Origin of the sequence: Enterobacter cloacae complex sp. IR5441 (genome assembly GCF_049238215.1) — a bacterium.
GTDB classification, from domain to species: domain Bacteria; phylum Pseudomonadota; class Gammaproteobacteria; order Enterobacterales; family Enterobacteriaceae; genus Enterobacter; species Enterobacter hormaechei_C.
Map to the genome: position 1 here is coordinate 1 of NZ_JBMKIA010000024.1, position 57671 is coordinate 57671.

The following is a 57671-nucleotide window of genomic DNA, read 5'->3' on the forward strand; positions in this document are numbered from 1 at the left end:
TCCAAAGGCAAATGCGCTGGCCTGCATGGGCAAAAAGCCCGGTGGCGCTGACGCTTGCCGGGCTTACAGAGGTTCCAAAGGCAAATGCGCTGGCCTGCATGGGCAAAAAGCCCGGTGGCGCTGACGCTTACCGGGCCTACAGGGGTTACAAAGGCATATGCGCTGGCCTGCATGGGCAAAAAGCCCGGTGGCGCTGACGCTTACCGGGCCTACAGGAGTTACAAAGGCAAATGAGCTGGCCTGCACGGACAAAAAAGCCCGGTGGCGCTGACGCTTACCGGGCCTACAGGTGAACCACGACAGATTATGCGAGGACAAGATCGCCCTGCGGATGGCACGAACATGCCAGCACATAGCCCTCCGCGATTTCCGCGTCGGTCAGCGTCATGGTGCTGGTGACCGTGTACTCACCGGAAACCACTTTGGTCTTACAGCAACCGCACACCCCGGCGCGGCAGGCCGCTGCCACCGGTACGTTGTTGCTTTCCAGCGCTTCAAGCAGCGTGGTGCCCACGCGGCCAAAGAAGGTCTGCGCCGGTTGCAGCTTCGTGAACTTCATCCCGCTGGTCGCCGCTTCCGCTACAGGCGTGAAGAACTGCTCTTTGAAGAAGCGGGTCACGCCGAGCGCTTTCACTTCTTTCTCCACGATCTCCATGTACGGCGCCGGGCCGCAGGTCATCACGGTGCGGTTCGCAATATCCGGCACGCTTTGCAGCAGCTCGCGGCTCAGGCGCCCCGCGACAAAACCGTGCGTCGCGTTGTGCTCGGCCACCAGCGTCACCGGATAGTTGCGCCATTCTTCGGCAAAAATCACATCTTCCGGGGAACGAACGCTGAAAATCACCTGCACGTCGGCCTGAGGACGGTATTTCGCCAGCCAGCGACGCATCGACATAATCGGCGTCACGCCACAACCCGCCGCCAGCAGCAGGAATTTATCTTCCGTCTTGTCGTCACAGGTAAACTCGCCCTGCGCATCAGACAGCCAGATGTAATCCCCGCGCTTCACGTCCCGGGTCAGCCACTCGGATCCTGCGCCGTCATCAATACGACGAACGGTGAGCGTAATGTACTCGCTCACGCCCGGCGTGGAGGAGATCGTGTAGGCGCGCAGAGTATCCGCCGAATTACGCACGCTCACCAGCGCATACTGGCCCGCGCGGTACGGATAATAGTCATGGCACAGCAGCGACAGCGTCCACACATCCGGCGTCTCCTGATGGATGTGATGAACCTGCATCCGCCACGGACATTGTGAGGTTGGCATGGTCATGAGTTACTCCTTACGCGCTCAGCAGTTGCTTCATATCATCTTCAACGTTGGTCACGGAACGCAGACCAAATTTCTCGTTCAGGATGGCCAGCAGGTCCGGCGTCAGGAAGCCTGGCGCGGTCGGCCCGGTGACGATGTTGGTCACGCCGAGAGAGAGCAGGGTCAACAGGATAACGATCGCTTTCTGCTCGAACCAGGAGAGCACCAGCGACAGCGGCAGATCGTTCACGCCGCAGCCCAGTTTCTCTGCCAGCGTGACCGCCAGAATGATGGCTGAATACGCATCGTTACACTGACCCGTATCCACCAGGCGCGGCAGACCTTCGATGTTGCCGAAGTCCAGCTTGTTGAAACGGTACTTACCGCAGGCCAGGGTCAGGATCAGACAGTCTTCCGGTACGCGGGTGGCGAAATCGGTGAAGTAGTTACGTTCCCCGCGCGCGCCGTCACAGCCGCCGATCAGGAAGATGTGACGCAGTTTTTCACGGCTGACGAGGTCAATCAGGGAATCCGCCGCACCCAGCAGGGTTTCACGACCAAAACCGACGGTGATGAGGTGCGGAATTTCGCTGTACGGGAAGCCTGCCATCTGCTGCGCCTGAGCGATAACCGGACCGAAATCGTCGCCTTCAAGGTGGCTCACGCCCGGCCAGCCGACGATGCTGCGGGTCCAGATACGGTCGTCATACGCGCCGACGGTCGGGTCGATGATGCAGTTAGAGGTCATGACGATTGGGCCAGGGAAGCGGGCGAACTCCACCTGCTGGTTCTGCCAGCCGCTGCCGTAGTTACCGATCAGATGCTTAAATTTACGCAGCTCCGGGTAACCGTGCGCGGGCAGCATTTCGCCGTGGGTATAAACGTTAACGCCGGTGCCTTCGGTCTGCTTCAGCAGGTTGTAGAGATCTTTCAGGTCATGACCGGAGATCAGGATGCATTTGCCTTCGGTCGCTTTGACGTTGACCTGCGTTGGCGTTGGGTGGCCGTAGGTGCTGGTTTCACCGGCATCCAGAATGCTCATCACTTTGAAGTTCATCTGGCCGATTTCCATCGAGCATTCCAGCAGGGCGTTCATATCGGAAGGCCAGGTGCCCAGCCAGGCCATGATTTTGTGGTACTGGGCGTAAATAGCGTTGTCGTACTGGCCGAGTACGTGCGCGTGTTCCATATAGGCCGCAGCACCTTTCAGACCGTACAGGCACAGCAGGCGCAGGCCGAGGATGTTTTCGCCAATCGCCGCTTTGTCTTTATTGGGAGTAAATTCTGCGGCCTGACGCTGTAGCTCGCCCAGGTCGTCGCTCACCAGCTGTAGCTCCGCCATCGGGTTGTCCACGCGGGCGCTGGCGTCGGCATTCAGGCACTGCGCTTTCAGGGCTTCACGCAGGGCAATAGCTTCGCGGGCATAGCCCACAATGCGTGGAGAATCGAAGTTAACGTTGGTCAGCGTGGAGAAAAATGCGCGCGGCGCAAAGCTGTCGACATAGTGATCAACAATGCCATATTCACGGGCTTTGAAGGCCCAGGCGGACAAGCCTTGCAGCGCCGCAATCAGCAGATCCTGGAGATCGGACGTTTCTGCGGTTTTGCCGCACATACCCTGCGCGTAAGAGCAGCCGTTGCCTGCCGGGGTACGGATGGTTTGTTCACATTGCACACAAAACATAATCACACCTGTTAAAGTTATATTTGAGATACATGTTTAAGGTTATGCCTGTGCCACAGCAGAGAAAAGTGCTTTCTTATACTAAGTGGAGGGTTATTGATTTAGCGCAATTTTGGCGGCAGGTTCACTACCGCCAAAGCAGTATCAGGCTGAGAAGAACGCTATCAGAATGGGGACCAGCAGGCTCAGAATAAAGCCGTGTACGATGGCGGCAGGAACCATCTCCAGTCCTCCCGAGCGCTGTAACACCGGCAGGGTAAAGTCCATTGAGGTGGCCCCGCACAGGCCCAGCGCGGTAGAGCGGCTGCGGCGTACCAGGCCGGGGATCAGCATGATGGCTATCAGCTCGCGCGCCAGATCGTTAAAGAAGGCGGCGCTGCCAATCACCGGACCAAACGATTCGGTCAGCAGAATACCGGAGAGCGAATACCAGCCGAAACCGGACGCCATCGCCAGGCTGGTTTTCAGCGGCAGATCGAGAATAAAGGCGTTAATCACTCCCCCCGCCAGTGAGCTGGCCACAACGATAACGGCAACCATCATGCCCCGGCGGTTAAGGACAATCTGTTTCAGCGTCATGCCATTATTTCGCAGCTGAATACCAATCAGGAAGAGCAGGAAAATAAGCGTATATTCGCTGGCTTCCGTTGCGTGCTGTAAAAATGCCCAGCCGGTCAGCCCCAGTAAAAAACCGAGAACCACCACGCCGCATAGTTTTAATGATTCCAGCGCCATCGCAATACGGGAGGGAAGCTTTTCCTGATGGTGGTGATTTTTCCAGGGAATAGTGCGTTCCAGCCAGAACAGCGCAGCAATATTGCACAGCAGAATAACCACTACCGTAACCGCAGAATAATGCAGGATGGAAAGCAAGTTCGTCGCCAGATTATCCAGGAAGGCCAGGCTGATCCCCATAAAGAACAGAATGACGTAAACAATCCAGCTGAGAAAACGATTAATAAGCTTTAAGGCCGATTCATGACGCAGCGGAATAAGGTAGCCCACAATCAGGGGCAGAAGAATGATGAGGAGTCCTGAGAACATGAACAGCCGGTCCTTTTGAGTTTTCGTTAAGCGCTAGAGACACTACCCAATAAAGGCTGTACAGTAAAGCGGCAAAAGAAAGCCGGGTGGCGGCTGCGCCTTACCCGGCCTACAAAGTGCACACTAACGTAGGTCGGGTAAGCTTTAGCGCCACCCGACATTACAGACCGCACTTAATTAATCGCGTTTTTCCAGCAGGGTGCGATACAGCACGCCGCCCAGAATACCGCCGATAATAGGCATCACCCAGAACAGCCACAGCTGTTCAAGCGCCCAGCCGCCCTGGAAAATAGCCACCGCGGTGCTGCGCGCCGGGTTAACGGAGGTGTTGGTCACCGGGATGGAGATGAGGTGGATCAGCGTCAGCGCCAGACCAATAGCGATAGGGGCAAAGCCCGCAGGCGCGTATTTGTCCGTTGCGCCGTGGATCACCAACAGGAAGCCTGCGGTGAGCACAATTTCAATCACGATGGCAGACAGCATCGAGTAGCCGCCTGGAGAGTGTTCGCCGAAGCCGTTCGACGCAAAACCGCTGGCCGCGGCGTCAAATCCGGCTTTACCGCTGGCAATTACGTACAGCACCGCCGCGGCAATAATACCGCCAATAACCTGGGCAATAATATAGCCAATAATATCTTTCGCCGGGAAACGTCCGCCCGCCCATAATCCTAATGTGACGGCCGGGTTGAAATGACCGCCGGAAATATGCCCCACGGCGAATGCCATGGTTAATACAGTTAAGCCGAATGCCAGCGCGACGCCGACAAAGCCAATACCTAATTCCGGAAATGCGGCTGCCAGTACTGCGCTACCGCAGCCACCAAACACCAGCCAGAATGTACCAAAGCATTCTGCCGCTAATTTTCTGAACATAACCATCTCAATAATAAACGTCCGCGCCCATTCCTGCGCGCGGGTTATATCGCCATAAAGGGATGACGACTCAAAGAGCCAGTATTTTGAAACCATCAACATCCCTTCGCCACTCAAATAAATTCACTAAATTTGATTTAAGGCAATGTGATGTCAATCCTTGTTCAGATCGGAGGTAATAAGAGCATAGCCCAATAATTAAGGGGGCGTATATTCTGCTGTCGTGACCCACAGCCTGCCGCTATACTGCTGATAACTTGAAGGAAAAAGTGGCCGAATTGCGGGGGATGTATGCTACTCGAACGTGTGGAGATTGTCGGGTTTCGCGGGATTAACCGCCTGTCGCTGCAACTGGAACAGAACAACGTCCTGATAGGCGAAAATGCCTGGGGTAAATCCAGCCTGCTGGATGCCCTGACGCTGCTACTTTCGCCCGAAGAGAACTTGTACCACTTCGTTCATGATGACTTCTGGTTTCCGCCAGGGGATGTCAACGGACGCGAGAAACACCTGCATATCATTCTGACCTTCCGCGAATCCGAGCCCGGACGCCATCGCGTGCGTCGTTTTCGGCCTATGTCGCCCTGCTGGGTGCCCTGTGAAGATGGTTTCCAGCGTATTTTCTATCGCCTTGAGGGCGAAATGGCGCAAAACGACGGGGTGTTAACCCTGCGTGAATTTCTTGATGAGAAGGGAAATCCGATCCCGCTCGATAATATTGACGAGCTTGCCCGCCATCTTATCCGCCTCTCCCCCGTGCTGCGCTTACGAGACGCGCGCTTTATGCGGCGGATTCGTAACGGCACCGTGCCGAATATGCCCGAGGTGGAGGTGACCGCCCGCGAACTGGATTTCCTCGCCCGTGAACTGGTCTCACGGCCGCAGAACCTCACCGACGGCCAGATCCGTCAGGGACTGTCTGCCATGGTGCAACTGCTGGAGCACTATTTCTCCGAGCAGGGAACGGGGCAGGCGCGCCACCGTCTGATGCGTCGCCGCTCGCACGATGAACAACGAAGCTGGCGCTATCTCGATATTATCAACCGCATGATCGACCGCCCCGGCGGGCGCACGCATCGGGTGATCCTGCTGGGATTATTCTCCACGCTTTTACAGGCGAAAGGGACGGTGCGCCTGGATCGGGACGCGCGCCCGCTGCTGCTGGTGGAAGATCCGGAAACGCGGCTGCACCCGATTATGCTTTCCGTGGCATGGCATCTTCTTAATTTGCTGCCGTTGCAGCGAGTCACCACCACGAATTCCGGAGAGCTGCTCTCTCTGACGCCGGTGGAGTATGTCTGCCGCCTGGTGCGTGAATCCTCGCGGGTCACCGCCTACCGGCTCGGGCCCGGCGGGTTAAATGCCGAAGATGGCCGACGAATTGCGTTTCATATCCGTTTTAACCGTGCCTCTTCCCTGTTTGCCCGCTGCTGGTTGCTGGTGGAAGGGGAAACGGAAACCTGGGTGATAAACGAGCTGGCTCGCCAGTGCGGACACCACTTTGATGCCGAAGGGATCAAAGTGATCGAATTTGCTCAGTCTGGCTTAAAACCGCTGATCAAATTTGCGCGCCGGATGGGGATAGAGTGGCACGTACTGGTGGATGGCGATGAGGCGGGTAAAAAATATGCGGCGACCGTGCGCAGCCTGCTCAATAACGATCGTGAAGAGGAGCGGGAACATCTGACCGCGCTGCCTGCGATGGACATGGAGCACTTTATGTACCGCCAGGGATTTGACGACGTCTTTCACCGCGTGGCGATGATCCCGGTAGATGTGCCCATGAATATGCGCCGGGTGATTGCCAAAGCTATCCATCGGTCGTCAAAACCGGATCTGGCCATTGAAGTTGCGACGGAAGCGGGCAGGCGAGGCGTGGAGTCGGTGCCCACGCTGCTGCGTAAAATGTTCTCCCGCGTCCTCTGGCTGGCTCGTGGGAGGGCCGATTAACGGGCAGTCGCCTGCGAAACCTGTTGGATCAGGCTATCAAGCAGGGCATAGCGGCGGCGGTATTCGGACCGTTTTTTACTCGCAATCTCTTCCATCGGTTTGCGTGGCATGGTCAGCGGCAGGGCAAAGTTGCCGTTATCCTGCTGCTGTCCGCCAAGGGAGCGCCAGAAGCTGTCATAGTCAGCCAGCAATTTTCCCTCTTTTTTCTTGCGATAGCGCCAGCTGCGGTAGATGTGGGTGGCGTTACTCACCGCGAGGATCTGCTCGACCGGGAAGGCGCCTGCCAGCGTCATGACCGCTTCAACCAGCAGACGTTTTGGGAACAGTCCGTGACAGGCTTTGGTCGCCAGCTGAATGTGCTCGTGCGGGACATGCGCTTTCGCCCCCTGCATTCCGCCGATGAAGAGCGTTGGCTTGCCCTGGTATGTGCACAGCGTAAAGGTCAGCTCGGCCAGCACCGTGTTCTGGTGGTCGCAAAAAGTGAGGGTCGCTTCCCCTTCTTTGTCCAGAAACGCATCCGCGCTCAGGCGAACGCTAAACTGCTGCTCCTCTTTGCCCGTTAACGTCACCAGCGTGATGCCCTGGCTGGAGAGGTAGCCATTCAGCAGCGACGCCGGAAGATGGCGGCTCATCATCTCATAGTGATCGTTCAATGCGTCCAGCGTAGTCTGACGGCCCATATTGACGGTCAGCCACGGCCGGTGCAGGCGGCACGGCAGGCCGGGCTGCACGCGCAGGATCTGCATCAGACGGGGCTGTTTTGCAAGGTTTCCGAGCAGGCGCGCAGTGGTGAACGGCGTTGCCAGCGAGCGCAACATAAACTTACGTCGATAGGCCGGATTTTGCCACGCCAGCCCCGGCGTGAGGGAACCCGATGCCAGGCTTTTAAACAGTTGCCAGCCCGATTTAGGCTGGGGCAGCGTTGAATAGGGTGTATCGACGATGGAAGACATGTTAGATCCTGCTTCTGGTGGAATATCGCTATTTCAGCAGGCGCTTTATCAACATCGGGTAAACAATTCCCGACGATTACGGGGATCGGGGGTTTCGTTGAGGAGTGGTTTAGATAAAATCAACGGTGATGATAGCCAGAACAATTATTTGGAATATTTATGAACCTGAAGGGAAAACGCAGAAAGCTGTTTCTGCTGCTGGCGGTAGTGGTGTTAGCGGGCGGATTCTGGTTATGGAAGGTACTGAACGCGCCGGTACCACAGTATCAAACGCTGATTGTTCGTCCTGGCGAGCTGCAACAAAACGTGCTGGCGACGGGGAAACTGGATGCCCTGCGTAAGGTTGACGTGGGCGCGCAGGTCAGCGGTCAGCTTAAAACCCTGTCAGTTGAGATTGGCGATAAGGTTAAAAAAGGCCAGCTGCTGGGCGTGATCGATCCTGAGCAGGCGCAAAACCAAATCCGCGAAGTGGAAGCGACGCTGATGGAGCTGCGCGCGCAGCGCGCGCAGGCTCAGGCGGAGCGTAATCTCGCTCAGGTCACCCTGACGCGCCAGCAGGCGCTGGCGAAAACGCAGGCTATCTCGAAACAGGATCTGGACACAGCCGCCACGGAGCTGGCGGTGAAGCAGGCGCAGATTGGCACCATCGATGCGCAAATCAAACGGAATCAGGCCTCGCTGGATACGGCGAAAACCAACCTCGATTACACGCAAATCGTTGCGCCAATGGCCGGGGAAGTGACGCAGATAACCACCCTGCAAGGCCAGACGGTCATCGCCGCGCAGCAGGCGCCGAACATCCTGACCCTGGCGGATATGAGCACCATGCTGGTGAAAGCCCAGGTATCCGAAGCGGACGTCATTCACCTTAAGCCGGGGCAGAAAGCCTGGTTTACGGTGCTGGGCGATCCGCAAACCCGCTATGAAGGGGTGCTGAAAGATATCCTGCCGACGCCGGAGAAGGTCAACGACGCCATCTTCTACTATGCGCGTTTTGAGGTGCCAAACCCGCAGGGCGTGCTGCGGCTGGACATGACCGCCCAGGTGCATATCCAGCTGACCGGCGTGAAAAACGTGCTGACGGTTCCGCTCTCCGCGCTGGGTGAATCCGCCGGGGACAATCGCTACAAGGTGAAATTGCTGCGCAACGGCGAAACCCGCGAGCGGGAAGTGGTGATTGGCGCGCGTAACGACACCGATGTGGTGGTGGTAAAAGGGCTGGAAGAGGGTGAGGAAGTGGTCACCAGCGAAACCCTGCCCGGAGCCGTGCAATGACGGCGTTGCTTGAGCTGAATGACATTCGTCGCAGCTATCCGTCCGGCGACGGGCCGGTGGAGGTGCTGAAGGGCATCTCCCTGCGCGTTGAAGCCGGTGAGATGGTGGCGATTGTCGGGGCGTCGGGCTCGGGTAAATCAACGCTGATGAACATTCTTGGCTGTCTGGATAAGCCCACCAGCGGCACCTATCGCGTGGCCGGGACGGATGTTTCCACCCTGGACGGCGACGCGCTGGCGAAGCTGCGTCGCGAGCATTTTGGCTTTATTTTTCAGCGTTACCATCTGCTTTCACACCTGAGCGCGGCGCAGAACGTGGAGGTGCCGGCGGTGTATGCGGGCGTCGAGCGCAAAAAACGCCTTGAACGCGCGAAGGCGCTGTTAACGCGTCTTGGGCTGGCGGAGCGTGTTGATTATCAGCCTTCGCAGCTTTCCGGCGGTCAGCAGCAGCGCGTGAGTATTGCCCGTGCGCTGATGAACGGCGGACAGGTGATCCTCGCTGATGAGCCAACCGGTGCGCTCGACAGCCATTCCGGTGAAGAGGTGATGGCGATCCTGCATCAGCTGCGCGATCAGGGGCATACGGTGATTATTGTCACCCACGATCCGCAGGTGGCAGCGCAGGCGGAACGCATCATTGAGATCCACGACGGCGAGCTGGTCAGCAACCCGCCGCCACGTCAGTCCAGAGCGGCGGCGCCGAAAGAAGCCTTACCTGCGTCCACCGGCTGGGGACAGTTCTCCAGCGGCTTTCGTGAAGCGCTGACCATGGCCTGGCTGGCGATGGCGGCCAACAAAATGCGCACCCTGCTGACCATGCTCGGCATCATTATCGGTATTGCCTCGGTGGTGTCGATTGTGGTGGTGGGCGATGCGGCGAAACAGCTGGTGCTGGCGGATATTCGCGCCATCGGGACTAACACCATCGACGTTTACCCCGGCAAAGATTTTGGCGACGACGAGCCGCAGTATCAGCAGGCGCTGAAATACGACGATCTGGCGGCTATTCAGAAGCAGCCGTGGGTGAACTCCGCCACGCCTGCCGTGTCGCAAAACCTGCGTCTGCGCTACGGCAACATCGACGTGGCGGCCAGCGCTAACGGCGTCAGCGGAGATTACTTCAACGTCTACGGCATGACCTTCAGCGAAGGGGCGACCTTCAACGCGGAACAGCTGGCGGGCAGGGCGCAGGTGGTGGTGTTAGACGCTAACTCGCGCAGACAGCTTTTCCCCAATAAAACCCGTGTGGTGGGGGAAGTGATCCTGGTGGGTAACATGCCCGCCACGGTGATTGGTGTGGCGGAAGAGAAACAGTCCATGTTTGGCAGCAGCAAGATCCTGCGCGTCTGGCTGCCGTACAGCACCATTTCCGGGCGCATTATGGGACAGTCCTGGCTCAACTCCATTACCGTGCGAGTGAAAGAGGGCTACGACAGCGCGCTGGCGGAACAGCAGCTCGAGCGGCTGTTAACGTTGCGCCACGGGAAAAAGGATTTCTTCACCTGGAACATGGACGGCCTCTTGAAAACGGCCGAAAAGACCACACGTACTCTTCAGCTGTTCCTGACGCTGGTGGCGGTGATTTCGTTGGTCGTCGGCGGGATAGGGGTGATGAACATTATGCTGGTGTCGGTGACCGAACGTACGCGGGAGATCGGCATTCGCATGGCGGTCGGGGCCAGAGCCAGCGATGTGCTCCAGCAATTTTTGATTGAAGCGGTGCTGGTGTGTCTGGTGGGAGGCGCGATGGGGATTGCGCTCTCGATGATGATCGCCTTCGCGCTCCAGCTCTTTTTACCGGGGTGGGAGATTGGCTTCTCACCGATGGCGATCCTCACCGCGTTTTTGTGCTCCACCTTTACCGGCATTTTGTTTGGCTGGCTGCCGGCACGAAACGCGGCGCGGCTGGATCCGGTGGATGCGCTGGCGCGGGAATAACCCGAAAATAAAAATGCCAGCCGATCGGGCTGGCATTTTGCCTGCGGGGTGTACACAATGAATCAGAGAGCTATGCAACCGTTTCTGCTTCAACGGGCACGATAAGACTGGCGTGATTGCCTTTTGGCCCCTGGTGTACATCGAACCGGACGGACTGCCCGGCTTTGAGCGTCCTGTAACCATCCATCTGAATGGTGGAATAGTGAGCGAAGATATCCTCGCCGCCGCCTTCGGGGCAAATGAAGCCAAACCCCTTGGCGTTGTTGAACCACTTAACAGTACCCATTTCCATGCTTCGACATCCTTCGTAAATCTTATAAATTAAGATGGAATGAACCGGTGGTGGAGTGGGGGCTGTTCAAAACCTCGCCAACTCACGCTTGTACAATTTAGAGAAACGGAAGAAGCCGTCAAGCGTTTGGCGCTGGAGTTGGGACAATAATCAACCAAAATTTGAGGCAGTTAACGCTATTGCAACAGTTTGTGACAGACATCGCGGATGACAGTAATAGATGATTGTTATCTAACATCTGAGGTAGATTCAAAGTGGTTATGCATAATGGGTAAGACCAACGATTGGCTGGATTTTGACCAGCTGGCGGAAGATAAAGTGCGCGACGCGCTAAAACCGCCATCTATGTATAAAGTTATGTTAATGAACGATGATTACACGCCGATGGAATTTGTTATTGACGTGCTACAAAAGTTCTTTTCTTATGATGTTGAACGTGCAACGCAACTGATGCTTACCGTTCATTATCGTGGCAAAGCGATCTGCGGCATCTTTACTGCCGAGGTTGCGGAAACCAAAGTAGCGATGGTGAACGACTATGCAAGGGAGAACGAGCATCCGTTGCTGTGTACGCTGGAAAAGGCCTGATAAGGCATAAAATTGGGGGAGGTGCCTATGCTCAATCAAGAACTGGAACTCAGTTTAAACATGGCTTTCGCCAGAGCGCGTGAGCACCGACATGAGTTTATGACCGTCGAGCACCTGCTGCTCGCACTGCTTAGCAACCCATCTGCCCGCGAAGCGCTGGAAGCCTGCTCCGTGGATCTGGTGGCGCTACGTCAGGAACTCGAAGCCTTCATCGAACAAACTACACCGGTGCTGCCAGCCAGTGAAGAAGAGCGCGACACGCAGCCGACGCTCAGCTTCCAGCGCGTGTTGCAGCGCGCGGTTTTCCACGTCCAGTCTTCCGGACGTAGCGAAGTGACTGGCGCCAATGTCCTGGTCGCCATCTTCAGCGAGCAGGAGTCCCAGGCGGCCTACCTGCTGCGTAAACACGAAGTCAGCCGGCTCGACGTGGTCAACTTCATCTCTCACGGAACGCGAAAAGACGAGCCTAACCAGGCATCGGATCCCAGCGGACAGATCAACAGCAATGAAGAGCAAGCAGGCGGGGAGGATCGTATGGAAAACTTCACCACCAACCTTAACCAGCTTGCTCGCGTTGGCGGTATCGACCCGCTGATTGGCCGCGACAAAGAGCTGGAGCGTGCCATCCAGGTGCTGTGCCGCCGCCGTAAGAACAACCCGCTGCTGGTGGGGGAATCTGGCGTGGGTAAAACCGCGATTGCCGAAGGGCTGGCCTGGCGCATTGTGCAGGGCGACGTGCCTGAAGTGATTGCCGACTGCACCATCTACTCGCTGGATATTGGCTCGCTGCTGGCGGGCACCAAATACCGCGGTGATTTCGAAAAACGTTTCAAAGCGCTGTTAAAACAGCTGGAGCAGGACACCAACAGCATTCTGTTTATCGATGAAATCCACACCATCATCGGCGCAGGTGCGGCCTCCGGTGGCCAGGTGGATGCCGCTAACCTGATCAAACCGCTGCTCTCCAGCGGCAAGATCCGCGTGATGGGCTCCACGACTTACCAGGAGTTCAGCAACATCTTTGAGAAGGATCGTGCGCTGGCGCGTCGTTTCCAGAAAATCGACGTGACCGAGCCGTCGGTTGACGAAACGGTGCAGATCATCAACGGCCTGAAAACCAAGTACGAAGCACACCACGACGTGCGTTACACCGCGAAAGCGGTACGTGCGGCGGTGGAACTGGCGGTGAAATACATCAACGATCGTCATCTGCCGGATAAAGCGATCGACGTGATTGATGAGGCGGGTGCGCGTGCGCGCCTGATGCCAGCCAGCAAGCGTAAGAAAACTGTGAACGTGGCGGATATCGAATCTGTGGTGGCCCGCATCGCGCGTATTCCTGAGAAGAGCGTCTCTCAGAGCGACCGTGATACCCTGCGCACCCTCGGCAATCGCCTGAAAATGCTGGTCTTTGGTCAGGATAAAGCCATCGAGGCTTTAACCGAAGCGATCAAGATGGCCCGTGCTGGCCTGGGGCATGACCACAAGCCGGTTGGTTCCTTCCTGTTCGCCGGTCCGACCGGCGTGGGGAAAACCGAGGTGACGGTTCAGCTCTCCAAAGCGCTGGGCATTGAGTTGCTGCGCTTTGATATGTCCGAGTATATGGAGCGTCATACCGTCAGCCGTTTGATTGGTGCGCCTCCGGGATACGTGGGCTTTGACCAGGGCGGCCTGCTTACGGACGCGGTTATCAAGCATCCGCACGCGGTACTGTTGCTCGATGAAATCGAGAAAGCGCACCCGGACGTGTTCAACATCCTGTTGCAGGTGATGGACAACGGGACGCTGACCGATAACAACGGGCGCAAGGCCGATTTCCGCAACGTGGTGCTGGTGATGACCACCAACGCGGGCGTGCGGGAAACCGAGCGTAAATCCATCGGCCTGATCCACCAGGATAACAGCACCGATGCGATGGAAGAGATCAAGAAGATCTTCACGCCGGAGTTCCGTAACCGTCTGGACAACATTATCTGGTTCGATCACCTGTCTACCGAGGTGATCCATCAGGTGGTGGACAAGTTCATCGTCGAGTTGCAGGTTCAGCTGGATCAGAAAGGCGTCTCGCTGGAAGTGAGCCAGGAGGCCCGCAACTGGCTGGCTGAGAAAGGCTACGACCGTGCGATGGGCGCTCGTCCGATGGCGCGTGTGATTCAGGACAACCTGAAGAAACCGCTGGCGAACGAGCTGCTGTTTGGCTCGCTGGTGGACGGCGGCCAGGTAACGGTGGGGCTGGATCAGGCGAAGAACGAACTGACGTACGATTTCCAGAGTGCGGCGAAGCACAAGCCGGAAGCGGCTCACTGATTTTCTTTAGTGTAAAAGCCGGGTTTTTAACCCGGCTTTTTTGTGTCCGCTTTTCTCCCTCTCCCTGTGGGAGAGGGTCAGGGTGAAGGCATCAGAACGCACTAAAATACCTCTTCCTGAACAGCCACACTAAAGCCATAAATAAAAAAGGCCGGGATTGTCCCGACCTTTTAAATATTCATCTGCCATTACAGGCGAAAACAATTAGCGACTACGGAAGACAATGCGGCCTTTGCTCAGGTCGTACGGGGTCAGCTCAACAGTCACTTTGTCGCCCGTCAAAATGCGGATATAGTTTTTGCGCATTTTACCGGAGATGTGCGCAGTTACCACGTGACCGTTTTCCAGTTCTACGCGAAACATGGTATTAGGCAACGTATCAAGTACGGTACCCTGCATTTCAATATTGTCTTCTTTGGCCATCTAATCCTCTGGGGTATCACTACCAAGTTTTGAACCGGCAAGATAATGCCGAAATTCCTCAATTAAGTAAAGAATTGCGCGTTTAAAACGCAGCAAAACAGTCTCAGCGTATTGCCCAAGCGTCACGGTACAACCGAACGGAAAGCGCATTCGTAAAGGGGAGACGACAGGATAAACGTAAGGACGTTATCTGAAGCGAGGGTCCCAAACGGCGGCGGGGCAACAGGCAGAAGCTACTCTGCGGCGTAATTATAACACCCTCATAAAAAATATGCGGAAAACATTTAGGCATTGGGTATAAAGAGCGTTCTGGGAACCCAAAAATCGCGTGGTAGGGTCTCCTTTCGGCACTGTTCCAGGTGTTCGATATAGTGTCGGCGGGAGATTTCAACGGCGCCGAGCGAGGCGGTATGCTCATTCAGCACCTGACAATCCATTAACTGTCCTCCACGTCGGGCAAATTCCTGGCTAAAAACCAGCAGCGCGGTTTTCGACGCATTCGTGGAGCGGGAGAACATCGACTCGCCGCAGAACAGCGTACCCTGCGCCACGCCGTACATGCCCCCGACGAGGTCGTCGCCGCTCCACACTTCGATCGAATGCGCGTAACCCAGCTCATGAAGCTGGTGATAGGCGATAATGATATCGCGGGTTATCCAGGTGCCTTCGTGACGATCTTCAGCGCAGCCTTCGATAACCTGGCCGAAGGCGTGATTAAGCGTGACGCGAAAGGGTGATTTTGCATGAAAACGCTTCATGCTGCGACTCAGGTGAAACTGTCCAGGCCACAGCACGGCTCGCGGGTCGGGAGACCACCATAAGATCGGGTCGCCAGGAGAAAACCACGGAAAGATGCCGCGCTGGTAAGCCATTAAGAGCCGTGCCGGGCTGAGATCGCCGCCCAGAGCCAGCAAGCCGTTAGGTTCACGCAGCGCCCCCTCCGGAGAAGGGAACGCAATATTATGGCGAGAAAGCTGCACCAGGCGCATGACAACAGAACTCCAGTACGCGAGAGAGGACGCTACAAATATAGTCTACAGGCGCTGTTTAAACTGGTAGTAGCGACCTTGTTTTGCCAGCAGCTCTGCGTGACTACCTTGCTCAATTATGTGTCCGTTGTCCATCACAATTATCTGATCGAAATTCACCAGCCCTCGCAGACGGTGCGTGACCATCAGCACGGTTTTACCTTTCATCACATTCGCCAGTAAATCAAGGATTTGGCTCTCTGTCGTGGCATCCAGTCCTTCTGTCGGTTCATCCAGCAGCATCAGCGGCGCATCGTGCAGCAGCGCACGCGCAATGGCCAGACGACGCAGTTCGCCGCCGGAAAGCTGTCGACCCCCTTCACCCAGCCAGCTGTTCAACCCGTCGTCTTCAAGCAGCTTGTGCAGCCCAACCTGCTCCAGCATTGCCCGCAGCGTATCGTCGGAGGCGTCTGGTGCCGCCAGAAGAAGATTATCGCGCAGCGTAGCGCTGAACAGATGCACCCGCTGGGGCACGACGCTGACCGTTTTACGCAAGGCCGCTTCGCTAAAACCAGACAGCGGAACGTCGTTAAACAGAATCTCGCCCTGCTGTGGGTCCCACGCGCGCGTGAGAAGTTGCAGAAGTGTCGATTTCCCACATCCCGTACGGCCAAGGATCGCAATGCGCTGCCCGGCATCAACAGAAAGGGTGATGTCTTCCAGCGCGTTTTGCGCCTGCTTGTCGTAGGCGAAAGTGACATTGCTGAGCGTCAGCGCGACCTGCTCTGGCACAGCGGTTTGAACCGCGCTGAACTTCACTTCCGGCTCCTGCTCGGCAATATCCGTAATGCGCAGCGCAGAGGCAATCACCTGGCCGAGATGCTGAAAAGCGCCCGTGACCGGGGCTAAGGCTTCAAAGGCTGCCAGGGCACAGAAAACAAACAGCGCAATCAGCGGGCCAGGCTGCGCGTTACCGCCCACGCCACCGGAGGCCATCCAGAGCATGGCGATGACGGCAATCCCACCAATTAACATCATCAGCGCCTGGGAGAACGCGGTCAGTTCAGACTGGCGCCGCTGGGCTTCATGCCAGTTCAGCTCCGTATTTTCCATGCGGGCGCGGTACCGTTTGCTGGCACCAAAAAGGGTGAGCTCGGCCTGTCCCTGCAACCAGGCGGTGAGCTGCTGGCGATATTCCCCTCGCAGGCGCGTCAGGTTTTCCCCGGTGGTTTTACCTGCACGATAAAACAGGGGCGGCAGAATAATCAGCGTCATCAGCATGATGCCGCCGAGCGTCAGTGCGATGGGAACATCCAGGAAACTCAACCCCAGCGTGACCACGACAATCACTACAAACGCGCCCACCATAGGTGAAATGACGCGCAGATAGAGGTGATCCAGCGTATCCACATCTGCGACCACGCGGTTGAGTAATTCGCCCTGTCGAAAACGTGCCAGCCCGGCAGGGGAGAGGGGCAGCAGTTTGCTGAAGGTGTAAATACGCAGGTGTTGCAGCACGCGGAAGGTCGCGTCGTGGCTGACCAGACGTTCGAAGTAGCGTCCGGCAGTTCGCGTAATCGCCGTGCCGCGCACCCCGGCGGCAGGCAGCATGTAGTTAAAGCTGTACAGCCCGGCAAAGCCTGCGGCCGCAGACGCGGAGAGGAACCAGCCGGAAAGCGTAAGCAGACCGATGCTGGCCAGCAGAGTAACGATCGCCAGCACGATCCCGAGTGTCAGCATCCATTTGTGGCGTTTATACAGTGCAAGATACGGAAGCAGGGCGCGCATCAGATATCCTCCTGACGGTTCGCCAGCAGGGTCGCAAACGGCCCCTGCGCGGCAACAAGCGCGGCGTAATCGCCTTGTTCAACAATGTGTCCGTTTTCCATCACCCAGATCTGATCCCAGTCGGCAATACCTTCCAGCTGGTGAGTCACCATCAGGGTGGTTTGCTGGCGTGAGGCTGCGTTAAGCGCATCCATCACGCGCTGCTCGCTGTGAGCGTCCAGGCTGGCCGCAGGTTCGTCCAGCAGCATTAGCGAAGAGGGATTGAGCAGCGCACGGGCGACCGCGACGCGCTGTGCCTGGCCAACTGACAGCCCGGCAGACTGATCGCCAATGACGGTATCGACACCCTGCGCAAGCAGCGGCAGAAACTCGCTGACCCAGGCGCGGTCGAGGACCGATTGCAGCTCATCTTCACGCGCATCCGGGCGTGCCAGCAGCACATTCTCGCGCAGCGTCGGAGCTGGCAGCTGAGGGTTTTGCCCCACCCAACTCAGCTGTTTACGCCAGGCATCAGGATCGAGCTCGCGCAGCTCCGTTTTGTTGATACGCAGCGATCCGGTGTACGCCATAAAACCTGACAGAGCATTCAACAATGAGCTTTTACCTGAGCCGCTGGTACCCACCAGCACCACACGTTGCCCGGCAGGCAGGGTAAAGTTCAGCGGACCGGCCAGCACTTTGCCTTCAGGCGACAGAACAGAAAAATCCTGTGCTTCAATGGTCACCGGATCGTTCGTATTCAGCGTTACCTCACCACGCTCCGGATTCGCCAGCGGCGTTTCCATGAAGGTTTTCAGGCTGTCGGCAGCACCCACCGCCTGCGCTTTGGCATGGTAAAAGGTGCCGAGATCGCGAAGCGGCTGGAAAAATTCCGGGGCCAGGATCAGCGCCAGGAACCCGGCGGAAAGCGTGACCGCCGTACCGTAGTGGCCAAAGTCCAGCGCGCCGAGGTAGGAGAAGCCAAAGTAAACCGCCACCAGCGCAATCGACAGGGAGGTGAAAAATTCGAGCACGCCAGAAGAGAGAAAGGCCATGCGCAACACTTCCATGGTGCGCTGACGGAAATCCTGCGACGCCAGGCGAATGTTTTCGGTTTCCGCTTCACCACGACCGAAGATCCGCAGGGTTTCCATTCCGCGCAGACGGTCCAGGAAATGACCGCTCAACCGACCCAGCGCCAGGAAGTTACGACGGTTAGCATCTGCCGCGCCCATGCCGACCATCGCCATAAACAGCGGGATAAGCGGGGCGGTGCCTAGCAGGATCAACGCCGCCACCCAGTTAACAGGGAAGATGGCGATAACAATCATCAGGGGCACAAACACCGCCAGCGCCATCTGGGGAAGATAACGCGCGTAGTAATCGTGCATATCGTCGATTTGCTCAAGGATCAGCGTCGCCCAGCTGCCGGCTGGCTTACCCTGGATCCACGCAGGTCCGGCTTCCGAAAGCCGATCGAGTACCTTGCGGCGAATCTCATAGCGGATGTGCTGCCCGGCGTGGAACCCAACCCGCTCGCGCAGCCAGACCACCCACGCACGCAGAACGAAAACCAGCACCAGAACGATAAACGGCAACAGCAGCGCTTCGCGCGGGATGTTCTCCATGATCATATGGTTGAGAATGCGGGCCAGCAGCCATGCCTGGGCAACAATCAACAGACCGCTGATGAATCCCAAAACGCGGGAAATCATAAGCCAGCGGCGGGACAGAACGCTTTGCTGTTTCAGCCAGCGGGTTAACTCTTGTTGACGGGTTTTTTCCATTGCGTACTTTGCAGGTGACGTTATAAGAAATTAGACCTCTGCATGTTACACGCGAGCAAAAATAAAGGCGACCAGTGGCCGCCTTTATTTACGTTTGTTACTGACTTGTAAAGATTATTTGCCTTGTTCAGCCAGCCCGTCCAGGTAGCGTTCTGCGTCCAGCGCGGCCATACAACCGGTGCCCGCAGAGGTGATCGCCTGACGATAAATATGGTCCATCACGTCGCCAGCTGCGAAGACACCCGGAACGCTGGTCTGGGTGGCGTTGCCGTGAATGCCAGACTGCACTTTGATGTAGCCGTTCTCCAGCTCCAGCTGGCCTTCAAAGATAGCCGTGTTCGGGCTGTGACCGATTGCCACAAACAGGCCTGCCACTTCCAGCGTTTCGACGTTATCGGTGTTCTGGGTATCACGGATACGCAGTCCCGCCACGCCCATCTGATCGCCAGTCACTTCTTCCAGCGTACGGTTGGTATGCAGCACAATGTTGCCGCTCGCCACTTTGTCCATCAGGCGTTTAATCAGGATCTTCTCCGCGCGGAAGGTGTCGCGACGGTGAATCAGGTGTACTTCTGAGGCAATATTTGCCAGATACAGCGCTTCTTCCACAGCGGTGTTGCCGCCGCCGATAACCGCAACTTTCTGGTTGCGATAGAAGAAACCGTCGCAGGTCGCGCAGGCTGACACGCCGCGGCCTTTGAACGCTTCTTCAGACGGCAGGCCGAGATAGCGGGCAGAGGCGCCGGTGGCGATGATCAGCGCATCGCAGGTGTATTCGCCGCTGTCACCCGTCAGGCGGAACGGACGGTTCTGCAAATCCACTTTATTGATGTGGTCGAACAGGATTTCGGTTTCGAATTTGGCGGCATGCTCGTGCATGCGCTCCATCAGCAGCGGCCCGGTCAGGTCGTTCGGGTCGCCAGGCCAGTTTTCCACTTCCGTGGTGGTGGTCAGCTGACCGCCTTTTTCCATCCCGGTGATCAGTACCGGTTGCAGGTTAGCGCGTGCAGCATAGACCGCTGCGGTATATCCCGCAGGTCCAGAACCAAGGATTAGCAGCTTACTGTGTTTGGTCGTGCCCATGAGATCCCCATTGTTGTTGGCAGGCAATGGGCTGGATTGTAGGGAATTTGTTGCCGTAAAAAAAGAGCAGGAGAGTTTTGCTTCCGATATATGCAATAGACGCGCCCTATGGGTCAGAGGCGGTCACATCACTTCTGCTACTGAAAACCGCGCGTTTATAAGGCAATAAAATGAGGATTAATACCCCTCCGTAATGAATATCCGGCATGTTGTACTAAAAATCGATGTTTTGCTTTGACAATCCCCTGCGCTTTTGCGAAAACATTCAAGGAAGAAAAAAAGACGCACGAACTGCATGCCGCATATACATGCACGGAAATGCCATTTTTACCGGGTCAGTGAAATCTACGCATGGTGTGGACAGACGCCATACGTGATGTCTGTGACTGCTTTCGGGCAACGGTCTTCTTACCGCAGAACCCGAATCTACATCGCGTCTAATACATAACCAGGCGATGTGATGAATAACGGGTCCAGGCTCTGAACAGTGATGTGCACAGGGTCCAGGCAGGAGTAGGGAAGGAATACAGAGAGACAATAATAATGGTAGATAGCAAGAAGCGCCCTGGCAAAGATCTCGACCGTATCGATCGTAACATTCTTAATGAATTGCAAAAGGATGGGCGTATTTCCAACGTCGAGCTTTCAAAACGTGTGGGACTTTCCCCGACGCCGTGCCTTGAGCGTGTGCGTCGACTGGAAAGACAGGGTTTTATTCAGGGCTATACGGCTCTGCTGAACCCGCATTATCTGGATGCCTCACTTCTGGTATTTGTTGAGATTACTCTGAATCGTGGTGCACCAGATGTGTTTGAGCAATTTAACGCCGCTGTACAAAAACTTGAAGAAATTCAAGAGTGTCATCTGGTTTCCGGTGATTTTGACTACCTGTTGAAAACCCGTGTGCCTGATATGTCCGCCTACCGTAAGCTGCTGGGTGAAACCCTGCTGCGTCTGCCAGGCGTGAACGACACCCGTACTTATGTGGTGATGGAAGAGGTCAAACAGAGCAATCGTCTGGTTATTAAGACGCGCTAACACGGAACAGGTGCAAAATCAGTGTAGTTTGATTACACTCCTGTTAATCCATACAGCAACAGTGCCGGGGAGTCCCGGCGCTGTTGTCCGTTTTAGCACACAGGCAGGACATGCCTGATACCTGGAGAGCCTTTCTTGAGCCAGGAATACACTGAAGACAAAGAAGTCACATTATCTAAGCTAAGCAGCGGACGTCGTCTCCTTGAGGCGTTACTGATTGTTATTGCCCTTTTTGCCGTCTGGCTGATGGCTGCCTTACTCAGTTTCAACCCCTCAGATCCCAGCTGGTCGCAAACCGCATGGCATGAGCCTATCCATAATTTAGGTGGCGTTCCCGGCGCCTGGCTTGCGGACACACTCTTCTTCATTTTCGGTGTGATGGCCTATACCCTTCCCGTCATCATTATTGGCGGATGCTGGTTTGCCTGGCGTCATCGACAGAACGACGACTACATCGATTATTTTGCCGTTTCGCTGCGCCTGATTGGCGCCCTGGCGCTGATCCTCACCTCCTGCGGACTGGCGGCGATCAACGCCGATGACATCTGGTACTTCGCCTCCGGCGGGGTGATTGGCAGCCTGTTGAGCTCCGCGCTGCAACCGATGCTTCACAGCAGCGGCGGCACGCTGGCGCTGCTTTGTATCTGGGCAGCGGGCCTGACGCTGTTTACCGGCTGGTCCTGGGTGAGCATTGCCGAAAAAATCGGCAGCTTTATTCTGACTCTGCTGACGTTTGCCAGCAATCGCACCCGTCGTGACGATACGTGGGTCGATGAAGATGAATATGAAGATGAGTACGAAGAGGAAGACGAGGCACCCGTGCAGCGTCGTGAATCCCGCCGTGCCCGTATTCTGCGCGGTGCTCTGGCGCGCCGCCAGCGCGTTGCTGAAAAATTCGCTAACCCGTTAGGCCGTAAAACGGATGCCGCGCTTTTCTCCGGCAAACGTATGGATGAAGAGGAGCAGATTGAGTATCGCGGCGCGGCCGTCGATCCTGATGATGTGTTGTTCTCTGGTCATCGAGCTACGCCGGGTGAGTATGACGAATACGATCCGCTGTTGCATGGTCATTCCGTGACTGAACCGGTAGCCGCTGCTGCTGCCGCAACGACGGCTGCGCAGGCCCATGTTGCGCCTGTTGAAGCCGTGATGCCGTCCTCGCCTGTTCCGGCACCGGAGTCCGCGATCCAGCAACCGCAGGTGGACTGGCAGACTGCGCCAGGCGTCCATACGCCTGAACCGACCATTGCGCCGGAGCCTGAAAGCTATATTCCTGTGCAGCAGGAACAGTGGCAGCAACCGTATCAGCCGCCTGAGCCTGCCAGCGAGCCGCAACAGCCGTATCAAGCCTATACGCCCGAACCTGCTGAACCTGAACAGCCATACGTTGCGCCGGTGTCTGAACCCGAAGTGGTGGAGGAAGCGAAGCCATCCCGTCCGCCATTGTACTATTTTGAAGAGGTGGAAGAGCGCCGTGCCCGAGAGCGCGAGCAGCTTGCCGCCTGGTATCAGCCCGTGCCTGAGCCGGTGCAGGAGCCTGTTGTAAAAGCGCCTTCTGCAAGCGTTGCACCTGTAGATCCAGCGCCAGCCGTTGCGTCAGGAGCGGAAACCGTGAAGCAGGCAACGGCAGCCGCTGCCGCGTCCGCTCCGCTATTCAGCCCGGCAACCGATGGTGCGCCGCGTCCTCAGGTAAAAGAGGGCATTGGTCCACAATTGCCGCGTCCTAATCGCGTGCGCGTACCGACGCGCCGGGAGCTGGCCTCTTATGGCATTAAACTGCCTTCCCAGCGTATGGCGGAAGAAAAAGCCCGTGAGTCCGACTACGAAGATGATGCCGACGAACTGCATCAGGATGAGCTGGCGCGTCAGTTTGCCGCCCAGCAGACTCAACGCTACGGGAATGAGTACCAACACGATGTTCATTCTCAGCAGGATGAAGATGATGCTGCCGAAGCGGAATTAGCGCGTCAGTTTGCGGCCACGCAGCAGCAACGTTATTCCGGTGAGCAGCCTTCGGGGGCAAACCCGTTCTCGCTCTCGGATTTTGAATTTTCACCGATGAAAGATCTGGTGGATGACGGTCCGAGCGAACCGCTGTTCACGCCGAGCGTGATGCCAGAAGCGGAACCGGTGCGTCAGGCGCCAGCGCCGCAGGTTAATGCGCAACCACAACAGCCAGTGCCGCAGGCTTATGCGCAGCCGCATACACCGCCGGCCCAACCGCCGCAGCCGCAGTTCCAGCAGCCAGCACCACAGCCGCAGGAAAGCCTGATTCACCCGCTGTTGATGCGTAACGGAGACAGCCGTCCGCTGCAACGACCAAGTACGCCGTTGCCGTCGCTGGATCTGTTAACGCCGCCGCCAGCGGAAGTCGAACCGGTGGATACTTTTGCTCTTGAGCAGATGGCCCGTCTGGTGGAAGCGCGTCTGGCTGACTTCCGTATTAAAGCGGACGTGGTGAACTACTCCCCTGGCCCGGTGATCACCCGTTTCGAACTGAACCTGGCGCCAGGCGTAAAAGCGGCGCGTATTTCTAACCTGTCCCGTGACCTGGCGCGTTCTCTGTCGACCGTGGCGGTTCGCGTGGTGGAAGTGATCCCAGGTAAGCCTTACGTTGGCCTTGAGCTGCCAAACAAGAAACGCCAGACCGTTTATCTGCGTGAAGTTCTGGATAACACCAAATTCCGCGACAACCCGTCCCCGCTGACCGTGGTGCTGGGTAAAGATATCGCTGGCGATCCGGTGGTTGCCGATCTCGCGAAGATGCCGCACCTGCTGGTTGCGGGTACCACCGGCTCCGGTAAATCGGTCGGGGTGAACGCCATGATCCTCAGTATGCTCTACAAAGCGCAGCCTGAAGATGTGCGTTTCATCATGATCGACCCGAAAATGCTTGAACTGTCCGTCTACGAAGGCATTCCGCACCTGTTAACGGAAGTGGTGACCGACATGAAGGACGCCGCCAACGCATTGCGCTGGAGCGTCAATGAAATGGAGCGTCGCTATAAGCTGATGTCTGCGCTGGGCGTGCGTAACCTGGCCGGTTATAACGAGAAAATCGCTGAGGCGGCACGTATGGGCCGTCCGATTCCGGACCCATACTGGAAGCCGGGTGACAGCATGGATGCCCAGCATCCGGTGCTGGAAAAACTGCCTTACATCGTGGTGCTGGTGGATGAATTCGCCGACCTGATGATGACCGTTGGCAAGAAAGTGGAAGAGCTGATTGCGCGTCTGGCACAGAAAGCGCGTGCGGCGGGCATCCACCTGGTGCTTGCAACGCAGCGTCCGTCCGTAGACGTTATCACCGGACTTATTAAGGCAAACATCCCGACCCGTATCGCGTTTACCGTGTCGAGTAAAATTGACTCGCGTACTATCCTGGACCAGGGTGGTGCAGAGTCGCTGCTGGGGATGGGTGATATGCTCTATTCCGGCCCGAACTCCACCTCGCCGGTGCGTGTCCACGGTGCATTTGTTCGCGACCAGGAAGTGCACGCGGTGGTGCAGGACTGGAAAGCGCGCGGTCGGCCGCAATACGTTGACGGCATCACCTCCGACAGTGAAAGCGAAGGTGGCGGCGGTGGTTTTGACGGCGGCGAAGAGCTGGATCCGTTATTTGACCAGGCGGTTAATTTCGTTACCGAAAAACGTAAGGCGTCCATCTCCGGCGTCCAGCGCCAGTTCCGTATTGGCTACAACCGCGCGGCGCGTATTATCGAGCAGATGGAAGCCCAGGGTATTGTGAGCGAACAGGGGCATAACGGTAACCGTGAGGTGCTGGCGCCACCGCCGTTTGATTAACCTTCAGCGATTGCAAAGAAGGGTAAATCAGCAAAAATTAAGCATATTCTTCTGTCGCCTGCCTTCGGGCAGGTCCAGAATAGAAACGGAACCCCATATCGGGAAGACGTATTTTAAGGAATAACAATGAAAAAAATTGCCATCGTCTGTGCATTACTCTCCAGTTTTGTTGCCAGCAGCGTCTGGGCTGATGCAGCCAGCGACCTTAAAAGCCGACTGGATAAAGTGAGCAGCTTCCACGCCAGCTTCACGCAAAAAGTGACTGACGGCAGTGGCAACGCGGTGCAGGAAGGTCAGGGGGATTTGTGGGTGAAACGCCCGAATCTCTTCAACTGGCACATGACCCAGCCGGATGAAAGCGTGCTGGTGTCCGACGGGAAAACCTTATGGTTCTACAACCCGTTTGTTGAGCAGGCGACCGCCACCTGGTTGAAAGACGCGACCAGCAATACGCCGTTTATGCTCATTGCCCGTAACCAGTCCAGCGACTGGCAGCAGTACAACATTAAACAAAACGGTGATGAGTTCGTCCTGACGCCAAAAGGCAGCAACGGTAACCTGAAGCAGTTCACCATTAACGTGAGCAGCAACGGTACCATCAATCAGTTCGGTGCGGTTGAGCAGGACGATCAGCGCAGTAGCTATCAGCTTAAGTCTCAGCAAAACGGCGCCGTAGATGCTTCGAAATTCACCTTTACCCCGCCGCAGGGCGTAACGGTGGACGACCAACGTAATAAGTAAGAGGCATGAGTGAGCAACCTGTCGCTCGATTTTTCAGATAATGCGTTTCAACCTCTGGCCGCCCGTATGCGGCCAGAAAATTTAGCGCAGTACATCGGCCAGCAACACCTGCTGGCTGCGGGGAAACCCTTGCCGCGCGCCATAGAGGCGGGGCATCTGCACTCCATGATCCTCTGGGGGCCACCCGGCACCGGCAAAACAACCCTCGCTGAAGTGATCGCCCGCTATGCTAACGCGGACGTTGAGCGCATCTCGGCGGTTACCTCCGGCGTGAAGGAGATTCGTGAGGCGATCGAGCGCGCGCGGCAAAACCGTAATGCCGGGCGCCGCACCATTCTGTTTGTCGATGAAGTCCACCGTTTCAATAAAAGCCAGCAGGATGCGTTTCTGCCGCACATTGAAGACGGCACGATTTTCTTCATCGGCGCAACCACGGAAAACCCGTCGTTTGAACTCAACTCCGCGCTGCTTTCCCGCGCCCGCGTTTACCTGCTTAAATCCCTGACCACAGAGGATATCGAAAAGGTTCTGACCCAGGCGATGGAGGATAAGGCGCGCGGCTACGGCGGGCAGGATATCGTTCTGCCAGACGACACGCGTCGGGCGATTGCGGAACTGGTCAACGGCGATGCGCGCCGCGCGCTGAACACGCTGGAAATGATGGCCGATATGGCCGAAGTGGACGATGCGGGCAAGCGGGTACTGAAACCTGAGTTGCTCACCGAAATAGCCGGTGAACGCAGCGCACGCTTCGATAATAAAGGCGATCGTTTTTACGATCTGATCTCGGCATTACATAAGTCCGTGCGCGGCAGCGCCCCGGATGCGGCGCTCTACTGGTACGCGCGGATCATTACCGCCGGTGGCGATCCGTTATATGTCGCGCGTCGCTGCCTGGCCATCGCGTCAGAAGATGTCGGTAATGCCGATCCACGCGCCATGCAGGTCGCTATTTCCGCCTGGGACTGCTTTACCCGCGTCGGACCCGCGGAAGGTGAGCGTGCCATTGCGCAGGCAATTGTCTATCTGGCCTGCGCGCCGAAAAGTAACGCGGTGTATACCGCCTTCAAAGCGGCGATGTCAGATGCACGTGAACGTCCGGACTACGATGTGCCGGTTCATCTGCGCAATGCGCCAACTAAATTGATGAAAGAGATGGGGTATGGGCAGGAGTATCGCTACGCCCATGATGAACCCAATGCCTACGCCGCCGGCGAGGAGTATTTCCCGCAGGAGATGGCACAAACCCGCTATTATCACCCCACAAACAGAGGTCTTGAGGGTAAGATTGGCGAAAAGCTCGCCTGGCTTGCCGGACAGGATCAAAATAGCCCTATAAAACGCTACCGTTAGTTCAATCGTTGCGGTAATGTTGGCAATATATCTCTGTGGCCGCAGGCTGTGGTCACTTTTTCCTTTTTTAATTCGATAAGCACAGGATAAGCATGCTCGATCCCAATCTGCTGCGTAATGAGCCAGACGCAGTCGCTGAAAAACTGGCACGCCGGGGCTTTAAGCTGGATGTAGATAAGCTGCGCGCTCTTGAAGAGCGTCGTAAAGTTTTGCAGGTACAAACTGAAAATCTGCAAGCAGAGCGTAATTCTCGATCGAAATCCATTGGCCAGGCGAAAGCGCGCGGGGAAGATATTGAGCCATTACGCCTGGAAGTGAACAAACTGGGTGAAGAGCTGGATCAGGCGAAAGCTGAACTGGACGTTCTTCAGGCTGAAATTCGTGATATCGCTCTGGCGATCCCGAACATTCCTGACGACAGCGTGCCTGTCGGCAAAGACGAAAACGACAACGTTGAAGTGAAACGCTGGGGCACGCCTCGCGAGTTTGACTTCGAGGTGCGCGATCACGTCACGCTGGGCGAAATGCACGCGGGCCTGGACTTTGCGGCTGCGGTTAAGCTGACGGGTTCTCGCTTTGTGGTCATGAAAGGTCAAATTGCCCATCTGCACCGCGCTCTGGCGCAGTTCATGCTGGATCTGCACACCGAGCAGCACGGCTACAGCGAAACCTACGTTCCGTATCTGGTTAACCACGATACGCTGTACGGTACCGGCCAGTTGCCGAAATTTGCCGGCGATCTGTTCCACACCCGTCCGCTGGACGAGGAAGCAGACAGCAGCAACTACGCGCTGATCCCAACCGCGGAAGTGCCGCTGACCAACCTCGTGCGTGATGAGATCATCGACGAAGACGATCTGCCAATCAAACTGACCGCGCACTCTCCATGTTTCCGTTCTGAAGCCGGTTCTTACGGTCGCGATACGCGCGGTCTGATCCGTATGCACCAGTTCGATAAAGTTGAGATGGTGCAGATCGTTCGTCCGGAAGAGTCTATGGACGCGCTGGAAGAGATGACCGGTCATGCTGAGAAAGTGCTGGAGCTGCTGGGCCTGCCGTACCGCCGTATGGCGCTGTGCACCGGCGACATGGGCTTCGGTGCCTGCAAAACCTTCGACCTTGAAGTCTGGGTGCCTGCGCAGAACACCTACCGTGAAATCTCCTCCTGCTCCAACGTCTGGGATTTCCAGGCGCGTCGTATGCAGGCGCGTTGCCGCAGCAAATCTGACAAGAAAACCCGTCTGGTTCATACCCTGAACGGTTCTGGTCTGGCAGTAGGCCGTACGCTGGTTGCTGTGCTGGAAAACTACCAGCAGGCTGACGGACGCATTGAGATCCCTGAAGTGCTGCGCCCTTACATGAAAGGCCAGCAGTTCATCGGCTAATTATTTGCTCTAAGACAAAAAAGCGCCTCAGGGCGCTTTTTTTATGCCTCTGATTTGATACGAAGCAATAACCCATCCCTCTAAAGTAGTAATACTCCTCCGAACGAAAGTCAGCATAAAACACTGATAACCAAAAATATCGGTATACATAAAACTATATAGCGGTGTATGCCGCCCTTTATTTCTTTGTGAGCAACCAAAGTGAGTCTTTATGAAAATCAAAGCGCCTGAAGCGTTAATGGCTGCCGAGGTCACTCGCCGTGGGTTGATGAAAACCACGGCAATAGGCGGTCTGGCGGTTGCCAGCAGCGCCTTTACGCTCCCTTTTACCCGTCTGGCGTCGGCGGCGGAGGCTCTGTCTCCCGCTTCAGCCCCGGAAAAAGTGGTGTGGAGTGCCTGTACCGTTAACTGTGGTAGCCGTTGTCCTCTGCGTATGCATGTTGTGGACGGTGAAATCAAATATGTCGAAACAGACAATACCGGCGATGATAACTACGAAGGGTTACATCAGGTTCGTGCCTGTCTGCGTGGCCGTTCAATGCGCCGTCGCGTTTATAACCCGGATCGTCTGAAATACCCAATGAAGCGCGTCGGTAAGCGTGGGGAAGGGAAGTTCGAGCGTATTAGCTGGGACGAAGCCTACGATATTATCGCGACTAACATGCAGCGCCTGATCAAAGAGTACGGCAACGAATCCATCTACCTCAACTACGGCACCGGGACGCTGGGCGGTACCATGACCCGCTCCTGGCCGCCGGGTAAAACGCTGGTGGCGCGCCTGATGAACTGCTGCGGCGGCTATCTCAATCATTACGGCGACTACTCTTCCGCACAGATTGCTGCGGGTCTGAACTACACCTACGGCGGCTGGGCAGACGGTAACAGCCCGTCGGATATCGAAAACAGTAAACTGGTGGTGTTGTTCGGTAACAACCCAGGCGAAACCCGGATGAGCGGCGGTGGGGTAACCTATTATCTTGAGCAGGCGCGCGCCAAATCCAACGCACGTATGATCATCGTCGATCCGCGCTATACCGATACCGGCGCGGGACGTGAAGACGAGTGGATCCCTATTCGCCCTGGTACCGATGCGGCGCTGGTCAATGCGCTGGCGTATGTGATGATCACTGAAAACCTCGTCGATCAGCCGTTCCTTGATAAATACTGCGTTGGTTATGACGAGAAGACCCTGCCAGCCAGCGCACCGGCTAACGGGCATTACAAAGCGTACATTCTTGGTCAGGGCAGCGACGGGGTAGCGAAAACCCCTGAGTGGGCATCCACCATTACCGGCATTCCAGTCGAGCGTATTGTTCAGCTGGCCCGTGAAATTGGTTCAGCCAAACCGGCTTATATCAGCCAGGGATGGGGACCACAGCGCCACGCGAACGGCGAAATTGCCACCCGCGCTATTTCTATGCTCTCGATTCTGACTGGCAACGTTGGTATTCACGGCGGTAATAGCGGGGCGCGTGAAGGCTCGTATGAAGTCCCGTTTGAACGTATGCCAACGCTGGATAATCCGGTTCAGACCAGCATCTCCATGTTTATGTGGACGGACGCGATCGAGCGCGGCCCGGAAATGACCGCGCTGCGTGACGGTGTTCGGGGCAAAGATAAGCTGGACGTGCCGATCAAAATGATCTGGAACTACGCCGGTAACTGCCTGATCAACCAGCACTCTGAAATAAACCGCACCCATGAAATTTTGCAGGACGACAAGAAGTGCGAAATGATTGTGGTGATCGACTGCCACATGACCTCATCGGCCAAGTATGCCGATATTCTGCTCCCAGACTGCACTGCGTCTGAGCAGATGGATTTCGCGCTGGACGCCTCCTGCGGCAACATGTCCTATGTGATCTTCACTGACCAGGCCATCAAACCGCGCTTCGAGTGCAAAACCATTTATGAGATGACTTCCGAGCTGGCAAAACGTCTTGGCGTTGAGCAGCAGTTCACTGAAGGACGTACTCAGGAAGGGTGGATGCGCCATCTGCACGAGCTCTCACGCAAAGCCATTCCTGACCTGCCGGACTTCGATACCTTCCGCAAGCAGGGCATGTACAAGCAGCGCGATCCGGAAGGGCATCACGTGGCGTATAAAGCCTTCCGCGACGATCCGCAGGCCAATCCGCTGACCACGCCGTCGGGCAAAATCGAGATCTACTCCGAAGAGCTGGCAAAAATTGCCGCAACGTGGGAATTGCCGGAAGGGGACGTTATTGATCCGCTGCCGATTTATACGCCAGGCTTCGAAAACTACAACGATCCGCTGACGGAGAAATTCCCGCTTCAGTTGACCGGTTTCCACTACAAAGCACGTGTTCACTCCACCTACGGCAACGTTGACGTACTGAAAGCGGCCTGCCGACAGGAGATGTGGATCAACCCGATGGATGCGAAAGCGCGCGGCATCAGTAATGGCGATCGCGTACGTATCTTCAACGGACGTGGCGAAATGCATATCGAAGCTAAAGTGACTCCGCGTATGATGCCTGGCGTTGTCGCGCTGGGAGAAGGGGCCTGGTATAACCCGGATGCGAACCGTATCGATCAGGCGGGCTGCATCAACGTTCTCACTACGCAGCGTCCGTCGCCGCTGGCGAAGGGCAACCCATCCCACACAAACCTCGTTCAGGTTGAAAAGGCGTAAGGAGTAACCGATGACAACCCAGTATGGATTTTTTATTGATTCCAGCCGCTGCACCGGGTGCAAAACCTGCGAGCTGGCCTGCAAGGATTACAAAGATCTGACCCCGGACGTTAGCTTCCGTCGTATTTATGAATACGCGGGCGGCGACTGGCAGGAGGACAACGGCGTCTGGCATCAGGATGTCTTCGCCTATTACCTGTCGATTGCCTGCAACCACTGCGAAGATCCGGCCTGCACCAAGGTCTGCCCGAGCGGGGCAATGCACAAGCGCGACGACGGTTTTGTGGTGGTGGACGAGGATGTCTGCATCGGCTGTCGCTACTGCCACATGGCCTGCCCGTACGGCGCGCCGCAGTACAATGCCGCCAAAGGCCACATGACCAAGTGCGACGGCTGCCATAGCCGCGTGGCGGACGGCAAAAAGCCCATCTGCGTCGAATCCTGCCCGCTGCGCGCGCTGGACTTTGGCCCGATTGAAGAGCTGCGCAAAAAACACGGTCAGCTTGCTGCCGTCGCGCCGCTGCCGTCTGCGCACTTCACGAAGCCGAGTATTGTGATTAAACCTAACGCCAACAGCCGTCCGACGGGTGACACCACCGGCTACCTGGCAAACCCGAAGGAGGTGTGAGATGGGAAGTGGATGGCATGAATGGCCGCTGATGATCTTCACGGTCTTTGGGCAGTGCGTGGCGGGCGGGTTTATCGTCCTTGCGCTGGCGCTGTTAAAAGGGAACCTCAATGCTGAACAGCAGCAGCGTTTGGTGTTAAGCATGTTTGGCCTGTGGGTGTTGATGGGCATTGGGTTTATCGCCTCTACGCTGCACCTGGGCTCACCGATGCGCGCGTTCAACTCCCTGAACCGCGTAGGCGCCTCTTCGCTGAGTAACGAGATTGCCAGCGGGGCAATCTTCTTTGCCGTTGGCGGGCTGGGGTGGTTACTGGCAGCGGTGAAAAAGCTGCCGTCAGGGTTACGCGCGTTGTGGCTCATCGTCACCATGGTACTGGGCGTTGTCTTCGTCTGGATGATGGTCAGGGTGTACAACACCATCGATACCGTTCCGACCTGGTACAGCGTCTGGACGCCGATGAGCTTCTTCCTGACCATGTTTATTGGCGGGCCGCTGCTGGGTTATCTGCTGCTGCGTGTGGCTGGCATTAATGGTTGGGCGATGCGCCTGCTGCCCGCGGTCTCGCTGCTGGCACTGGTAATCAGTACCGTTGTCGCGCTCATGCAGGGAGCGGAGCTGGCGACGATTCACAGCTCTATCCAGCAGGCTTCGGCGCTGGTGCCGGATTACGGTTCGCTGATGGCCTGGCGTGTGGTGCTGCTGACGGCGGCGCTGGTGTGCTGGATTGCCCCTCAGCTTAAAGGTTACTCGCCTGCGCTGCCGTTGCTGTCCCTGGCCTTTGTGCTGGTGCTGGCAGGGGAGTTAATTGGTCGCGGCGTATTTTACGGTCTGCATATGACGGTCGGTATGGCTATCGCCAGCTAATTTTAGTTTTTGTTATAAAAAGCCGGGACATAGCGCCCGGCTTTTCTTTTTTCATTCATGAAATTTTTCGACTGATGTTTCGTTGTAAAAATTCCCGGAAATTAATAAAAACAAATAGATAATTAATATCAGTAGCAGGCTTTGCATTAGCAGGATGAGTTTTTTAAATCGACAAGGCGCATAACATGCGTGACGCCTGAATCGGTGGATTGACTTTGTTTTTGCCAGTGGCATGATGCGCACGAAATCTGAACTTCCTCACGGTTTTTAATCCATGACCACCTATACCCGCCCGGTGCTTTTGTTGCTCTGTGGCCTGCTTTTGCTGACCCTGGCGATCGCGGTGTTAAACACACTCGTCCCGCTATGGCTCGCCCATGAAAACTTACCGACCTGGCAGGTGGGTATGGTTAGCTCGTCCTTTTTTACGGGCAATCTGCTGGGCACCTTATTAACGGGCAGCCTTATTAAGCGCTTTGGTTTTAACCGCAGTTATTATCTGGCGTCGCTGATCTTTGCCGTTGGCTGCGCCGGTCTAGGCCTCATGGTCGGCTTCTGGAGCTGGATGGTCTGGCGCTTTATTGCGGGCGTAGGCTGCGCCATGATCTGGGTGGTGGTTGAAAGTGCGCTGATGTGCAGCGGCACGTCCCGTAATCGCGGGCGTCTGCTGGCGGCCTATATGATGGTTTACTACGTCGGTACCGTGCTGGGACAACTGATGGTCAGCAAACTGCCAACCGACCTGATGAGCGTGCTGCCGTGGGTGACGGGCATGGTGCTGGCGGCGATCCTGCCGCTGCTCTTTACCCGCATTGTGAATCAAAACAGCGAGCATCAGGAAGCTACCCACGTCTGGCCGATGCTGAGACTGCGCCAGGCGCGTCTGGGGGTTAACGGCTGCATTATTTCCGGGATTGTGCTGGGCTCGCTCTATGGCCTGATGCCGCTCTATCTTAACCATCAGGGCGTCAGTGATTCCGGGATCGGTTTCTGGATGGCGGTGATGGTCAGCGCGGGGATTGTCGGCCAGTGGCCGATTGGCCGCCTGGCGGACCGCTTTGGTCGTCTGCTGGTGCTGCGCGTCCAGGTTTTCGTGGTCATCATGGGCTGTCTCGCCATGCTCAGCAACGCCGCAATGGCGCCTGCGCTGTTCATTCTGGGAGCTGCGGGCTTTACGCTCTATCCGGTCGCGATGGCCTGGGCCTGTGAGAAAGTTGAGCATCACCAGCTGGTTGCAATGAACCAGGCTTTGTTGCTGAGTTACACCATCGGCAGTTTACTGGGGCCGACTTTTACCGCTATGCTCATGCAAAATTATTCTGACAATCTGCTGTTTATTATGATCGCCAGCGTGTCGTTTATTTATCTGTTAATGCTGCTGCGCAAAGTGGGCGAACATCCAACGCCAGTGGCCCATGCATGACTTATTAAAAGCCTGTCGATGACAGGCTTTTTTGTCCCTGTCACATATAAGACTTTTACTTATTGTGAGTTTTTACTGCCTGGCGATAATTCAAATGAGTTTACCACTAAAAGGCAGCAATCATGTCTACTCGTCGTTTTTCCACTACCGCACTTGCCGTAGTGTTGGCTTTAACGTTTGCAACGGCTCCGGCCATGGCTAATCCAGGAAACGGGAATGGCGGTGGTCACGGAAACGGTGGCGGACAAGGTAATAGCGGCAATCATGGTAACGGGAACGCTGGTAACCATGGTAATAAACACAATAACGGTCAGGATAACCCTGGGAAATCGGATAAGAGCTTTAAAAACAGCAAAGATGTCGGTAATGATGTGGATGCTCGCGTGAGCTTCGATCATGCCCGCCATCTGGCACTGAATTACGGCTTAACGGGCTACGACTCTCTGCCTCCGGGAATTGCGAAAAACCTGGCGCGCGGTAAGCCACTGCCTCCGGGCATTGCGAAGAAAACCGTGCCAGCCGATATGCTGGGTCAGCTTCCTTCCTATCCGGGCTATGAATGGCGCGTGGTAGGTGACGACCTGGTCTTAATTGCGCTGAGTACGGCGATTGTGACTTCCGTTATTAACGGCGTCTTTAAATAGAATATAAAAAGGCCCGGTTTTCACCGGGCCTTTTCGTTAATACATGACCTTGTGGCCATACTGCTCAAGAATACCTTTGACGCGCTCCATCGTCTCTTTTTTCGGCGGCTTCACGCCATCGAGTTTGTACTCTTCACCCATCGCCACCCATTTATGTTTACCCAGCTCGTGATAGGGCAGGAGTTCAATTTTCTCCACGTTACCCATATCCCGGGTAAATTCACCCAGACGATGTGCAGAGTCATCATCATCTGACCAGCCCGGCACCACCACGTAGCGGATCCAGGTCTTGACGCCTTTATTGGCAATGTATTTGGCAAATTCCAGCGTACGGTGGTTTGAAACGCCAACCAGATTCTGGTGGATCTCATCGTTCATCTGCTTGAGATCGAGCATCACCAGATCGGTCACTTCAAGCAGTTCATCAATAACCGGATCGTAACGGCGCACAAAGCCGTTGGTGTCGAGGCAGGTATGAATGCCTTCTTTGTGGCAGGCGCGGAACCAGTCGCGCACAAATTCAGCCTGAAGAATGGCTTCACCGCCGGATGCCGTCACGCCACCGCCGGACGCGTTCATGAAGTGGCGATAGGTCACCACCTCTTTCATCAGATCCTCAACGGTGACTTCTTTACCGCCATGGGTGTCCCAGGTGTCACGGTTATGGCAGTACAGGCAGCGCATCAGGCAGCCCTGGAAGAAAGTGATAAAGCGGATCCCCGGGCCATCGACGGTGCCACAGGATTCAAAGGAGTGAATGCGACCAATAATTGACATTGCGGTGATATCTCCGAATTTGGCCCATCCGGGGGCCTATGTAGATGCACAGCTCAAAGGCTATGTCGAGTCTGTTTTGGCTGTTATCCATTAAGTATAGATAGCGGACAAAAGAGACTGATGAAGCGAGGGTGTTAAAAAGGCCCCACTTGCGTGGAGCCTTTATTGTACGCTTTTTAACGCGTGATTTCAGTCAATTCCACTTACATGGACTGAGTGAAAGTACGGGTAATAACGTCCTGCTGCTGTTCTTTCGTCAGGGAGTTAAAACGCACTGCGTAACCAGATACGCGGATGGTCAGCTGAGGATATTTCTCAGGGTGTTCCATCGCGTCGAGCAGCATTTCACGGTTCATCACGTTCACGTTCAGGTGCTGACCACCTTCGATGGACGCTTCGTGGTGGAAGTAACCATCCATCAGACCCGCGAGGTTAGTTTTACGCACTTCGTCGTCTTTACCCAGCGCGTTTGGCACGATAGAGAAGGTGTAAGAGATACCATCTTTCGCGTAAGCAAACGGCAGTTTAGCAACGGAGGTCAGAGAGGCAACCGCACCTTTCTGGTCACGACCGTGCATTGGGTTAGCACCTGGGCCGAATGGCGCGCCAGCACGACGACCGTCTGGGGTGTTACCGGTTTTCTTACCATACACAACGTTAGAGGTGATGGTCAGAACAGACTGAGTCGGGATAGCGTTACGATAGGTAGTGAGTTTCTGAATTTTCTTCATGAAACGTTCTACCAGGTCAACCGCCATGTCATCAACGCGAGCGTCGTTGTTACCAAACTGCGGATATTCGCCTTCGATTTCGAAGTCGATAGCCAGACCATCTTCGTCACGAATTGGTTTAACTTTCGCATATTTGATTGCAGACAGGGAGTCAGCAGCAACGGACAGACCTGCGATACCACACGCCATGGTGCGAACGACGTCACGGTCGTGCAGCGCCATCAGAGAGGCTTCGTAGCTGTACTTGTCGTGCATGTAGTGGATAACGTTCAGCGCGGTCACGTACTGTTTAGCCAGCCAGTCCATGAAGTGGTCCATGCGCTCCATGACTTCGTCATAGTTCAGCACGTCGCCTTTGATCGGTTCAGACTTAGGACCAACCTGCATTTTCAGTTTTTCATCAACGCCGCCGTTGATTGCGTAAAGCATGGTTTTCGCCAGGTTTGCACGCGCACCGAAGAACTGCATTTGCTTACCAACAACCATTGGACTTACGCAGCAAGCGATAGCGTAGTCATCGTTGTTGAAGTCAGGACGCATCAGGTCATCGTTCTCGTATTGCAGAGAAGAGGTGTCGATGGACACTTTAGCGGCGAATTTCTTGAAGTTCAGAGGCAGTTTTTCAGACCACAGAACGGTGATGTTCGGCTCCGGAGAAGGACCCATGGTGTACAGGGTGTTCAGGAAGCGGAAGCTGTTTTTGGTTACCAGAGTACGGCCGTCTACGCCCATACCGCCGATAGATTCGGTTGCCCAGATTGGGTCACCAGAGAACAGCTCATCATATTCTGGGGTACGCAGGAAGCGAACCATACGCAGTTTCATGACCAGGTGGTCAATCATTTCCTGAGCGTCTTGTTCGGTGATTTTGCCTGCTTTCAGGTCACGTTCGATGTACGCATCCAGGAAGGTGGATACGCGGCCGAAGGACATTGCTGCACCGTTCTGAGACTTAACAGCGGCCAGGTAGCCGAAGTAGGTCCACTGGATAGCTTCCTGAGCGTTGGTTGCAGGACCAGAGATATCGCAGCCGTATTTAGCCGCCATCTCTTTGATCTGACCCAGCGCACGGTGCTGTTCAGCGATCTCTTCACGCAGACGGATAGTCGCTTCCAGGTTTACGCCGTTTTCCAGGTCAGACTGGAGAGAGACGAACTGTGCGTATTTGTCTTTCATCAGGAAGTCGATACCGTACAGCGCAACGCGACGGTAGTCACCGATGATACGGCCACGGCCATAGGCATCTGGCAGACCGGTCAGAACGCCAGATTTACGGCAGTTCAGAATGTCTTTGGTGTAAACATCGAATACGCCCTGGTTATGGGTTTTACGGTATTCGGTGAAGATTTTTTTCAGCATTGGGTCCAGCTCGCGGTTATACGCTTTGCAGGAACCTTCAACCATTTTGATACCACCGAACGGGATGATTGCGCGTTTCAGTGGTGCTTCAGTTTGCAGACCAACGATTTTCTCAAGGGCTTTGTTGATGTAGCCAGCATCGTGAGAAGTGATGGTAGAAGCAACGGAGGTGTCAAAATCAACTGGCGCGTGAGTGCGGTTTTCCAGTTTAACGCCTTCCATTACGCTGTCCCACAGCTTGGTGGTTGCGTCAGTCGCACCAGCCAGGAAGGATTCGTCACCTTCATACGGGGTATAGTTTTTCTGAATGAAGTCACGGACGTTGACTTCATTCTGCCAGTCACCTTTCGTAAAACCTTCCCAGGCTGTGGCTAACTTTTCATTAAGCTCGGACATGTAACACCTACCTTCTTAAGTGGATTTTTTATTTACTGCCTGAGACAACCATTAATGATGATCGCCGCCACGCAGGTAAATGACCCAGTATGTCAACCCAACTAACAGACCCCCACCGATAATGTTCCCGATAGTGACGGGGATCAGGTTATCAGTAATGAAGTTCATAATAGTCAGGTGTGAAAAACTTTCCGGGGTTGAACCTACAGCAGTCCAGAACTCCGGGCTTGCAAAGTTGCGGATAACAATACCCATCGGGATCATGAACATATTCGCAATACTGTGCTCAAAGCCGCTGGCAACAAACATCGCAACCGGCAGAACCATAATCATGGCTTTATCCATCAGGCTACGACCAGAGTAGCTCATCCAGACCGCCAGGCAGACCATCAGGTTTGCGAGGATGCCGAGAGCAACAGCTTCGATAAATGTATGGTGCATTTTGTGGTCGGCGGTTTGCAGGACGTTAAGCCCCCAGCCGCCGTTGGCGGTCATATACTCGCCAGAGAGCCACATCAACAGAACAAAGAGCAGACAGCCAATCAGGTTGCCAACGTAAACGTTGAGCCAGTTGCGCCCCAGTTGACCCCAGGTAATTCTTCCGCTGGCTTTTGCCACCACAATCAGCACCGTTGAGGTGAAGAGGTCGGCGCCGCAGATGACGCAGAGAATCAGGCCCAGTGAGAAGCAAATACCACCAATCAATTTCGCTATGCCGAAAGGCATCCCGGCAGTGCCGGTGGTGGCTGTGATATAGAAGACGAAAGCGATGGAGATGAACACCCCAGCCGTAATGGCCAGAAAGAACGTCGTCATCGGATGTTTCGTGGCTTTGTAGACACCCGCTTCTTCGGCAACTTTCGCCATCGCAGCGGGGAGTAATAGATCAAAAGGGTTGTCAGCTTTCACACTAACTCTCTCTTTATTAAGTCGGCGACGAGATACTAACAAAGCATTATAGAAGAGAAATTGATATAGATCATATCTCGCCTGGCTTATAGGCCCGCAGTGTGTATGGTTTTACAGCAAAAGCGGAGTAAGTATTTGATTATCCGTATAAAAATAAATTTTAAAAGTTATGAAAAGAGTTGAATTTTTTCCTTTAGCCTCCCGTGGAACAGTTAATTAAAATGGAGTATTTATTATAATTAGTAACAGTAAAGCTCAGGTAAGCGTTTTTATATTTACCCGTGGTTAACTTAATTATTACAATTAAACGTCATTGCGGAAAAATAAAAAAAGGGGCAATGAAATTGCCCCGTAATATAGCTCAGGCGATTGAATACGCCTACAGCCATTAATGTTATATGCGCTTATTTTGACCAGTAAGCGGCTTTTGCCTTCTGCAATTTTTCATACGCATTCAGCAGTGACTGATGCGCCGGGAAGGCTTTCAGATCGTTGTCAACCGCTTGCAGGCCGTAGAATGGTTCTTCACCGCTCAACGCCGCGCTGGCAGCTTCAACGGCATCCGCACCGTACATACGTACAAAGGCGTTCAGATACTGCAATGGCTCGCGGTCGTCTTCCTGAGAAAGCAGGAGCAGCGTTTGCAGGCAACGGTAATAGTTAGTGCGCTCGGCGGAGAAGACGGACTGGTTAAACTCCATCGTCCACTCGGTCCAGGCCAAAGCCTGATCCAGATCGCCGCCCGCCAGCGCCAGCATCGCTTTCAGCTCGCCGATGCGCAGGGTGTACCAGCCGTTATCTTTTCTGGTCGCCAGACCCAGCAGTTCGCGCACGCGGGTGAAATCATCGTGTCCTTCTTCGTCCAGCTGGGCGATCAGGTTCAGATAATCTTCTTTATCCCACTCGCTGCCTGGCAGGGCCAGCAGGGTTTCACGCAGATGTGCGCCCATGCTGTTGTTCGCCAGCCATAAATCTTCTGCCGGATAAATGTCCGACATACCTGGCACAATAATACGGCACGCGTAAACGCCGAGGTGTTCATAGTCGGCAATGTAGACTTCCTGATCTTCCGCGTTAAAGATCGCCATCAGGGTGGCGAACTCTTCTTCCGTCGTACCGGCAAAGCTCCAGTCCACGAACGGATAGTCCGCGTCCTGTTTGAACATATCCCAGGAGATCAAACCGCTGGAGTCGATGAAGTGTGTTTCGAGGTTGGTGTGCTCGGCGACTTCTTCGTCATCAAAGGTTGGCGGAGTAAAGACATCGAGATCTTTCAGGCTACGACCTTGCAGCAGTTCGGTTACGGTACGCTCCAGCGCCACGCCGAAGTCCGGGTGCGCGCCGAAGGAGGCGAAGCAGGTGCCATTTGCCGGGTTGAACAGTACCACGCAGATAACCGGATATTTGCCGCCCAGAGAGCCGTCATAAGCAAAGATTGGGAAACCTTCTGCTTCCAGTTTGGCGATGGATTCCACCACGCCCGGGTAGCGCGCCAGCACGTCAGCCGGGATCTCCGGCAGGCTGATGGATTCAGCAATAATGCGGTTTTTGATATGACGCTCGAAAACTTCAGACAATCCCTGCACGCGCGCTTCGTTGCGGGTATTACCGGCAGACATGCCGTTAGACACATACAGGTTGCCGACGATGTTCATCGGGATATAAACGGTCTGCTCGTCAGACTGACGGGTGAACGGCAGGGCGCAGATCCCACGATCCTCATTGCCGGATTGCAGGTCGATCAACATGCTGCCGGTCAGTTCGTTTTCCGGATCGTAGAACGCGCGCAGGCGGGCATCGAGAATGCCTTCCGGCAGTTCATCGTTTTCGGTCAGCGGGAACCATTTTTCGTTCGGATAGTGAACGAACGGACCGTTGGCAATAGTTTCGCCCAGCCAGAAGTCGGCGAAGAAGTAGTTGGTGGACAGACGCTCAAAATACTCACCCAGCGCAGAGGCCAGCGCCGCTTTTTTGGTCGCGCCTTTACCGTTGGTAAAGCACAGCGCACAGTCTTTGTCGCGAATATGCACGGACCAGACGTGAGGCACCGGATTCAGCCAGGAGGCTTCTTCGATATTAAAGCCCAGGTCGGTCAGTTTCTGCTGGAAGCGAGCGATGGAATCTTCCAGAGCGGCGTCTTTGCCGGGGATAAACGTTTGAGTCATGGCGTTCACTTTTATCGTACGTAAAGCGCGCAATGATACGGGTTTTGCGTGACGGGTGCTATCTCCGGCGAAAATAAATGGCTGGACTATGCTTATAAGCAGTAACCTACTGTTAAGGCATAAAAAAATGAAAGCTTTCGATCTCCAGCGGATGGCGTTTGATAAAGTCCCTCCTGAGTTTTTAGGCGAAGTAGCGCTGCGCAGCCTGTACACCTTTGTACTCGTTTTCCTGTTTCTGAAAATCACCGGACGTCGCGGCGTGCGGCAGATGTCGCTGTTTGAAGTGCTGATCATCCTGACGCTGGGGTCGGCGGCAGGGGACGTTGCCTTTTATGACGATGTGCCGATGGTGCCGGTCTTTATCGTCTTCGTGACGCTTGCACTGCTGTACCGGCTGGTCATGTGGCTGATGTCGAAAAGTGAGAAACTGGAAGATCTGCTCGAAGGGAAGCCGGTGGTGATTGTCGAAGATGGTCAACTGGCCTGGGAGAATGTGCAAAGCGCCAATATGACGGAGTTTGAGTTCTTTATGGAACTCCGTTTGAGCAGCGTTGAGCAACTGGGGCAGGTGCGTCTGGCGATTATGGAAACGAATGGTCAAATCAGCGTCTATTACTATTCCGACGATGAGGTGAAGCCCGGCCTGTGCATCCTGCCGGATATGCTCATCGAGCGATACAAAACTGTACCTGAAGCGGGCGAGTACGCCTGCATAAAATGTAGTCATGTCGTGGTTATGCAGGCGGGCGAACATCAATTATGCCCCCGCTGTACGAATCCAGAATGGACGAAGGTTAGCCGGGCTAAACGTAACACCTGACAGCGATTTTGTCGGTTTTGTGACAACGGTACGGCAGATTGTATTGTGTGACGAGGGGCACATTTCTTCGGCCATCAGTTTTAGACATTGCGGCGCGTGTCACTGAATGATAAAACCGATATCCACAGTTATAACTTATGGCTTTTAGCGTGGTGAGGGGAAATGGCTCAAGTCTTTAATTTCAGTTCAGGTCCGGCAATGTTACCGGCAGACGTGCTCAAACAGGCTCAACAGGAGCTGTGTGACTGGAACGGTCTGGGTACGTCGGTGATGGAAGTCAGCCACCGGGGTAAAGCGTTTATTCAGGTGGCGGAAGAAGCAGAAAAGGATTTTCGCGATCTGCTGAACATTCCCTCGAACTACAAAGTATTGTTCTGTCACGGCGGTGGACGCGGCCAGTTTGCGGGTATCCCGCTCAATCTACTGGGCGACAAAACCACCGCTGATTACGTTGATGCCGGCTACTGGGCGGCCAGTGCCGTAAAAGAAGCGCACAAATATTGCACGCCGAATGTCATCGATGCCAAAGTGACCGTTGACGGTCTGCGCGCCGTGAAGCCGATGATTGAGTGGCAGCTTTCTGACAACGCCGCGTATCTTCACTACTGCCCGAACGAAACCATCGACGGTATTGCCATTCACGAAGAGCCAGACTTTGGCGAAAATGTCATTGTGACGGCGGATCTCTCTTCAACCATTCTGTCCACCCCGCTGGATGTCAGCCGCTACGGCGTCATCTACGCGGGTGCCCAGAAAAACATCGGTCCTGCGGGTCTGACTATCGTTATTGTGCGTGAAGACCTGCTGGGGAAAGCCCATAAGTCTTGCCCGTCAATTCTGGATTACACCGTCCTGAACGACAACGATTCCATGTTCAACACCCCACCAACGTTTGCCTGGTATCTCTCCGGCCTGGTCTTCAAATGGCTGAAGCAAAAAGGCGGTGTGGCGCAGATGGATAAGATCAATCAGCAAAAGGCTGAACTGCTGTACGGCGTGATCGACAAGAGCGATTTCTACCGTAACGATGTCGCCAAAACTAACCGTTCGCGCATGAACGTGCCGTTCCAGCTGGCGGACAGCAACCTGGATAACGTGTTCCTGGAAGAGTCCTTCGCGGCGGGTCTGCATGCGCTGAAAGGCCACCGTGTGGTAGGCGGAATGCGCGCCTCTATCTATAACGCCATGCCGCTGGAGGGCGTTAAAGCCCTGACTGATTTCATGATCGACTTCGAACGTCGTCACGGTTAATTGGCTGTTTTTCACCCCCGCAGCGTTCCTGCGGGGTTTTTATTATGTTGAGTTGAGAGTTGAGTTTCATGGAATCCCTGACGTTACAACCTATCGCGCGGGTAGATGGCACCATTAATCTGCCTGGTTCAAAAAGTGTCTCGAACCGCGCTCTGCTGCTGGCAGCTCTGGCAAACGGCACCACCGTCCTCACTAATCTGCTGGACAGCGATGACGTGCGCCATATGCTCAATGCACTGAAAGCGTTGGGCGTTCAGTACGCGCTGTCTGACGATCGTACCCGTTGTGAAGTCACCGGTAACGGCGGCGCGTTACATTCTGCTGAAGCGCTGGAGCTTTTCCTGGGTAACGCCGGTACCGCGATGCGTCCTCTGGCCGCAGCGCTGTGTCTGGGGAGTAACGATATTGTGCTGACCGGTGAGCCGCGAATGAAAGAGCGTCCGATCGGCCATCTGGTGGATGCCCTGCGTCAGGGCGGCGCGCAGATTGATTATCTTGAGCAGGAAAATTACCCGCCCCTGCGTCTGCGCGGGGGATTCACTGGCGGCAATGTTGAGGTTGACGGTAGCGTTTCCAGCCAGTTCCTGACCGCGCTGCTGATGACCGCACCGCTGGCACCACAGGACACCGTCATCAACATTAAAGGCGACCTGGTTTCTAAGCCGTACATTGATATCACCCTGCACCTGATGAACACCTTTGGTGTTGAGGTGGAAAACCAGTCTTATCAGCTTTTCGTGGTGCGCGGAGCGCAGCAGTATCACTCCCCGGGCCACTACCTGGTTGAAGGCGATGCTTCATCCGCCTCCTATTTCCTTGCCGCAGGCGCGATTAAAGGCGGTACGGTTAAAGTGACGGGCATTGGCCGCAACAGCGTGCAGGGCGATATCCGTTTTGCTGACGTGCTGGAAAAAATGGGCGCGGTGGTGACCTGGGGCGATGACTTCATCTCCTGCACCCACGGTGAGCTGAACGCCATCGATATGGATATGAACCATATTCCGGATGCGGCGATGACCATTGCCACCGCTGCGCTGTTTGCGAAAGGCACCACCACGCTGCGAAACATTTACAACTGGCGTGTGAAAGAGACGGACCGCCTGTTCGCGATGGCAACCGAGCTGCGTAAAGTGGGGGCCGAGGTAGAAGAGGGCGAAGACTACATTCGCGTCACGCCGCCGGCAAAACTGCAATTTGCAGAAATTGGCACCTACAACGATCACCGCATGGCGATGTGTTTCTCGCTGGTGGCGTTGTCAGATACGCCAGTCACTATCCTTGATCCGAAGTGTACGGCAAAAACGTTCCCGGACTACTTCGAACAGCTGGCGCGCATTAGCACCCTGGCCTGATGATCGTATGCCGCATCACCTGATGCGGCATTTCCTTACGCTTTCTGACACTCATCCTCTTTCATTTCTTCTACACTCTGCTTCAATCATTCCGTAATTTGCACGCAAAGGTAACAGTTGCGCACGTTGGCGCGTATAATGCGCGGCGTTCATGTAAACGGTATGCCTTAATTAAGGAGAAAAAGATGACGGCAATTGCCCCGGTAATCACCATTGATGGGCCAAGTGGCGCAGGGAAAGGTACTCTGTGCAAAGCGATGGCGGAAGCATTGCAATGGCATCTTTTAGATTCGGGAGCAATCTATCGCGTGCTGGCGCTGGCTGCGCTGCATCATCATGTGGATGTTGCGTCTGAAGAAGCGCTGGTACCGTTGGCTGCGCATCTGGATGTGCGCTTTGTCTCGACCGATGGCAACCTTGAAGTGATCCTGGAAGGGGAAGATGTCAGCGGTGAAATCCGTACGCAAGAAGTGGCCAATGCGGCCTCTCAGGTGGCGGCTTTCCCACGCGTTCGTGAAGCGCTGTTACGTCGCCAGCGCGGTTTCCGTGAAGCGCCGGGGCTGATCGCCGACGGCCGCGACATGGGAACCGTGGTATTCCCCGATGCGCCAGTGAAAATTTTCCTTGACGCCTCTTCAGAAGAACGTGCTCAACGCCGCATGCTTCAGTTGCAGGAAAAGGGGTTTAGTGTTAACTTTGATCGCCTTTTATCCGAGATAAAAGAGCGCGATGACCGCGATCGTAACCGCGCCGTCGCACCACTTGTTCCCGCGCAAGACGCATTAGTGCTGGATTCAACCAGTTTAACTATTGAGCAAGTGATTGAAAAAGCGCTACAATATGCGCGCCAAAAACTGGCACTCGCGTAATCGCGACCGATTTAGCAGTACCCCCGCTGCAATGGATTGACGGCGGGTATGTGAAACAACCCCATCCGGCACGGAGCCAGGTGGACGTTAATATTAACCTGAAGATTAAACATGACTGAATCTTTTGCTCAACTGTTTGAAGAATCCTTAAAAGAAATCGAAACCCGTCCGGGTTCCATCGTTCGTGGCGTTGTTGTTGCTATCGACAAAGACGTTGTACTGGTTGACGCCGGTCTGAAATCTGAGTCTGCCATCCCGGCTGAGCAGTTCAAAAACGCCCAGGGCGAGCTGGAAATCCAGGTTGGTGACGAAGTTGACGTTGCTCTGGACGCAGTAGAAGACGGCTTCGGCGAAACCCTGCTGTCTCGTGAGAAAGCTAAACGTCACGAAGCATGGATCACGCTGGAAAAAGCTTACGAAGAAGCTGAAACTGTGGTCGGTGTTATCAACGGCAAAGTTAAAGGTGGCTTCACTGTTGAGCTGAATGGTATTCGTGCGTTCCTGCCAGGTTCTCTGGTAGACGTTCGTCCAGTCCGTGACACCCTGCACCTCGAAGGCAAAGAGCTTGAGTTCAAAGTAATCAAGCTGGACCAGAAGCGTAACAACGTTGTTGTTTCCCGTCGTGCCGTTATCGAATCCGAAAACAGCGCAGAACGCGATCAGCTGCTGGAAAACCTGCAGGAAGGCATGGAAGTCAAAGGTATCGTTAAGAACCTCACTGACTACGGCGCATTCGTTGACCTGGGCGGCGTTGATGGCCTGCTGCACATCACCGACATGGCGTGGAAACGCGTTAAGCACCCAAGCGAAATCGTGAACGTGGGCGACGAAATCACTGTTAAAGTGCTGAAGTTCGACCGCGAGCGTACTCGTGTATCCCTCGGCCTGAAACAGCTGGGCGAAGATCCATGGGTAGCTATCGCTAAGCGTTACCCAGAAGGTACTAAACTGACTGGTCGCGTTACCAACCTGACTGACTACGGCTGCTTCGTTGAAATCGAAGAAGGCGTTGAAGGTCTGGTGCACGTTTCCGAAATGGACTGGACCAACAAAAACATCCACCCATCCAAAGTTGTTAACGTTGGTGATGTAGTGGAAGTGATGGTTCTGGATATCGACGAAGAACGTCGTCGTATCTCCCTGGGCCTGAAGCAGTGCAAAAACAACCCATGGCAGCAGTTCGCGGAAACCCACAACAAGGGCGACCGTGTTGAAGGTAAAATCAAGTCTATCACTGACTTCGGTATCTTCATCGGCCTGGACGGCGGCATCGATGGCCTGGTTCACCTGTCTGACATCTCCTGGAACGTTGCAGGCGAAGAAGCAGTTCGTGAATACAAAAAAGGCGACGAAATCGCAGCAGTTGTTCTGCAAGTTGACGCAGAGCGTGAGCGTATCTCCCTGGGCGTTAAACAGCTCGCAGAAGATCCGTTCAACAACTGGGTTGCACTGAACAAGAAAGGCGCAATCGTAAACGGTAAAGTGACTGCTGTTGACGCTAAAGGCGCAACCGTAGAACTGGCTGACGGCGTTGAAGGTTACCTGCGCGCTTCCGAAGCTTCACGTGACCGCGTTGAAGATGCAACTCTGGTTCTGAGCGTTGGTGACGACGTTGAAGCTAAGTTCACCGGTGTTGACCGTAAGAACCGTGCAATCAGCCTGTCTGTTCGTGCTAAAGACGAAGCTGATGAGAAAGATGCAATCGCAACTGTGAACAAACAGGAAGATGCAAACTTCTCTAACAACGCAATGGCTGAAGCTTTCAAAGCAGCTAAAGGCGAGTAAGTTCAGGTTCGCACCATCATTTGAGCTGTAACGCATTTACAGCGCGAAGGATGGAGAGCAGACTTGACAGATTGCAGGATTCGTCCTGTAATCAATAACAAAGGGCGGCTACGGCCGCCCTTGTTTAATAAGCTGTTCAGCTAATGGGTTTGAAAGGAACCGGAGGAATCATGACCAAGTCAGAATTGATTGAAAGACTTGCCAGTCAGCAACCGCATATCCCTGCCAAGGCTGTGGAAGATGCCGTTAAAGAGATGCTGGAGCATATGGCTACCACTCTTGCCCAGGGCGAGCGCATTGAAATCCGCGGTTTCGGTAGTTTTTCTCTGCACTATCGTGCACCACGTACCGGGCGTAACCCGAAGACTGGCGATAAAGTGGAGCTGGAAGGAAAGTATGTTCCGCACTTTAAGCCGGGTAAAGAACTGCGCGATCGCGCCAATATTTACGGTAACTGAGTTTAATCATCAGGGTTAAACTGAGTTTAAAGAAAGCACCTTAGGGTGCTTTTTTTGTATCCCGCCCCTGCATTTCTGAATACGCGCCGCATTTTAATTTTCTCTTTGCTGTAAGCGCTTAAAAACGTTGCAGCGCCTGCTGTAAATCACGTCTTTCCTGTCTGACGACGCATCAGTCCCGCCGCATAATCGCCTGAAACATGGAGGTGAAGATGGGGATCCACGTTATCAGTATGTGCGCCATTCTGGCCATAATCCCGCTCTATTGGTTACCCGTTTTGCCAGATTTGCATCTTGTCTGGTTGCTGATTGCCGCAGGAATTGCGTTATCCGTACAGCAGAGAAAATGGCTCAGGTTTTCAGGACTCGCATTGCTTTTTATGTGCTGGGGGATCCTGGCCGCTCAGGAAAGCGTGTGGCCGATGAACTATTTAACGCAAGCACCGCAGCAGGCCGAGGTGGTCATTACCGCAACGGACGGCGCAACGATGCATCAGGGAAGAATTGTCAGCCTCAATGGAGAACGCGTGTGGGCTGCCATGGGCGTGGCGCTGTATGGCAACTATCTGCCGCAAAACGTCTGCGTGGGTCAACGCTGGGCAATGACCCTGCGGTTCAGGGCGGTACACGGAGAACTCAACGATGGCGGCTATGATTCACAGAAAAATGCCTTTGCCCGACACCAGACGCTGAGTGGACGGTTTACCCATGCGGCGCTCGTTGACGAAGGCTGTAGTCTGCGTGCGCAATACCTGACATCACTACAGAATACTCTTTCAGCATATCAGTGGGGACCCGTGATCCTGGGGCTGGGGATGGGGGAGCGGCTGTCGGTCTCGCGGGAGATAAAAAACCTGATGCGTGATACCGGAACGATGCATCTGATGGCAATCTCGGGATTACATATTGCGCTGGCCGCTTCTGTCATCTGGTTTCTGGCGCGGGGCATTCAGTTCTTCCTGCCGGGCCGCTGGATTATCTGGCAAATCCCCTTGCTGGCAGGGCTGATTTTTGCCGCGTTTTACGCATGGCTAACGGGCTTGCAGCCGCCCGCGCTGCGCACGGTTATCGCGCTTGTGGTACTGGCTGCATTAAAAATGAGTGGTCGCCAGTGGTCGCCCTGGCAGGTATGGCTTACCTGCGTGGCGGCGATCCTGATTTTCGACCCACTGGCGGTACTGTCACAAAGCCTGGCGTTGTCAGCGTTTGCGGTCGCCGCGCTTATTTTTTGGTATCAGTGGTTGCCTCTCCCGCACTGGCAACGTGGCCGGTGCCTGCGGCCGCTGGCGACGCTAGTGTATTTGCAGGTTGGAATGCTGCTGCTTCTGTTGCCGCTTCAGGTCCTGATTTTCCATGGTTTCAGCCTCTCCTCGCTGGTGGCGAACCTGTTTGCCGTTCCTCTGGTCACGTTTATCTCAGTTCCGCTGATCCTGCTCGGCATGTTTCTGCATCTGTTTCCGGTCGCTGCGCTGGAAAGTATTGTCTGGCTGGCTACTGATAAATCTCTGGCAGGGCTTTTCTGGCTATTGATGCGTTTACCGAATGGCTGGCAGGACGTTGATGAACGCTGGCAATACCTGACGTTACTGCCGTGGCTGCTGGTCATTGGCTGGCGATTCAGGGCCTTCAGCGCAGCACCCGCAGTCTGTCTGGCAGGCAGCGTGGTGCTGGCCTTTCCCCTCTGGCACAGGGTTAAAACAGACAGCTGGTCCCTGCATATGCTGGATGTAGGGCAGGGGCTGGCGATGGTCATTGAGCGTCACGGGAAGGCCATTCTGTATGACACCGGGCTGGCATGGCCCGGTGGGGACAGTGCGCAGCAGCTGATTATCCCCTGGCTACGCTGGCATCATCTGAAACCGGAAGGGGCGATCCTGAGCCATGAACATCTCGACCACGCGGGGGGACTGGCATCGCTAAAAGCTGCCTGGCCCGCAATGTGGATCAGGAGCCCCTTATCCTGGTCCGGACATCTTCCGTGCTTTCGAGGACAGCGATGGCAGTGGCAGGGTTTAACGTTCTCCGTGCACTGGCCACCCGAAAACACCTCGGCGAAAGGTAACAATCGCTCCTGCGTGGTAAAAATCGATGACGGCGAACAGAGCGTTTTACTGACCGGAGACATTGAAGCGCAGGCAGAACTGGCAATGCTAAGCCACCGCTGGCGTCAGCTTGCGTCTACACTGATTCAGGTGCCGCATCATGGAAGTAACACGTCATCTTCAACACCGTTGCTACAGCGCGTGGAGGGGCAGGTTTCGCTGGCCTCAATGGCCCGCTATAACGCGTGGCGTTTCCCTTCCATTAAAGTGGTCCGGCGCTATCGAACGGAGGGGTATCTCTGGCTTGATACCCCGCACTCCGGGCAGATATCTGTGACCTTTTCGCACCATAGTCGGCAAATTCGTCGCTTACGCGAACACTATTTACCGCGTTGGTATCATCAGTGGTTTGGCGCGCCCGTAGATAACGGGTAGAATATGCGGCTATTTCAACAAATGCTGGTTTTTTGAATGCATAACGACAAAGATCTCTCCACGTGGCAAACGTTCCGCCGGCTCTGGCCGATGATTGCTCCTTTCAAAGCAGGCTTGATCGTGGCGGGCGTAGCGTTAATCCTCAACGCAGCCAGCGATACGTTTATGTTATCGCTTCTCAAACCGTTACTGGATGACGGTTTCGGTAAAACGGATCGTTCAGTGCTGCTATGGATGCCGCTGGTGGTTATTGGGCTGATGATCTTACGCGGAATCTCCAGCTATGTATCCAGCTACTGCATCTCCTGGGTATCCGGTAAAGTGGTGATGACCATGCGCCGTCGATTATTCAGTCATATGATGGGGATGCCGGTCTCATTCTTTGACAAACAGTCAACCGGCACCCTGCTGTCGCGTATTACCTACGATTCAGAGCAGGTGGCGTCGTCCTCTTCCAGCGCACTGATTACCGTTGTGCGTGAAGGCGCATCCATCATCGGCCTGTTCGCGATGATGTTCTATTACAGCTGGCAACTGTCGCTGATCCTTATTGTGCTGGCGCCGATTGTCTCCATCGCGATCCGCGTGGTATCAAAGCGTTTTCGCAACATCAGTAAAAATATGCAGAATACGATGGGGCAGGTGACTACCAGCGCCGAGCAGATGCTGAAAGGCCATAAGGAAGTGTTGATTTTCGGCGGTCAGGAAGTCGAAACCAAACGCTTTGACAAGGTCAGCAACAGAATGCGCCTGCAAGGAATGAAAATGGTATCGGCCTCGTCGATTTCCGATCCGATCATTCAGCTGATTGCCTCTCTGGCCCTGGCCTTCGTCCTGTATGCCGCCAGTTTCCCGAGCGTCATGGAAACCCTGACTGCGGGTACCATTACGGTGGTGTTCTCATCCATGATTGCGCTGATGCGTCCGCTGAAATCGCTGACTAACGTCAACGCCCAGTTCCAGCGCGGGATGGCAGCCTGTCAGACGCTGTTCAGCATCCTCGATTCCGAACAGGAAAAAGATGAAGGTACACGCGTGATCGAGCGCGCTAAAGGCGACCTGGAATTCCGTAACGTCACCTTTACCTATCCAGGCCGCGAAGTGCCGGCGCTGCGTGATATCAGCCTGTCCATCCCGGCGGGTAAAACCGTTGCGCTGGTCGGTCGTTCCGGTTCGGGCAAGTCGACCATTGCCAGCCTGATTACCCGTTTCTACGATATCGACCAGGGCGAGATCCTGCTTGATGGTCACGACCTGCGGGAATATACCCTCCAGTCGCTGCGTAACCAGGTCGCGCTGGTCTCGCAGAACGTGCATCTGTTCAACGATACAGTGGCGAACAACATTGCGTATGCCCGTACCGAAGAGTACAGCCGTGAAGAGATTGAGAATGCGGCGCGTATGGCCTATGCGATGGACTTCATTAACAAAATGGATAACGGTCTGGATACGATCATTGGCGAAAACGGGGTGCTGCTCTCAGGTGGTCAGCGTCAGCGTATCGCGATTGCCCGTGCGCTGCTGCGCAACAGCCCGATTCTGATCCTCGATGAAGCAACGTCCGCACTGGATACGGAATCTGAACGCGCTATCCAGTCGGCTCTGGATGAATTACAGAAAAACCGTACCTCGCTGGTTATTGCGCACCGTCTGTCGACCATCGAACAGGCTGACGAAATCGTGGTGGTGGAAGATGGCGTGATCGTTGAACGCGGCAGCCATGCGGACCTGCTGGAACAGCGTGGTGTTTACGCGCAGCTTCATAAAATGCAGTTCGGTCAATGATTGCACGCATCTGGTCGGGGGAATCCCCTCTGTGGGTGCTGCTTCTCCCGCTCTCCTGGCTGTATGGCCTGGTGAGCGGTGCTATTCGTCTGCTTTATCGCCTCGGGATCAAGCGCGCCTGGCGCGCACCGGTACCGGTGGTGGTGGTCGGCAACCTGACGGCGGGTGGAAACGGCAAAACCCCGGTGGTGATCTGGCTGGTAGAACAGCTCCAGAGGCGCGGTATCCGCCCGGGAGTTGTCTCACGCGGTTACGGTGGTAAAGCGGCGCAGTATCCACTGGTGCTGAGCCCAGCTACGACAACCGCTGAAGCCGGCGATGAGCCGGTACTGATTTACCAGCGTACAGGCGCGCCGGTTGCGGTATCGCCGGTGCGCAGTGATGCCGTAAAGGCACTGCTTGCGGAGCATGACGTACAAATCGTTATTACCGATGATGGTTTGCAGCATTACGCGCTGGCGCGTGACAAAGAGATCGTGGTCATTGACGGCGTGCGGCGTTTTGGCAACGGCTGGTGGCTGCCAGCCGGTCCAATGCGTGAGCGTGCGTCGCGCCTGAAGAGCGTCGATGCTGTGATTGTAAACGGTGGTGAAGCCAGAGCGGGCGAAATCCCGATGCATCTTCGTCCCGGACAGGCCGTGAATATGTTGACCGGCGTGCGTAAAGACGTCGCGCAACTGGAACATCTGGTTGCGATGGCCGGTATAGGTCATCCGCCGCGTTTCTTCGCAACGCTGGAGCAGTGCGGCGCAAAGCTTGATAAACGGGTGCCGCTCGCCGATCACCAGGCGTTAGTTGCCGAAGAGGTTGAAAGGCTGGCAACGCCGGGACAGACGCTGATCATGACGGAAAAAGACGCGGTAAAATGCCGGGCCTTTGCGAAAGAAAACTGGTGGTATCTGCCGGTTGACGCTGAACTCAGCGGCGAACAGCCGGAACATTTGCTCAAGGAACTGCTCGCGTTAGTGCAGTAACTTCTACGCGGTTCCGGTGGCGCTTTGACTGACAGGAAAACGCATGTCTCTACCGCAACTCTCACTTGCAGCCGCACGAAACTTGCATCTTGCCGCCCAGGGGCTTCTGAAAAAGCCCCGTCGCCGCGCGCAGCCAGCGGATATCCTCTCTACCGTGCAACGCATGTCGTTGCTGCAAATCGACACCATTAACATCGTGGCGCGTAGCCCGTATCTGGTCCTGTTTAGCCGCCTGGGAAACTATCCTCCGCAGTGGCTGGATAATGCGCTAAGTCAGGGCGAACTGATGGAATACTGGGCGCACGAAGCCTGTTTTCTCCCGCGCAGCGATTTTGCACTGGTGCGTCACCGCATGCTCGCCCCGGACAAAATGGGCTGGAAATACCGTCAGGAGTGGATGGTGGAACACGCGGATGAAATAGAGCAACTGATTGCCCATATTCAGGAAAACGGGCCGGTACGCTCCGCGGATTTTGAACACCCGCGAAAAGGCGCAAGCGGATGGTGGGAGTGGAAACCGCACAAACGCCATCTTGAAGGGCTGTTTACGTCGGGCAAAGTGATGGTGGTCGAGCGTCGCAACTTTCAGCGCGTCTATGACCTCACACACCGCGTTATGCCTCACTGGGACGATACGCGTGACCTGCTGTCTCAGGACGCTGCCGAAGCCATCATGCTCGGGAATAGCGCCCGCAGCCTTGGCATCTTCCGTCCACAGTGGCTGGCGGATTATTATCGTCTGCGTCAGCCGCAGCTAAAACCACTGCTGGAATCGTGGCAGCGCGAACAGCGCGTCATGCCGGTCTCGGTAGAGTCGTTAGGTGAAATGTGGTTGCATGCGGATTTGTTCCCTCTGCTGGCGCAGGCGCAGGAGGGCAAACTCCAGGCGACCCACAGTGCCGTGCTGTCGCCGTTCGACCCCGTTGTCTGGGACAGAAAGCGGGCCGGGCAGTTGTTTAATTTCAGCTACCGTCTGGAATGCTACACTCCGGCGCCCAGGCGGCAGTATGGTTATTTTGTTTTGCCGCTGCTGCACAAAGGCCAGCTAGTCGGGCGCATGGACGCTAAAATGCACCGTAAAACCGGCATGCTTGAAATTATCGCGCTCTGGCTTGAAGAGGGCATAAAGGTGACGGCTGGCCTGGAAAAAGGGTTAACGACTGCGCTCAGTGAATTTGCCCGCTGGCAGGGGGCGCATGAAATTGTACTCGGTCGCGTGCCTGCGGGGCTGTTTACGACCTGTCGAGGTGGCTGGGAAACAGGCACTCCCTGAAAAGGGAATGTGATAAGCTTTAGCGATTACCCATACGGAGGAACTATGGATCACCGTTTACTTGAAATTATTGCCTGCCCGGTGTGCAACGGCAAACTGTATTACAGCCAGGATAAACAAGAGCTGATTTGCAAACTGGACAGCCTGGCGTTCCCGCTGCGTGACGGTATTCCGGTCCTGCTGGAAAATGAAGCCCGTTCCCTGGTGGCAGAAGAGATCAAACCATGAGTTTTGTTGTCATTATCCCTGCGCGTTATGCTTCAACGCGCCTGCCAGGTAAACCGCTGGTGGATATCAATGGCAAACCGATGATTGTGCATGTCCTTGAACGGGCACGCGAATCGGGCGCCGGACGCGTCATCGTCGCCACCGATCACCCGGATGTTGCGCGCGCGGTTGAGGCCGCGGGTGGGGAAGTGTGCATGACCCGTGCCGATCATCAGTCAGGCACCGAGCGCCTGGCGGAAGTCGTCGAAAAATGCGGTTTCAGCGACGAGACGGTGATTGTGAACGTGCAGGGCGATGAGCCGATGATCCCGGCGGCGATTATCCGTCAGGTGGCCGACAACCTGGCTCAGCGTCAGGTCGGGATGGCGACCCTCGCGGTGCCGATTCACCACGCTGAAGAGGCGTTCAATCCGAATGCGGTGAAAGTGGTCATGGACGCAGAGGGCTACGCGCTCTATTTCTCCCGCGCCACCATTCCGTGGGATCGCGATCGTTTCGCGCAATCGAAAGAGACAATCGGCGAAACCTTCCTGCGCCACATCGGTATTTACGGCTACCGCGCCGGCTTTATTCGTCGCTACGTCGTCTGGGCACCAAGCCCGCTGGAGCATATTGAAATGCTCGAACAGCTTCGCGTGCTGTGGTACGGCGAGAAAATTCACGTTGCGGTTGCCCAGGAAATCCCAGGCACCGGCGTGGATACCCCTGAAGATCTCGAGCGCGTACGCGTCGAAATGCGTTAATTCGCTGGCATCCCCTCGTCTGGGGGGATGCTCTCCCGCCTGGCTATTTTCCTTTTCTTTTTCATTATTGATCTCTACCGGGTGACATCCGGGTTTCGCGCGCTCATTATAAAAGCAGTAGTCTTAATGGGGGTAATCTCATATGGAACAGCTGCGTGCTGAACTCAGCCATCTCCTTGGCGAAAAGCTAAGCCGGGTGGAATGCGTGAATGAAAAGGCCGACACCGCACTCTGGTCGTTGTACGACAGTCAGGGAAACCCCATGCCGCTGATGGCCAGAAGTTTTACCTCGCCGGGCGTCGCCAGACAGCTGGCCTGGAAAATGTCGATGCTGGCGCGGGAAGGGACAGTCCGCATGCCGACGGTCTACGGCGTGATGACCCATGAGGAGCATCCCGGCCCGGATGTTCTGCTTATCGAGCGTTTACGCGGGGTTTCTGTTGAAGCCCCGACGCGTACACCGGAGCGCTGGGAACAGCTGAAAGATCAGATTGTCGAGGCTCTGCTTGCCTGGCATCGGCAGGACAGCCGGGGCCTTGTTGGCGCGGTGGACAGCACGCAGGAAAACCTGTGGCCGCTGTGGTATCGCCAGCGTGTTGAAGTGCTGTGGGGCACGCTGAACCAGTTCAACAACACCGGTTTAACGATGCAGGACAAACGTATTTTATTCCGCACCCGGGAGTGTCTGCCGACGCTGTTTGAGGGTTTTAACGACAACTGCGTGCTGGTTCACGGCAATTTCACGCTGCGCAGTATGCTTAAAGACTCGCGCAGCGACCAGCTGCTGGCGATGGTCGGGCCGGGGATCATGCTCTGGGCGCCGCGCGAGTACGAACTGTTCAGGCTGAGCGAGGGCGGGGCGGCGGAAGATTTGCTCTGGCACTATCTTCAGCGCGCCCCCGTTGCGGAGGCCTTTCTCTGGCGACGCTGGCTCTATCTTCTCTGGGATGAGGTGGCGCAGCTGGTCAACACCGGGCGCTTTAATCGCGCCAGTTTCGAGCTGGCCGCAAAATCACTCCTGCCCTGGCTTGCCTGACGAACCTTTGAGCCACTGCCAGAGGCGGCCAAGCGTCTCGTAGCCGACGCGATCGCTGTGCATCAGCCATACCGGGGACGGGATTATCCGTTCCCACGGATTGAGCGGGGCGTCAATAGCCATCTGGTTTGCCGGAGCAGGAAGCGGATGCAGGCCCTGCTTCTCAAAGAAAATCATTGCGCGCGGCAGGTGTGAAGCAGAGGTCACCAGCAGGAACGGTACATCACCGATGGCCTGTTTCACCGCCGCCGCCTCTTCTTCGGTATCTTTTGGGCTATCCAGCGTGATGATGGCGGAACGTGGTACGCCAAGCGATTCAGCCACTCTTGCTCCTGCTTCAGCGGTACTGACCGGGTTGGTTTTTGCCGCAGCGCCCGTGAAGATCATCTTCGATCCCGGATTGGCCAGCCACAGGCGGATCCCCTCGTTCAGGCGCGGCAGGCTGTTGTTGATCAGGTTCGAGCTGGGCGCCCAGTTCGGATCCCAGGTATACCCGCCGCCCAGCACCACGATATAGCCCACCTTCTGATTTCCCTGCCATGTCGGGTAGGTGTTTTCAATCGGACGTAATAAACCGTCAGCGACCGGTTGCAGGCTGAGTAACAGCAGCGCCAGCCAGCCCACGGTAACGAGGGATTTACCGCTTTTCTGAAAACGGCTAAACCATATCAATGCCAGCCCCAGCGCGATGAGAAGCAACAGCAGGGGAAGGGGAAGCATCATGCCTCCGGTATATTTTTTTAGGGTAAAAAGCATCCTTTTTGGTTCCTTTTTTAACCATACAGCAGGCGATTGTCGGTGATATTACACCAGAGTGGTTCATTCTCCGCGCGGGTGTGACAAAATAGCGGTTTTGCAGTGAGTGGAACCCTCCCAATGCGGGATCGCAATTTTGATGACATCGCGGAAAAGTTTTCGCGCAACATTTATGGCACCACCAAAGGTCAGCTGCGTCAGACGATCCTCTGGCAGGATCTGGACAAGCTGCTGGCTGAATTCGGTGACCGACCGTTGCGCGTGCTGGATGCCGGCGGTGGGGAAGGTCAGACTGCAATTCTGATGGCGCAGCGGGGACATCACGTCACGCTTTGCGATCTTTCTGCCGAGATGGTTGCGCGCGCAGGGCGAGCGGCAGAAGAGAAAGGTGTGAGCGACAACATGCATTTTATACATTGCGCCGCTCAGGACATTCCGCAGCATTTGGAAACGCAGGTTGATCTGATATTGTTTCATGCTGTGCTCGAATGGATCGCCGAACCACAAGCGATGTTAAAAACGCTGTGGTCGATGTTGCGCCCGGGCGGTGCGTTATCGCTGATGTTTTACAATGCCAACGGCCTGCTAATGCGAAACGTGCTGGTCGGCAATTTTGGCTATGTACAGCAGGGCATGTATAAAAAGAAACGACGCACGCTTTCACCGGATTTCCCCCGTGAACCGCAGCAGGTCTATGGCTGGCTGGAGGAGATCGGTTGGGAAATTACCGGCAAAACCGGCGTGAGGGTGTTTCATGATTATCTGCGTGATAAACAAAAACAGGATGACTGTTTAGACGCCTTAACA

At 55.4% G+C, this 57671-nt stretch carries 46 protein-coding genes (1 of these 46 running past the window's edge); 30 read left to right on the forward strand and 16 right to left on the reverse strand.

Going from position 1 to position 57671, the window contains the following annotated elements; translation table 11 throughout:
- A partial coding sequence (locus tag ACOTX5_RS19885) for a hypothetical protein (RefSeq protein ID WP_421632463.1) occupies positions 1-197 on the forward strand: 197 nt, incomplete at its 5' end.
- A 107-nt stretch (positions 198-304) separates the two neighbouring features.
- Here ACOTX5_RS19885 and hcr read toward each other — a convergent pair.
- The 4 genes from hcr to aqpZ form a co-directional block, all read right to left on the reverse strand.
- On the reverse strand, positions 305-1273 hold the full coding sequence (gene hcr, locus ACOTX5_RS19890; RefSeq protein WP_023303384.1) for an NADH oxidoreductase: 969 nt from the start codon (positions 1271-1273) through the stop codon (positions 305-307).
- A gap of 10 nt (positions 1274-1283) precedes the next feature.
- Positions 1284-2936: a hydroxylamine reductase gene (gene hcp, locus ACOTX5_RS19895; protein ID WP_045911940.1), complete on the reverse strand. Its 1653-nt coding sequence runs from the start codon at positions 2934-2936 to the stop codon at positions 1284-1286.
- Between the two features lie 144 nt (positions 2937-3080).
- Entirely contained in the window at positions 3081-3980 is a 900-nt protein-coding gene (locus tag ACOTX5_RS19900) for a lysine exporter LysO family protein (protein ID WP_047726863.1), read from the reverse strand.
- A 177-nt stretch (positions 3981-4157) separates the two neighbouring features.
- A complete protein-coding gene (gene aqpZ / locus ACOTX5_RS19905) occupies positions 4158-4853 on the reverse strand; it encodes an aquaporin Z (RefSeq protein ID WP_026080729.1) in 696 nt (231 codons plus the stop codon).
- A gap of 291 nt (positions 4854-5144) precedes the next feature.
- Between aqpZ and ACOTX5_RS19910 the strand changes: the two genes are divergently transcribed.
- On the forward strand, positions 5145-6803 hold the full coding sequence (locus tag ACOTX5_RS19910) for an ATP-dependent endonuclease (RefSeq protein WP_017693708.1): 1659 nt from the start codon (positions 5145-5147) through the stop codon (positions 6801-6803).
- Here the strand turns inward: ACOTX5_RS19910 and ACOTX5_RS19915 are convergent.
- On the reverse strand, positions 6800-7756 hold the full coding sequence (locus ACOTX5_RS19915; RefSeq protein ID WP_017693707.1) for a VirK/YbjX family protein: 957 nt from the start codon (positions 7754-7756) through the stop codon (positions 6800-6802). The genes ACOTX5_RS19910 and ACOTX5_RS19915 overlap by 4 nt on opposite strands.
- A 159-nt stretch (positions 7757-7915) precedes the next feature.
- Between ACOTX5_RS19915 and macA the strand changes: the two genes are divergently transcribed.
- Both macA and macB read left to right on the forward strand, forming a co-directional pair.
- Positions 7916-9031: a macrolide transporter subunit MacA gene (gene macA / locus ACOTX5_RS19920; protein ID WP_045911941.1), complete on the forward strand. Its 1116-nt coding sequence runs from the start codon at positions 7916-7918 to the stop codon at positions 9029-9031.
- Positions 9028-10968, forward strand: coding sequence for a macrolide ABC transporter ATP-binding protein/permease MacB (gene macB / locus ACOTX5_RS19925; RefSeq protein WP_015570984.1), 1941 nt, complete (start codon positions 9028-9030; stop codon positions 10966-10968). The genes macA and macB overlap by 4 nt, the downstream gene beginning before the upstream one ends.
- A 70-nt stretch (positions 10969-11038) precedes the next feature.
- Here the strand turns inward: macB and cspD are convergent, their stop codons facing one another.
- Positions 11039-11260 (reverse strand): cold shock-like protein CspD, encoded by a 222-nt coding sequence (cspD, locus tag ACOTX5_RS19930; RefSeq protein ID WP_006809408.1) that lies wholly within the window; start codon positions 11258-11260, stop codon positions 11039-11041.
- A gap of 267 nt (positions 11261-11527) precedes the next feature.
- Between cspD and clpS the strand changes: the two genes are divergently transcribed.
- Both clpS and clpA read left to right on the forward strand, forming a co-directional pair.
- On the forward strand, positions 11528-11848 hold the full coding sequence (gene clpS, locus ACOTX5_RS19935; RefSeq protein WP_006174393.1) for an ATP-dependent Clp protease adapter ClpS: 321 nt from the start codon (positions 11528-11530) through the stop codon (positions 11846-11848).
- Between the two features lie 27 nt (positions 11849-11875).
- Complete coding sequence (gene clpA, locus ACOTX5_RS19940) at positions 11876-14155, forward strand: ATP-dependent Clp protease ATP-binding subunit ClpA (protein WP_006809407.1); 2280 nt, start codon at positions 11876-11878, stop codon at positions 14153-14155.
- A gap of 204 nt (positions 14156-14359) precedes the next feature.
- On the opposite strand, the gene infA is transcribed toward clpA, so the two are convergent.
- The 5 genes from infA to trxB form a co-directional block, all read right to left on the reverse strand.
- Entirely contained in the window at positions 14360-14578 is a 219-nt protein-coding gene (gene infA, locus ACOTX5_RS19945; protein WP_002211347.1) for a translation initiation factor IF-1, read from the reverse strand.
- Between the two features lie 284 nt (positions 14579-14862).
- The gene (gene aat / locus ACOTX5_RS19950; RefSeq protein WP_023296218.1) at positions 14863-15567 is read right to left on the reverse strand and encodes a leucyl/phenylalanyl-tRNA--protein transferase; all 705 of its coding nucleotides are present in this window, start codon (positions 15565-15567) and stop codon (positions 14863-14865) included.
- Between the two features lie 45 nt (positions 15568-15612).
- On the reverse strand, positions 15613-17334 hold the full coding sequence (gene cydC / locus ACOTX5_RS19955; RefSeq protein WP_045343696.1) for a heme ABC transporter ATP-binding protein/permease CydC: 1722 nt from the start codon (positions 17332-17334) through the stop codon (positions 15613-15615).
- On the reverse strand, positions 17334-19100 hold the full coding sequence (gene cydD / locus ACOTX5_RS19960; RefSeq protein ID WP_015570980.1) for a heme ABC transporter permease/ATP-binding protein CydD: 1767 nt from the start codon (positions 19098-19100) through the stop codon (positions 17334-17336). Before cydD ends, cydC begins: the two co-directional genes overlap by 1 nt.
- Positions 19101-19214: 114 nt before the next feature.
- Entirely contained in the window at positions 19215-20183 is a 969-nt protein-coding gene (gene trxB, locus ACOTX5_RS19965; RefSeq protein ID WP_003858303.1) for a thioredoxin-disulfide reductase, read from the reverse strand.
- 543 nt (positions 20184-20726) lie between these two features.
- Here trxB and lrp point away from each other — a divergent pair.
- The 10 genes from lrp to ACOTX5_RS20015 all read left to right on the forward strand — a co-directional run bounded on the left by lrp (position 20727) and on the right by ACOTX5_RS20015 (position 34720).
- Positions 20727-21221, forward strand: a complete 495-nt coding sequence (gene lrp, locus ACOTX5_RS19970; RefSeq protein WP_000228469.1) for a leucine-responsive transcriptional regulator Lrp — start codon at positions 20727-20729, stop codon at positions 21219-21221.
- 135 nt (positions 21222-21356) lie between these two features.
- On the forward strand, positions 21357-25025 hold the full coding sequence (locus ACOTX5_RS19975) for a DNA translocase FtsK 4TM domain-containing protein (protein WP_032647886.1): 3669 nt from the start codon (positions 21357-21359) through the stop codon (positions 25023-25025).
- Positions 25026-25151: 126 nt separating this feature from the next.
- A complete protein-coding gene (lolA, locus tag ACOTX5_RS19980; protein ID WP_017384837.1) occupies positions 25152-25766 on the forward strand; it encodes an outer membrane lipoprotein chaperone LolA in 615 nt (204 codons plus the stop codon).
- 9 nt (positions 25767-25775) lie between these two features.
- Positions 25776-27119 carry a replication-associated recombination protein RarA gene (gene rarA, locus ACOTX5_RS19985; protein WP_023296220.1) on the forward strand — a complete coding sequence of 448 codons (1344 nt, stop codon included), beginning with the start codon at positions 25776-25778 and terminating at the stop codon, positions 27117-27119.
- Between the two features lie 92 nt (positions 27120-27211).
- Positions 27212-28504: a serine--tRNA ligase gene (serS, locus tag ACOTX5_RS19990; RefSeq protein ID WP_003858266.1), complete on the forward strand. Its 1293-nt coding sequence runs from the start codon at positions 27212-27214 to the stop codon at positions 28502-28504.
- Between the two features lie 211 nt (positions 28505-28715).
- Positions 28716-31160 carry a dimethylsulfoxide reductase subunit A gene (gene dmsA, locus ACOTX5_RS19995; RefSeq protein ID WP_234101253.1) on the forward strand — a complete coding sequence of 815 codons (2445 nt, stop codon included), beginning with the start codon at positions 28716-28718 and terminating at the stop codon, positions 31158-31160.
- Positions 31161-31170: 10 nt separating this feature from the next.
- On the forward strand, positions 31171-31788 hold the full coding sequence (locus ACOTX5_RS20000) for a DMSO/selenate family reductase complex B subunit (RefSeq protein WP_017384835.1): 618 nt from the start codon (positions 31171-31173) through the stop codon (positions 31786-31788).
- Between the two features lies 1 nt (position 31789).
- Entirely contained in the window at positions 31790-32653 is an 864-nt protein-coding gene (locus ACOTX5_RS20005) for a dimethyl sulfoxide reductase anchor subunit family protein (protein ID WP_017693703.1), read from the forward strand.
- A 274-nt stretch (positions 32654-32927) separates the two neighbouring features.
- Positions 32928-34076: an MFS transporter gene (locus ACOTX5_RS20010; protein ID WP_003858254.1), complete on the forward strand. Its 1149-nt coding sequence runs from the start codon at positions 32928-32930 to the stop codon at positions 34074-34076.
- Between the two features lie 122 nt (positions 34077-34198).
- Positions 34199-34720 (forward strand): anti-virulence regulator CigR family protein, encoded by a 522-nt coding sequence (locus ACOTX5_RS20015; protein ID WP_017384833.1) that lies wholly within the window; start codon positions 34199-34201, stop codon positions 34718-34720.
- 36 nt (positions 34721-34756) lie between these two features.
- Here the strand turns inward: ACOTX5_RS20015 and pflA are convergent, their stop codons facing one another.
- The 4 genes from pflA to ycaO all read right to left on the reverse strand — a co-directional run bounded on the left by pflA (position 34757) and on the right by ycaO (position 41057).
- A complete protein-coding gene (gene pflA / locus ACOTX5_RS20020) occupies positions 34757-35497 on the reverse strand; it encodes a pyruvate formate lyase 1-activating protein (RefSeq protein ID WP_003858250.1) in 741 nt (246 codons plus the stop codon).
- A gap of 203 nt (positions 35498-35700) precedes the next feature.
- Positions 35701-37983, reverse strand: a complete 2283-nt coding sequence (gene pflB / locus ACOTX5_RS20025; RefSeq protein ID WP_015570975.1) for a formate C-acetyltransferase — start codon at positions 37981-37983, stop codon at positions 35701-35703.
- A gap of 51 nt (positions 37984-38034) precedes the next feature.
- A complete protein-coding gene (gene focA, locus ACOTX5_RS20030; RefSeq protein ID WP_017384832.1) occupies positions 38035-38892 on the reverse strand; it encodes a formate transporter FocA in 858 nt (285 codons plus the stop codon).
- Between the two features lie 404 nt (positions 38893-39296).
- On the reverse strand, positions 39297-41057 hold the full coding sequence (ycaO, locus tag ACOTX5_RS20035) for a 30S ribosomal protein S12 methylthiotransferase accessory factor YcaO (protein ID WP_045911689.1): 1761 nt from the start codon (positions 41055-41057) through the stop codon (positions 39297-39299).
- Between the two features lie 127 nt (positions 41058-41184).
- On the opposite strand from ycaO, the gene ACOTX5_RS20040 reads away from it, so the two are divergent.
- The 13 genes from ACOTX5_RS20040 (at position 41185) to ACOTX5_RS20100 (ending at position 56108) form a co-directional block, all read left to right on the forward strand.
- Complete coding sequence (locus ACOTX5_RS20040; protein WP_017384830.1) at positions 41185-41877, forward strand: DUF421 domain-containing protein; 693 nt, start codon at positions 41185-41187, stop codon at positions 41875-41877.
- A 162-nt stretch (positions 41878-42039) separates the two neighbouring features.
- Entirely contained in the window at positions 42040-43128 is a 1089-nt protein-coding gene (serC, locus tag ACOTX5_RS20045; RefSeq protein WP_045911579.1) for a 3-phosphoserine/phosphohydroxythreonine transaminase, read from the forward strand.
- Between the two features lie 68 nt (positions 43129-43196).
- Positions 43197-44480 carry a 3-phosphoshikimate 1-carboxyvinyltransferase gene (gene aroA, locus ACOTX5_RS20050; RefSeq protein ID WP_023296223.1) on the forward strand — a complete coding sequence of 428 codons (1284 nt, stop codon included), beginning with the start codon at positions 43197-43199 and terminating at the stop codon, positions 44478-44480.
- A gap of 185 nt (positions 44481-44665) precedes the next feature.
- Positions 44666-45349, forward strand: a complete 684-nt coding sequence (gene cmk, locus ACOTX5_RS20055; protein ID WP_015570968.1) for a (d)CMP kinase — start codon at positions 44666-44668, stop codon at positions 45347-45349.
- Positions 45350-45460: 111 nt separating this feature from the next.
- The gene (gene rpsA / locus ACOTX5_RS20060) at positions 45461-47134 is read left to right on the forward strand and encodes a 30S ribosomal protein S1 (RefSeq protein ID WP_003858235.1); all 1674 of its coding nucleotides are present in this window, start codon (positions 45461-45463) and stop codon (positions 47132-47134) included.
- A 170-nt stretch (positions 47135-47304) separates the two neighbouring features.
- Positions 47305-47592, forward strand: a complete 288-nt coding sequence (gene ihfB, locus ACOTX5_RS20065) for an integration host factor subunit beta (protein ID WP_003858233.1) — start codon at positions 47305-47307, stop codon at positions 47590-47592.
- Between the two features lie 212 nt (positions 47593-47804).
- A complete protein-coding gene (locus ACOTX5_RS20070) occupies positions 47805-50069 on the forward strand; it encodes a ComEC family protein (RefSeq protein ID WP_045329580.1) in 2265 nt (754 codons plus the stop codon).
- A gap of 36 nt (positions 50070-50105) precedes the next feature.
- Positions 50106-51854: a lipid A ABC transporter ATP-binding protein/permease MsbA gene (gene msbA, locus ACOTX5_RS20075; protein WP_003858227.1), complete on the forward strand. Its 1749-nt coding sequence runs from the start codon at positions 50106-50108 to the stop codon at positions 51852-51854.
- A complete protein-coding gene (lpxK, locus tag ACOTX5_RS20080) occupies positions 51851-52828 on the forward strand; it encodes a tetraacyldisaccharide 4'-kinase (protein ID WP_017693696.1) in 978 nt (325 codons plus the stop codon). The genes msbA and lpxK overlap by 4 nt, the downstream gene beginning before the upstream one ends.
- 43 nt (positions 52829-52871) lie before the next feature.
- Positions 52872-54101, forward strand: a complete 1230-nt coding sequence (locus ACOTX5_RS20085) for a winged helix-turn-helix domain-containing protein (RefSeq protein WP_032671220.1) — start codon at positions 52872-52874, stop codon at positions 54099-54101.
- Between the two features lie 45 nt (positions 54102-54146).
- Positions 54147-54329, forward strand: coding sequence for a protein YcaR (gene ycaR / locus ACOTX5_RS20090; RefSeq protein WP_003858220.1), 183 nt, complete (start codon positions 54147-54149; stop codon positions 54327-54329).
- Complete coding sequence (gene kdsB, locus ACOTX5_RS20095) at positions 54326-55072, forward strand: 3-deoxy-manno-octulosonate cytidylyltransferase (protein ID WP_017693695.1); 747 nt, start codon at positions 54326-54328, stop codon at positions 55070-55072. The genes ycaR and kdsB overlap by 4 nt, the downstream gene beginning before the upstream one ends.
- Positions 55073-55214: 142 nt before the next feature.
- On the forward strand, positions 55215-56108 hold the full coding sequence (locus tag ACOTX5_RS20100; RefSeq protein ID WP_045911580.1) for a YcbJ family phosphotransferase: 894 nt from the start codon (positions 55215-55217) through the stop codon (positions 56106-56108).
- Here ACOTX5_RS20100 and elyC read toward each other — a convergent pair.
- A complete protein-coding gene (elyC, locus tag ACOTX5_RS20105; protein WP_063438733.1) occupies positions 56085-56864 on the reverse strand; it encodes an envelope biogenesis factor ElyC in 780 nt (259 codons plus the stop codon). The genes ACOTX5_RS20100 and elyC overlap by 24 nt on opposite strands.
- 120 nt (positions 56865-56984) lie before the next feature.
- Here elyC and cmoM point away from each other — a divergent pair, with 120 nt between their 5' ends.
- Positions 56985-57671, forward strand: the 5' portion of a protein-coding gene (gene cmoM, locus ACOTX5_RS20110; protein ID WP_003858212.1) for a tRNA uridine 5-oxyacetic acid(34) methyltransferase CmoM. The gene runs 93 nt beyond the window's last position; 687 of the gene's 780 nt are visible here — the first part of the coding sequence; the start codon lies at positions 56985-56987; its stop codon lies beyond the right edge, outside the window.

Coding starts and splice junctions, on each gene's coding strand:
- rpsA (WP_003858235.1), top strand. CDS start 45,461: ATGACTGAATCTTTTGCTCAACTGTTTGAAGAATCCTTAAAAGAAATC.
- ACOTX5_RS20070 (WP_045329580.1), top strand. CDS start 47,805: ATGGGGATCCACGTTATCAGTATGTGCGCCATTCTGGCCATAATCCCG.
- ACOTX5_RS19910 (WP_017693708.1), top strand. CDS start 5,145: ATGCTACTCGAACGTGTGGAGATTGTCGGGTTTCGCGGGATTAACCGC.
- cydD (WP_015570980.1), bottom strand. CDS start 19,100: ATGGAAAAAACCCGTCAACAAGAGTTAACCCGCTGGCTGAAACAGCAA.
- serC (WP_045911579.1), top strand. CDS start 42,040: ATGGCTCAAGTCTTTAATTTCAGTTCAGGTCCGGCAATGTTACCGGCA.
- infA (WP_002211347.1), bottom strand. CDS start 14,578: ATGGCCAAAGAAGACAATATTGAAATGCAGGGTACCGTACTTGATACG.
- ACOTX5_RS20040 (WP_017384830.1), top strand. CDS start 41,185: ATGAAAGCTTTCGATCTCCAGCGGATGGCGTTTGATAAAGTCCCTCCT.
- serS (WP_003858266.1), top strand. CDS start 27,212: ATGCTCGATCCCAATCTGCTGCGTAATGAGCCAGACGCAGTCGCTGAA.
- aroA (WP_023296223.1), top strand. CDS start 43,197: ATGGAATCCCTGACGTTACAACCTATCGCGCGGGTAGATGGCACCATT.
- cmk (WP_015570968.1), top strand. CDS start 44,666: ATGACGGCAATTGCCCCGGTAATCACCATTGATGGGCCAAGTGGCGCA.
- ACOTX5_RS19900 (WP_047726863.1), bottom strand. CDS start 3,980: ATGTTCTCAGGACTCCTCATCATTCTTCTGCCCCTGATTGTGGGCTAC.
- lrp (WP_000228469.1), top strand. CDS start 20,727: ATGGTAGATAGCAAGAAGCGCCCTGGCAAAGATCTCGACCGTATCGAT.
- cydC (WP_045343696.1), bottom strand. CDS start 17,334: ATGCGCGCCCTGCTTCCGTATCTTGCACTGTATAAACGCCACAAATGG.
- lpxK (WP_017693696.1), top strand. CDS start 51,851: ATGATTGCACGCATCTGGTCGGGGGAATCCCCTCTGTGGGTGCTGCTT.
- hcp (WP_045911940.1), bottom strand. CDS start 2,936: ATGTTTTGTGTGCAATGTGAACAAACCATCCGTACCCCGGCAGGCAAC.
- hcr (WP_023303384.1), bottom strand. CDS start 1,273: ATGACCATGCCAACCTCACAATGTCCGTGGCGGATGCAGGTTCATCAC.
- lolA (WP_017384837.1), top strand. CDS start 25,152: ATGAAAAAAATTGCCATCGTCTGTGCATTACTCTCCAGTTTTGTTGCC.
- ACOTX5_RS20100 (WP_045911580.1), top strand. CDS start 55,215: ATGGAACAGCTGCGTGCTGAACTCAGCCATCTCCTTGGCGAAAAGCTA.
- ACOTX5_RS20085 (WP_032671220.1), top strand. CDS start 52,872: ATGTCTCTACCGCAACTCTCACTTGCAGCCGCACGAAACTTGCATCTT.
- ycaR (WP_003858220.1), top strand. CDS start 54,147: ATGGATCACCGTTTACTTGAAATTATTGCCTGCCCGGTGTGCAACGGC.
- macA (WP_045911941.1), top strand. CDS start 7,916: ATGAACCTGAAGGGAAAACGCAGAAAGCTGTTTCTGCTGCTGGCGGTA.
- clpA (WP_006809407.1), top strand. CDS start 11,876: ATGCTCAATCAAGAACTGGAACTCAGTTTAAACATGGCTTTCGCCAGA.
- clpS (WP_006174393.1), top strand. CDS start 11,528: ATGGGTAAGACCAACGATTGGCTGGATTTTGACCAGCTGGCGGAAGAT.
- msbA (WP_003858227.1), top strand. CDS start 50,106: ATGCATAACGACAAAGATCTCTCCACGTGGCAAACGTTCCGCCGGCTC.
- aat (WP_023296218.1), bottom strand. CDS start 15,567: ATGCGCCTGGTGCAGCTTTCTCGCCATAATATTGCGTTCCCTTCTCCG.
- trxB (WP_003858303.1), bottom strand. CDS start 20,183: ATGGGCACGACCAAACACAGTAAGCTGCTAATCCTTGGTTCTGGACCT.
- cspD (WP_006809408.1), bottom strand. CDS start 11,260: ATGGAAATGGGTACTGTTAAGTGGTTCAACAACGCCAAGGGGTTTGGC.
- ACOTX5_RS20005 (WP_017693703.1), top strand. CDS start 31,790: ATGGGAAGTGGATGGCATGAATGGCCGCTGATGATCTTCACGGTCTTT.
- kdsB (WP_017693695.1), top strand. CDS start 54,326: ATGAGTTTTGTTGTCATTATCCCTGCGCGTTATGCTTCAACGCGCCTG.
- ACOTX5_RS20015 (WP_017384833.1), top strand. CDS start 34,199: ATGTCTACTCGTCGTTTTTCCACTACCGCACTTGCCGTAGTGTTGGCT.
- dmsA (WP_234101253.1), top strand. CDS start 28,716: ATGAAAATCAAAGCGCCTGAAGCGTTAATGGCTGCCGAGGTCACTCGC.
- pflA (WP_003858250.1), bottom strand. CDS start 35,497: ATGTCAATTATTGGTCGCATTCACTCCTTTGAATCCTGTGGCACCGTC.
- ACOTX5_RS20010 (WP_003858254.1), top strand. CDS start 32,928: ATGACCACCTATACCCGCCCGGTGCTTTTGTTGCTCTGTGGCCTGCTT.
- pflB (WP_015570975.1), bottom strand. CDS start 37,983: ATGTCCGAGCTTAATGAAAAGTTAGCCACAGCCTGGGAAGGTTTTACG.
- ycaO (WP_045911689.1), bottom strand. CDS start 41,057: ATGACTCAAACGTTTATCCCCGGCAAAGACGCCGCTCTGGAAGATTCC.
- elyC (WP_063438733.1), bottom strand. CDS start 56,864: ATGCTTTTTACCCTAAAAAAATATACCGGAGGCATGATGCTTCCCCTT.
- aqpZ (WP_026080729.1), bottom strand. CDS start 4,853: ATGTTCAGAAAATTAGCGGCAGAATGCTTTGGTACATTCTGGCTGGTG.
- ihfB (WP_003858233.1), top strand. CDS start 47,305: ATGACCAAGTCAGAATTGATTGAAAGACTTGCCAGTCAGCAACCGCAT.
- ACOTX5_RS19915 (WP_017693707.1), bottom strand. CDS start 7,756: ATGTCTTCCATCGTCGATACACCCTATTCAACGCTGCCCCAGCCTAAA.
- ACOTX5_RS20000 (WP_017384835.1), top strand. CDS start 31,171: ATGACAACCCAGTATGGATTTTTTATTGATTCCAGCCGCTGCACCGGG.
- macB (WP_015570984.1), top strand. CDS start 9,028: ATGACGGCGTTGCTTGAGCTGAATGACATTCGTCGCAGCTATCCGTCC.